At 64.3% G+C, this 48,063-nt stretch carries 33 protein-coding genes, 1 tRNA gene and 1 pseudogene; 12 read left to right on the forward strand and 23 right to left on the reverse strand.

Annotated elements, in window-relative coordinates; genetic code table 11:
- Nucleotides 1-278: 278 nt before the first annotated feature.
- The 7 genes from cbbX to VED21_RS01620 all read left to right on the forward strand — a co-directional run bounded on the left by cbbX (nt 279) and on the right by VED21_RS01620 (nt 12,435).
- On the forward strand, nt 279-1,181 hold the full coding sequence (cbbX, locus tag VED21_RS01590) for a CbbX protein (protein ID WP_324880554.1): 903 nt from the start codon (nt 279-281) through the stop codon (nt 1,179-1,181).
- Nucleotides 1,182-1,260: 79 nt separating this feature from the next.
- Complete coding sequence (locus tag VED21_RS01595; RefSeq protein ID WP_324880555.1) at nt 1,261-3,465, forward strand: ATP-binding protein; 2,205 nt, start codon at nt 1,261-1,263, stop codon at nt 3,463-3,465.
- A 228-nt stretch (nt 3,466-3,693) separates the two neighbouring features.
- Nucleotides 3,694-5,010, forward strand: coding sequence for a site-specific integrase (locus VED21_RS01600; RefSeq protein ID WP_324880556.1), 1,317 nt, complete (start codon nt 3,694-3,696; stop codon nt 5,008-5,010).
- Between the two features lie 306 nt (nt 5,011-5,316).
- Nucleotides 5,317-8,310: a type I restriction endonuclease subunit R gene (locus VED21_RS01605; protein ID WP_324880557.1), complete on the forward strand. Its 2,994-nt coding sequence runs from the start codon at nt 5,317-5,319 to the stop codon at nt 8,308-8,310.
- 9 nt (nt 8,311-8,319) lie between these two features.
- Nucleotides 8,320-9,573 (forward strand): restriction endonuclease subunit S, encoded by a 1,254-nt coding sequence (locus tag VED21_RS01610; RefSeq protein ID WP_324880585.1) that lies wholly within the window; start codon nt 8,320-8,322, stop codon nt 9,571-9,573.
- 3 nt (nt 9,574-9,576) lie between these two features.
- A complete protein-coding gene (locus VED21_RS01615; protein WP_324880558.1) occupies nt 9,577-10,797 on the forward strand; it encodes an AAA family ATPase in 1,221 nt (406 codons plus the stop codon).
- Nucleotides 10,798-10,803: 6 nt separating this feature from the next.
- Nucleotides 10,804-12,435, forward strand: a complete 1,632-nt coding sequence (locus tag VED21_RS01620; protein ID WP_324880559.1) for a type I restriction-modification system subunit M — start codon at nt 10,804-10,806, stop codon at nt 12,433-12,435.
- Nucleotides 12,436-12,494: 59 nt separating this feature from the next.
- On the opposite strand, the gene VED21_RS01625 is transcribed toward VED21_RS01620, so the two are convergent.
- Nucleotides 12,495-13,178: a HAMP domain-containing sensor histidine kinase gene (locus VED21_RS01625; RefSeq protein ID WP_324880560.1), complete on the reverse strand. Its 684-nt coding sequence runs from the start codon at nt 13,176-13,178 to the stop codon at nt 12,495-12,497.
- Nucleotides 13,179-13,204: 26 nt separating this feature from the next.
- Nucleotides 13,205-13,771 carry a hypothetical protein gene (locus tag VED21_RS01630; RefSeq protein ID WP_324880561.1) on the reverse strand — a complete coding sequence of 189 codons (567 nt, stop codon included), beginning with the start codon at nt 13,769-13,771 and terminating at the stop codon, nt 13,205-13,207.
- A gap of 797 nt (nt 13,772-14,568) precedes the next feature.
- On the opposite strand from VED21_RS01630, the gene VED21_RS01635 reads away from it, so the two are divergent.
- On the forward strand, nt 14,569-16,320 hold the full coding sequence (locus VED21_RS01635; protein WP_324880562.1) for a hypothetical protein: 1,752 nt from the start codon (nt 14,569-14,571) through the stop codon (nt 16,318-16,320).
- Between the two features lie 153 nt (nt 16,321-16,473).
- Here the strand turns inward: VED21_RS01635 and VED21_RS01640 are convergent, their stop codons facing one another.
- The 5 genes from VED21_RS01640 to VED21_RS01660 form a co-directional block, all read right to left on the reverse strand.
- Nucleotides 16,474-17,340 carry a hypothetical protein gene (locus VED21_RS01640; RefSeq protein WP_324880563.1) on the reverse strand — a complete coding sequence of 289 codons (867 nt, stop codon included), beginning with the start codon at nt 17,338-17,340 and terminating at the stop codon, nt 16,474-16,476.
- Between the two features lie 287 nt (nt 17,341-17,627).
- Complete coding sequence (locus VED21_RS01645; protein WP_324880564.1) at nt 17,628-17,843, reverse strand: hypothetical protein; 216 nt, start codon at nt 17,841-17,843, stop codon at nt 17,628-17,630.
- A 100-nt stretch (nt 17,844-17,943) separates the two neighbouring features.
- Complete coding sequence (locus VED21_RS01650) at nt 17,944-18,636, reverse strand: hypothetical protein (RefSeq protein ID WP_324880565.1); 693 nt, start codon at nt 18,634-18,636, stop codon at nt 17,944-17,946.
- 144 nt (nt 18,637-18,780) lie between these two features.
- A tRNA-Gly gene (locus tag VED21_RS01655) sits at nt 18,781-18,854 on the reverse strand.
- Nucleotides 18,855-18,889: 35 nt separating this feature from the next.
- A complete protein-coding gene (locus VED21_RS01660) occupies nt 18,890-19,477 on the reverse strand; it encodes an N-acetyltransferase (RefSeq protein ID WP_324880566.1) in 588 nt (195 codons plus the stop codon).
- 403 nt (nt 19,478-19,880) lie between these two features.
- Here VED21_RS01660 and apaG point away from each other — a divergent pair, with 403 nt between their 5' ends.
- Nucleotides 19,881-20,273 (forward strand): Co2+/Mg2+ efflux protein ApaG, encoded by a 393-nt coding sequence (gene apaG / locus VED21_RS01665; RefSeq protein WP_324880567.1) that lies wholly within the window; start codon nt 19,881-19,883, stop codon nt 20,271-20,273.
- Between the two features lie 179 nt (nt 20,274-20,452).
- Nucleotides 20,453-21,136: a GTP cyclohydrolase I FolE gene (folE, locus tag VED21_RS01670; protein ID WP_324880568.1), complete on the forward strand. Its 684-nt coding sequence runs from the start codon at nt 20,453-20,455 to the stop codon at nt 21,134-21,136.
- A gap of 5 nt (nt 21,137-21,141) precedes the next feature.
- Here the strand turns inward: folE and VED21_RS01675 are convergent, their stop codons facing one another.
- From VED21_RS01675 to VED21_RS01695, 5 genes are all read right to left on the reverse strand, one after another.
- Entirely contained in the window at nt 21,142-21,720 is a 579-nt protein-coding gene (locus VED21_RS01675) for a helix-turn-helix domain-containing protein (protein WP_324880569.1), read from the reverse strand.
- A 166-nt stretch (nt 21,721-21,886) separates the two neighbouring features.
- Nucleotides 21,887-22,252 carry a hypothetical protein gene (locus VED21_RS01680; RefSeq protein ID WP_324880570.1) on the reverse strand — a complete coding sequence of 122 codons (366 nt, stop codon included), beginning with the start codon at nt 22,250-22,252 and terminating at the stop codon, nt 21,887-21,889.
- Nucleotides 22,253-22,339: 87 nt separating this feature from the next.
- Nucleotides 22,340-23,929 carry an alpha-amylase family glycosyl hydrolase gene (locus tag VED21_RS01685; RefSeq protein WP_324880571.1) on the reverse strand — a complete coding sequence of 530 codons (1,590 nt, stop codon included), beginning with the start codon at nt 23,927-23,929 and terminating at the stop codon, nt 22,340-22,342.
- A gap of 29 nt (nt 23,930-23,958) precedes the next feature.
- Nucleotides 23,959-24,729, reverse strand: a complete 771-nt coding sequence (locus VED21_RS01690) for a GAF domain-containing protein (RefSeq protein WP_324880572.1) — start codon at nt 24,727-24,729, stop codon at nt 23,959-23,961.
- Between the two features lie 164 nt (nt 24,730-24,893).
- Nucleotides 24,894-26,816: a PAS domain S-box protein gene (locus VED21_RS01695; protein WP_324880573.1), complete on the reverse strand. Its 1,923-nt coding sequence runs from the start codon at nt 26,814-26,816 to the stop codon at nt 24,894-24,896.
- A gap of 752 nt (nt 26,817-27,568) precedes the next feature.
- Here VED21_RS01695 and VED21_RS01700 point away from each other — a divergent pair.
- Complete coding sequence (locus VED21_RS01700) at nt 27,569-31,741, forward strand: hypothetical protein (RefSeq protein WP_324880574.1); 4,173 nt, start codon at nt 27,569-27,571, stop codon at nt 31,739-31,741.
- Between the two features lie 12 nt (nt 31,742-31,753).
- Here the strand turns inward: VED21_RS01700 and VED21_RS38945 are convergent, their stop codons facing one another.
- Nucleotides 31,754-32,137 carry a helix-turn-helix domain-containing protein gene (locus VED21_RS38945; RefSeq protein WP_414638147.1) on the reverse strand — a complete coding sequence of 128 codons (384 nt, stop codon included), beginning with the start codon at nt 32,135-32,137 and terminating at the stop codon, nt 31,754-31,756.
- Nucleotides 32,138-32,171: 34 nt separating this feature from the next.
- Between VED21_RS38945 and VED21_RS01705 the strand changes: the two genes are divergently transcribed.
- Nucleotides 32,172-32,657, forward strand: a complete 486-nt coding sequence (locus VED21_RS01705) for an NADAR family protein (RefSeq protein ID WP_324880575.1) — start codon at nt 32,172-32,174, stop codon at nt 32,655-32,657.
- On the opposite strand, the gene VED21_RS01710 is transcribed toward VED21_RS01705, so the two are convergent.
- From VED21_RS01710 to VED21_RS01755, 10 genes and pseudogenes are all read right to left on the reverse strand, one after another.
- Nucleotides 32,636-33,592: a PfkB family carbohydrate kinase gene (locus tag VED21_RS01710; protein WP_324880576.1), complete on the reverse strand. Its 957-nt coding sequence runs from the start codon at nt 33,590-33,592 to the stop codon at nt 32,636-32,638. The genes VED21_RS01705 and VED21_RS01710 overlap by 22 nt on opposite strands.
- 20 nt (nt 33,593-33,612) lie before the next feature.
- Nucleotides 33,613-35,553 carry a hypothetical protein gene (locus VED21_RS01715; RefSeq protein ID WP_324880577.1) on the reverse strand — a complete coding sequence of 647 codons (1,941 nt, stop codon included), beginning with the start codon at nt 35,551-35,553 and terminating at the stop codon, nt 33,613-33,615.
- Nucleotides 35,553-36,653: a hypothetical protein gene (locus VED21_RS01720; RefSeq protein WP_324880578.1), complete on the reverse strand. Its 1,101-nt coding sequence runs from the start codon at nt 36,651-36,653 to the stop codon at nt 35,553-35,555. Before VED21_RS01720 ends, VED21_RS01715 begins: the two co-directional genes overlap by 1 nt.
- Entirely contained in the window at nt 36,646-38,559 is a 1,914-nt protein-coding gene (locus tag VED21_RS01725) for a hypothetical protein (protein WP_324880579.1), read from the reverse strand. Before VED21_RS01725 ends, VED21_RS01720 begins: the two co-directional genes overlap by 8 nt.
- A 6-nt stretch (nt 38,560-38,565) precedes the next feature.
- A complete protein-coding gene (locus tag VED21_RS01730) occupies nt 38,566-39,720 on the reverse strand; it encodes a phosphoribosyltransferase-like protein (RefSeq protein WP_324880580.1) in 1,155 nt (384 codons plus the stop codon).
- A 415-nt stretch (nt 39,721-40,135) separates the two neighbouring features.
- The gene (locus tag VED21_RS01735) at nt 40,136-41,467 is read right to left on the reverse strand and encodes a Wadjet anti-phage system protein JetD domain-containing protein (protein WP_324880581.1); all 1,332 of its coding nucleotides are present in this window, start codon (nt 41,465-41,467) and stop codon (nt 40,136-40,138) included.
- The gene (locus tag VED21_RS01740; RefSeq protein WP_324880582.1) at nt 41,445-45,266 is read right to left on the reverse strand and encodes an SbcC/MukB-like Walker B domain-containing protein; all 3,822 of its coding nucleotides are present in this window, start codon (nt 45,264-45,266) and stop codon (nt 41,445-41,447) included. Before VED21_RS01740 ends, VED21_RS01735 begins: the two co-directional genes overlap by 23 nt.
- A 52-nt stretch (nt 45,267-45,318) precedes the next feature.
- Complete coding sequence (locus VED21_RS01745) at nt 45,319-46,005, reverse strand: DUF4194 domain-containing protein (RefSeq protein WP_324880583.1); 687 nt, start codon at nt 46,003-46,005, stop codon at nt 45,319-45,321.
- 10 nt (nt 46,006-46,015) lie between these two features.
- Complete coding sequence (locus tag VED21_RS01750) at nt 46,016-47,479, reverse strand: Wadjet anti-phage system protein JetA family protein (RefSeq protein ID WP_324880584.1); 1,464 nt, start codon at nt 47,477-47,479, stop codon at nt 46,016-46,018.
- Nucleotides 47,480-47,751: 272 nt separating this feature from the next.
- Nucleotides 47,752-48,063: pseudogene (locus VED21_RS01755) on the reverse strand (AAA family ATPase); the annotation flags it as partial.

Here is a 48,063-nt window from a genome sequence, read left to right on the forward strand (position 1 = left end):
AGCCCCGGCCGGCAGTCCGTCGCCCTGTCCTTCATCGCCCAGCGCCCGAAGGACGAGCCCGGCTTCCGCCTGGAACGCCAGGTCAGCGGCGACCGGCGCCTGTCCTACCAGACGCACAGCTACGCCACCGACCGCCCCGCCGGCGAACGGTACGGAGCATAGGAATCCGTAGGTTGGGTTGAGGCGCAGCCGAAAACCCACGTGTCCGCACCGGCGGCGACGTTGGGTTTTCGCTGGCGCTCAACCCAACCTACGACGCTCCCCGATAGGGAAAAACCATGGACACCCTCGAACACGCCCCCATTGATCTTGTTGGCGCCCACCGCGACGCCGGCATCCAGGAGATGCTGGACCAGCTGGACCGCGAACTGGTCGGCCTTGCCCCGGTGAAGACGCGCATCCGCGAGATCGCCGCCCTGCTGCTGGTGGACGAGGTGCGGCGCAAGGCGGGCCTGAGCGGCGGCAAGCCCAGCCTGCACATGTGCTTCACCGGCCCGCCCGGCACCGGCAAGACCACGGTCGCCCAGCGCATGGGCGAGATCCTGCACCGCCTGGGCCACGTCCGGAAGGGCCACCTGGTCACCGTCACGCGCGACGATCTGGTGGGCCAGTACATCGGCCACACCGCCCCCAAGACCAAGGAGGTGCTGAAGCGCGCCATGGGCGGCGTGCTGTTCATCGACGAGGCCTACTACCTCTACCGCCCGGAGAACGAGCGCGACTACGGCCAGGAGGCCATCGAGATCCTGTTGCAGGTGATGGAGAACCAGCGCGACGACATCGTCGTCATCCTCGCCGGCTACAAGGACCGCATGGACAGCTTCTTCCGCTCCAACGCCGGGATGTCGTCGCGCATCGCCCACCACGTGGACTTCCCCGACTACACGGTGGACGAGCTGATGGCCATCGCCGGGCTGATGCTGAAGGACCGCGACTACCGCTTCGCCCCGGCGGCCGACGCCGCCTTCCGCGAGTACCTGGAGCGGCGCATCGGCCAGCCGCACTTCGCCAACGCCCGATCCGTGCGCAACGCGCTGGACCGCATGCGGCTGCGCCACGCCAACCGCCTGTTCGCCGCGCCCGGCCCGCTGACCCGCCGCGACCTGATGGAGATCGCCGAAGCCGACATCCGCGCCAGCCGCGTGTTCGCCGCAAAGCCCGAAGCCGGCGACACGGCGTAAGCAACGGCGGCGGCGTTGGATTACCGGTGGAAAGTCGTTATGCTCCGCAACCTCCGTTGGTGTGCGAGCATCCCCACACATGCCGGTCCGGCGTTACCTGCTGTTGCTGGTCTTCAGCCTTCTCGTGCCGGCAATAGTTGCCTGCGGGATCGCGGTTCTGTTCGCTTATTCGCACGAGCGGCAGCGCTCCGAAGAAAACCTGCTGCGCACCACGCAGGCGCTGGCCGAATCGGTCGATCGCGAACTCGACACCATCATCCACCGGCTGCAGGCGCTGGCTACCTCGCCCTCCCTGGCGCAGGGAGACCTGCAGGCCTTCTGGCAGCAGGCCCGCCGGGCGGTGCCGGACGAGGGGATGTGGGTCGTGCTGCGCGGCCTCGACGGGCAGCAACTGGTGAACACGCTGCGCCCCTTCGGCGAGCCGCTGCCGCGCATGCCGCCCGACCACCCGGCCACCGGCTTCGTCACGCGCGCCTTCGAGACCCGCGGCCCGGTCGTGTCCGATCTGGTGATCGGCCCGCTGGTGGGCAAGCCGACGCTGGGCATCGTCTATCCGGTCTTCGGCGAGGATGGTGCGGCGTTGTGCAACCTGACCATGACGGTGCTGCCGGCGGCGCTGGCCGGTCTCGTCTCGTCGGTGGGCCTGCCGCAGCACTGGCTGGCGGGGGTCTTCGATTCCCGGATGGTGACCATCGCACGGTCGCGCGAGCCCGACACCTACGTCGGCAGGCCGGTCGGGCCGGAACTGGGGGCGGCCATGCGGGCCTCGGCCGCCGGCATCATCGACGCCATCCCGCCCGAAGGCATCGCCACGCGCGTCGCCTTCAGCCGCTCGCCCAAGCACGGCTGGTACTTCGCCATCGGCGTGCCGCGCTCCGAGCTGGCGGCCTCCGCCTACCAGACCATCCTGCTGTTCCTGGGCATCGCGCTGGCCCTGCTGACGGCGGGCGCGCTATGCGCCGCGGCGCTCAGCCGGCGCATCGCCGGCGCCATCACCTCCCTCGTTCCGGCCGCCCACGCGCTGCGCCGCGGCGACCCGTTGCCCCACCGAGAGACGGGCGTCATGGAGGCCGACGCGGTGTCCCTGGCGCTGGAGGAGACCGGTGGCGCGCTGGCCGCCAGCCAAGCGGAGCGGGCGCGGGCCGAAGCCGCCCTGCTGGCCGCCAAGGAGGAGGCGGAGCGCGCCAATGCCGGCAAGTCGCAGTTCCTCGCCTCGGCCAGCCACGACCTGCGCCAGCCGGTGCAATCGCTGTTCTTCTTCCACGAAGTCCTGACCTGCAAGCTGGAGGACCACCCGGCCGGCCCCGTCGTCGCCAAGATGCGCAGCGCGCTGGACGCGCTGAAGAGCCTGCTGGACGGCCTGCTCGACATCTCCCGCCTGCACGCCGGCGTGGTCGAGGTGCAGACCTCCGCCTTTCCCGTCGCCTCCCTGTTCGAGCGGCTGGAAACCGAAAGCGTGGCGCGCGCCGAGGCCATGGGAGTGACGCTCCGCGTCGTGCGCTCGACGGCCTGGGTGCGCAGCGACCCGGCCCAGTTGGAGCGGATCCTGCGCAACCTGCTCGACAACGCCGTGAAGTACACCCCGCGCGGCGGCGCGGTCCTGGTCGGCTGCCGCCGGAGCGGCGAAAACGTGCGGCTTCTGGTCGTCGACACCGGCCCGGGCATCCCGCCGGACAAGCTGGACACCGTCTTCGAGGAGTTCGTGCAGTTGGGCAACCCGGAACGGGACCGGTCGAAAGGATTGGGCTTGGGTCTGGCGATCGTGCGGCACCTCGGCCGCCTGCTCGGCCACGAGGTCGCGGTCCGCTCCCGGGTTGGGCGGGGGACCGGTTTCTCAGTGACGGTGCCGGCCGCCCGGGCCCGGCGCGACGGGCGGAAAGGGCGCGCCGCCCGGCCGCTGGTGCCGGAACCGCATATGGGTGGGCTGGCGCTGATCGTCGATGACGAGGCGCTGGTCCTGGCGGGCCTGCGTGGCATGCTGGAGAGCTGGGGTTGGGACGTGCTCGCCGCCGGCAGCGGCGTCGACGCCGTCCGGCTGGCCGCCACCAGCGGGCGGACGCCCGACGTCATCATCGCCGACTACCGCCTGCGCGGCGAGGAGACCGGTGTTTCGGTGGTCCGCGCGATCCACGGCGCGTGCGCGCCGTCCATCCCCGCCATCGTCCTGACCGGCGACACCAGCCCGGAACGGATCGCCGAATGCGCTGGAAGCGGCTTCCGCCTGTTGCACAAGCCCGTCAACGCCCCAGCCCTGCGCACCCTTCTGGATGCGATGACGGGGTGAGCGCCGATGCGGATTTAAGGGGAGCGTGGGGAAACTGGAGCGGGTGAAGGGAATCGAACCCTCGTCGTAAGCTTGGGAAAATGGGGCAACGGTCATTCGCGGTCGTCGGCGAACGGTCATGATACATGGAAAATCAATGACTTAATACAGCAGCGTGTGCTATGGTTCCCTCGGGTTCGGAAGCGGTTTTTCCGTAAATTTTCCGTTTGAGGGACGAGGGCACGAGCGATGGCGCGCACGGTACGCGATGGCCGCATTGACAGCCGGTCGGTGCGGCTGAAGCTGGCAGCCCAGGCCGAGCCGCATTGGCTGAAGATCGCCAAGGGGTGCTATCTCGGCTACCGTCGCCACCGGCAGGGCGGCACCTGGGTAGCCCGCTTCCGCCACGAGGACGGGCGTCAGGCCTACACCAGCTTCGGGCCCGCCGACGATGCCATGGACGCGGACGGCGTCACAGCGCTCAGCTTCGAGCAGGCGCAGAAGAAGGCGCAGGCCTGGTTCCAGCATGCGGCGAACGGGACCTCAGGGCGGCGCGGCACCTACACGGTAGCGGACTGCATGGCCGACTACCTGGACTGGGTGAAGACACACCGCAAATCCCATGCGCACCTGAAAACCTATGTGAACGCCTTCATCCTGCCCAAGCTGGGGCGCGTGGACTGCGCCAAGCTGACGGCGCGCATGATCCGCAGCTGGCACCAAGGCATCGCAGACGAGCCACCGCGCCTGCGCACAAAGGCGGGCGAGACCGATCTCCGCTACGGTAATGAGGATACCGATCCGGCGGAGGCGTTGCGCAAACGCCGGCTGCGCGCGAACCGGCATCTGGTCACCCTGCGCGCGGCGCTGACGAAGGCATGGCGCGAGGGACACATCGCCAGCAACGAGGCGTGGGCGCGTCTACAGCTCTTCCCCGGCACCGAGAAGCCTCGGTCGCGCTTCCTCACCACCGACGAGGCAAGGCGCCTGATCAACACCTGCCCGCCCGACCTGCGGCGCCTGGTGCAGCTGGCGCTGCTCACGGGCGCCCGCTACGGCGAGCTGTCCGCTTTCGACGTGCGGGACTTTCAGCCCGAGGTGGGCACGCTGCATGTGCGGCAGAGCAAGAGCGGCAAGCCCCGCCATATCATCCTGAACGCTGAGGGTACAGCTTTCTGCCGCTCGCTGGTGCTGGGCCGGCCCCAGGATGCGCCGCTGCTGGTGCGGGCCGATGGCAGCCGCTGGGCCCGGGACCTGCATTTCCGGGGATTCAAGGACGCCGTGAGGCGCGCTGGCATCGATTCCGGGTTCACCTTCCACGAGTTGCGCCACACCTGGGCCAGTCTCACCATCATGGCCGGCGCCCCGCTGATGGTGGTGGCACAGAACCTAGGGCACCGGGACACCCGCATGGTCGAGCGCCACTACGGACACTTGGCGGACACCTATGTCGTCGAGATGATCCGGAAAAGTTCGCCTTCGTTCGGGATAATTGATTCTGGAAACGTTGTGCCCGGTCGGGTCAGTCCCTCCAAGAGCTATCCTCAGGAAAACGCGGCGGAGTGATGGCACGCTGCTGTTGCGTTTCTGCCCAATTTGGGCAAAAATTCCGAGAACGGGGTAGGAATAGTTTCATGAAAACCGTGAGCGCGACGGACGCAAAGTACGGCTTCGGCCAGCGGATCGACTTGGCTGCGCTGAAACGGCCGCCGTCGCCAAGTATGAGGTGATGGCTTTTGAGGAGTACATGCGGCTGAAGGACCTTGAGACCGATCACACCAATGGTCGTCCAAGCTCGAGCGGGCTTTCAAAGCTATAAATCGCTGACAGATATAAAGCAGATCCAACGAGTGAGTGACCTCCGAAATGGTGATGAGCCAACCCGAACGAGCTCTCGAAGAGGCCCTTGTCACGAAGTTGCAAGACCTCAAGTACGACTATCGACCAGATATCCGTGACCGAGATACTCTTGAAAAAAACTTCAGGGAGAAGTTTGATGCCCTGAATCGGGTCAAACTCACCGACGGCGAGTTCCAGCGCCTCCTTGACGAGATCGTGACCTCCGACGTCTTCATTGCCGCCAAGACGCTCCGCGGCATCAACGCCTTCACCCGCGACGACGGCACCCCGCTCAACTACACGCTGGTGAACATCAAGGACTGGTGCAAGAACGTCTTCGAGGTCGTCAGCCAGCTCCGCATCAACACCGATAACAGCCATCACCGCTACGACGTGATGCTGCTCATCAACGGCGTGCCGTGCGTGCAAATCGAGATGAAGACCCTCGGCATCAACCCTCGCCGGGCGATGGAGCAGATCGTCGACTACAAGCACGACGCCGGCAACGGCTACACCCGCACGCTCCTCTGCTTCGTTCAGCTCTTCGTCGTCAGCAACCGCGACAGAACCTACTACTTCGCCAATAACAACGCTCGCCACTTCACCTTCAACGCCGACGAGCGCTTCCTCCCCATCTACCAGCACGCCGCTGAGGACAATTCCAAGATCAATCACCTCGACGACTTCGCCGAGTCGTTCCTGGCCAAATGTACGCTTGGCCAGACGATCAGCCGCTACATGGTCCTCGTTGCCAGCGAGCAGAAGCTGCTGATGATGCGGCCGTACCAGATCTACGCCGTCAAGCACATCGTCGACCGCATCGACAAGAACAGCGGCAACGGCTACGTCTGGCACACCACCGGCAGCGGCAAGACGCTTACCAGCTTCAAGGCCTCCACGCTCCTGAAGGACAACCCGGCCATCGAGAAGTGCCTCTTCGTCGTCGACCGCAAGGACCTCGATCGCCAGACCCGCGAGGAGTTCAACCGGTTCCAGAAAGGGTGCGTCGAGGAGAACACCAATACCGAATCACTCGTACGCCGGCTGCTTTCCGACGACGATGCCGACAAGGTCATCGTCTGCACCATCCAGAAGCTCGGCCTTGCGCTCTCCCAGTCGAACAGGCGCAATTACGTCGAACGCCTTAAGCCGCTCCGCGACAAGCGCATTGTCTTCATCTTCGACGAGTGTCATCGCTCGCAGTTCGGCGAGAACCACAAAAGCATCAAGGAGTTCTTCCCGCAGGCCCAGCTCTTCGGCTTCACCGGCACGCCCATCTTCGAAGCGAACGCCACCGTCCGGCAGATCACCGGCGATGAGCAGCGGCTGCGCACGACCAAGGACCTCTTCCAGAGCCCACTGCATGAGTACACGATCACCCACGCCATCGAGGATGGCAATGTCCTGCGCTTCCACGTCGATTACTACAGGCCAACCAGCGGCGTCCCGATCAAGCCCGGCGAGACCCTTGCCAAGCGCGCAGTCGTCGACGCGATTCTCGCCAAGCACGACGTCGCCACTGGCAACCGCCGCTTCAACGCGTTGCTCGCCACTGGGTCCATCAACGACGCCATTGCATACTATGACACGTTCAAGGAAGCTCAAGCCGCGCGGCACGCGGTCGACTCTGATTTTCAACCGCTCAAGATCGCGTGCGTCTTCTCCCCGCCCAGCGACGTGAGCGCCGACGTCCGCCAGATCCAGGAAGACCTGCCGCAGGAGTACGCTGACAACCAGCAGGACCCTGAGGAGAAGAAGAGGGCCCTCACTGCAATCATTCGCGACTACAATGAACGGTTCGGCACGAACCACTCCATCAATGAGTTCGATTTATACTACCAGGACGTGCAGAAACGGATCAAGGACCAGCAGTTCCCCAATGCCGACCTCCCGAAGAAGGGGCACGAGAAGATAGACGTCACCATTGTCGTCGACATGCTCCTGACCGGCTTCGACAGCAAGTACCTTAATACGCTTTACGTCGACAAGAACCTCAAGCATCACGGCCTTATCCAGGCCTTCAGCCGCACCAACCGCGTGCTCAACGCCTCCAAGCCCTACGGCCACATACTCGATTTTCGCAACCAACAGGCGAACGTCGATGAGGCCATCGCCCTGTTCTCCGGCGCCAGGGTTGACGTCGCCCGCAAGATCTGGCTGGTGGACAAGGCCCCCACGATCATCGAGAAGCTCAGGATCGCCGTCAGCAGCCTGTCGGACTTCTTGAAAAGCCAGGGCCTCAACGCCAGGCCCGAAGCGGTCGCCAACCTCAAGGGCGACGACGCCCGCATCGCGTTCGTGAAGCAGTTTAAGGAGGTGCAACGGCTGCAAACTCAACTCGACCAGTACACCGATCTCACCGACGAGGAGAAGCAGACCATCGAGCAGGTGCTGCCCAAGGACGATCTGAGAGGTTACCGCGGCCAATACCTCGAAACCGCCCAGCGCCTCCGCGAACAGCAGAACACGCCCGGCGTCCAGGGCGGCGGTCAAAAACCCGCCGACCTCGACCAGCTCGAGTTCGAGTTCGTCCTCTTCGCTTCGGCGTTGATCGACTACGACTATATCATGGGCCTGATCGCCCGTTTCACCGGGCAGGACCCGAAGAAGGCGAAGATGAGCCGCGAGCAGCTCATCGGCCTGATCGGGTCGGACGCCAAGTTCATGGACGAGCGCGAGGCCATCGCCGACTACGTCCGTTCGCTGGAGGCCGGCAAGCCACTGGATGAGAAGGCCGTCCGCGATGGCTACCAGCGGTTCAAGGCCGAGCGCGACGGGCAGGAGGTGGCGGCCACGGCCGTGAAGCACGGCCTGCCTCCGGACGCCTTGCAGGCGTTCGTCGATCGCATCCTTCAGCCGCCGATGATCTTCGATGCCGAGCGGCTCAACGACCTGCTCGCTCCGCTCGACCTCGGCTGGCGCGCCCGCACGGAAAAGGAACTGGCCCTGATGGCCGATCTCGTCCCCCTGCTGAAGAAGCGCGCCGCCGGGCGGGACATCGCAGGTCTCAGCGCGTACGAGGGGTGAGGCGTGGCGATGAAGGACCAGAACAAGAATACGCTGAAGCCGAAGCTGCGCTTTCCGGAGTTTGTTGGGCAGTCGCTCCAGAAGCTGCAGCTCAGAGACGTAACGGCGGAAAGCACAGTCCGTAACGGTGAGACTCTTCCTGTCGGTTCGGTGATGGGAGTAACAAAGACCGAGGGCATCGTTCCCATGCAAGAAAGGCTCATCGCGTCAGATATCGCGCGGTACAAGCTCGTTCGGAAAGACTGGTTTGCCTACAACCCGATGCGCCTCAACATTGGTTCGATTGCGCGCTGGAAGAGGGACAACGACATCCTCGTGAGTCCTGACTATGTCGTCTTCAAGTGCCTGAAGGACTCCGACCTAGGCATTGATCCAGCTTATCTAGATCACTTCCGTCAAACAGCCGCATGGGAGAACTTCGTAACAGAAGGTGGGAACGGCGGCGTTCGTGTTCGGATCTACTACGAGGATATTGCCCGTCTTCACCTCGCGCTTCCGTCCCCCGCTGAGCAGCGGAAGATCGCGGAGTGTTTGGCGTCGTTGGACGAGCTGCTCGCCGTCGAGGGACGGAAGCTGGAGGCGTTGCGTGCCCACAAGAAAGGGCTGATGCAGCAGCTCTTCCCTCGTGAAGGCGAATCCCGCCCCCGCCTGCGCTTCCCCGAGTTCCGCGACGCGGGGGAGTGGGAAGCAACTCCGCTCGGCAAGATTGCTGACATCAAACTCGGCAAGATGTTGAGCGCCGGGAAACACACCACTGGCCGCCTCCTGCCGTATCTGAACAACATCGCGGTGAGATGGAACGAGGTTGACACTTCAAAATTGCCGCAAATGTATTTCGATGACGACGAACTCGAACGCTTCGGACTGAAGGCCGGCGACGTTGTCGTCTGCGAGGGCGGCGAGCCGGGACGGTCTGCGGTCTGGGATGGGCGAATGCCGGACATCAAGTTCCAGAAGGCAATCCACCGCGTTCGATTCAACGTGCCATTCGTTCCGCATCTGCTTGTCTCGTACCTCGAAGCGATCGCGGGCACTGAGCGCTTCGAGATGCTGTTTACAGGCGGCGGTATCAAACACCTAACGCTGGAAACGTTCGCGGAGCTGACGATCCCTCTAATTCCTTTCGCCGAACAGCAGCGCATCGCGGCTTGTCTCTCCTCGCTGGACGCCCTGATCACTGCGGCATCGCGGAGGCTGGACGGCCTGCGCGCCCACAAGAAGGGCCTGCTGCAGCAGCTCTTCCCGTCGCCGGAGGAGGTGTAAGTCATGCCCACGTCCACCGCTCCGACCACCCCGGCTGCCCCTGTATCGAGGTCGTTTCCCGACCTGACCGCGCTCGCCCAGCACCTGCGCGAGGAACTTAAAACGAAGAAGTTCGTTCTGCTCTACGCCTACAACGGCACGGGCAAAACGCGGCTGTCCACCGAATTCAAGAACCTCGGCAAGCAAGGCGACCAGCGCGACACGCTCTACTTCAACGCTTTTACCGAAGATCTGTTCCAGTGGGACAACGATCTGGCAAACGACCGCGAGCGGGTGCTGAAGATCAACAAGGACTCCCGCTTCTTCGCCGGGCTAGGCGAGCTGGAGATGGACAACCGCATCCGCCCGCTGCTGGACCGCTACGCCGACTTCGACTTCCGCATCGACACCACCGAATGGGAGGTGAGCTTCTCCCGCGAGGTGCAGAACGGCGACAAGCTGGAGACAGCGGAGGACATCAAGGTTTCGCGCGGCGAGGAGAACATCTTCATCTGGTGCTTCTTCCTCGCGATCGTGCGATTGGTGCTGGACGGGGCCGAGGCGTACAACTGGGTAAAGTATATCTACATCGATGACCCAATCTCGTCTCTGGACGAGCAGAATGCGGTTGCAGTCGCCGCACATCTTGCGACCATGCTCAAGGACGATGCACCCCACCTGAAGACGGTTATTTCGACCCATCACCCGCTTTTTTTCAACGTGCTTTACAACGAGCTGTCGCGGGTGAGGGGGAAACGCTTCTTTTTTCTCGGGCGGATTTCGGCGACAGGCACCTATAGCCTCACCGATACCGGCGATACGCCATTCTTCCACCACGTAGCCTGTCTGATTGAACTGCACGAGGCCGCGCGTAGCGGTCAAATCTACACGTATCACTTCAACATGCTGCGGGTGATCGCGGAAAAGACCGCCAGCTTTCTCGGCTATGACAAGTTCACAGATTGCATTAAGCGCGACGAAGATGATCTGGATGGCGTCCTCCACAACCGATTGTTAAATCTCCTGAGTCATGGGAAGTACTCGCTCTACGAGCCGCAAGAGATGCTCGACGAGAACAAGCAGCATTTCAAGAAAATGCTGAGAGACTTCACCGAGCGTTTCCTCTTCAATCCGGGACGGTTTCCGACGCTCGTCGTTGATGAACCGCCCGTAGCGGTGGCTGCGCCTTCCTCCCGGCTAGCGAGTGCCAACGCCTCTTCCCAATCCGATTCAGTGCCGGAGTAAACGACCATGGCCGAACGCGAACAGAAACAACTCGGCAAGACCCTCTGGAACATCGCTGACCAGTTGCGCGGGGCGATGAACGCGGACGACTTCCGCGACTACATGCTGGCGTTCCTGTTTCTGCGCTACCTCTCGGACAACTACGAAACGGCGGCTAAGCGCGAGCTTGGCAGGGACTACCCGGACCCGAGCGCCATCGGCAATGGCGGACGGTCGCCACTGTCGGTGTGGTACGCGAACAACCCGGACGACATCGCCGCGTTCGAAAAGCAGATGCGGCGCAAGGCGCACTACGTCATCAAGCCCGAGCACCTCTGGACGAACATCGCCCATCTCGCCCGCAAGCAGCGCCCGGAACTCCTCGACACCCTGCAGGCGGGGTTCAAGTACATTGAGGACGAGTCGTTCGAGAGCGCGTTTCAAGGGCTGTTCTCGGAGATCAACCTTGCATCGGACAAGCTCGGGCGGAACTACGAGGCCCGCAACGCGAAACTTTGCTCGATCGTCAGCGAGATCGCGCGGGGACTGGCGGAGTTCTCCACCGATACCGACACCCTCGGCGACGCCTACGAATACCTGCTCGACCAGTTCGCCGCGGGGTCGGGCAAAAAGGCGGGCGAGTTCTACACGCCGCAGCGGATCAGCGACATCCTCTCGGCCATTGTCACCCTCGACGGCCAGGAACCGGCGACGGGCCCGCGGAAGCGGCTGGAGAGCGTCTTTGACTTCGCCTGCGGTTCCGGCTCGCTGCTGCTCAATGTCCGCCACCGCGTCACGGAGGCGGGCGGCGCGATCGGCAGGATATACGGCCAAGAGTCGAACATCACCACCTACAACCTCGCGCGCATGAACATGCTGCTGCACGGGGTGAAGGACACGGAGTTCGAGATTTACCACGGCGATTCGCTGCTCAACGACTGGGACATGCTCCGCGAGATGAACCCCGCGAAGATGCCGAAGTTTGACGCGGTGGTCGCCAATCCACCGTTCAGCTACCGCTGGGACCCGACCGAGGCGCTGGGCGAGGACGTGCGGTTCAAAAACTACGGACTGGCTCCAAAGTCAGCCGCAGACTTCGCCTTCCTGCTCCACGGGTTCCACTACCTAAACGATCAGGGCGTGATGGCGATCATCCTGCCGCACGGCGTGCTGTTCCGAGGCGGCGTGGAGGAGCGTATCCGCACGAAGCTTCTCAAGGACGGGCACATCGATACCATCATCGGCCTGCCAGCCAACCTGTTCTATTCGACCGGCATCCCGGTCTGCATCCTCGTGCTGAAAAAATGCAAGAAGCCCGATGATGTGCTGTTCATCAACGCATCCGAGCATTTCGAGAAGGGTAAGCGGCAGAACTCCCTTTCGGACGAACACATCGCAAAGATCATCGACACCTACCAGCAGCGTCCAAAGATCGTCGAGCGATACGCCAGACGCGTGGGGATGGACGAAATTGAGGCCAATAATTTCAACCTGAACATTTCGCGTTACGTCAGCACGGCCAAGGTGGAGGCCGCGATTGATCTGGCGGCCACGCACAGGGAATTGGTGAAAATCGAGAAGCAGATTCGGGAGTCTACGGCGAAGCACAATGCGTTTCTGGTCGAACTTGGGCTGTCCCCACTGCCGGCGCCTGAGTGATCTATACCCGGAGCACTTTCGACTGCGGGTCGTCCGTGAAGGCAGGTCAGGGTCGTATCCTACAAAGAAGAGGGAGCTACCCTGACCTCTAGGGAGAACCGGGTTCCACGTCCTATGTCCGAGGAGACCTGCACCCTGTGTCCCAACGACTGGGAGAGCCAGTAGGCGGAGGCCAAGCCCAGCCCTGTTCCCGACGCGAGGCCGAAGCGGCTGCCTACTTGGAACAGCGCATGAAGCTGGTCACGCGGTATTCCAGGACCGGTGTCGATCACGTCGACACGAAGGGAATCGCCTTGGCGGCGCGCGCCCACCAGAACGGGGCCGCCACGGGCATGGATCAGGGCATTGATGATGAGGTTGCGCAGAATGCGTTCCAGCCGCCGGGGTTCGCTCATCACCGTCACCGAGGAGGCCACGATCCGCAGCGTCCGGCCGTGGGCCGCCGCCACGGGCGCGCATTGTTCGGCCAAGCCCGTCAGCACTGATGTCAGATTGACGGGCGCCAGGGAGGTTGGACGGCAGGCCGCCGCTTCCACGGCACCGCCCACCATGGACTCCAGGATCGTCAGCGCCCCTCGCAGCGCTTGGACAAGATCCGGCCGGTCCGGAGGCTGGGCGCCGCGCAGGAGATCCGCAAAGAGGCGGGCAGCTTGGAGCGGCTGCTGTAGGTCGTGAAGCAGGAAGGCCCAGGGCTGCGTGGCGTCCGCATTTCGGCCGGCATCAGGGTGCGTGTGCGTGTCCATTGTGAGAAACTCCGCAAGATTGCCGATCAGTTGTCGGTGACGGCGAGATCAAGGAGGAACAGGGCGCAAGGGGGCAGCCGATAGCGGGCGTCCTCCTGATCCAGTCCCGCCTCGCAGGCCGTGATCATGAGCTGCCGGCGCCCGGTGCTGTCGGCCAGCGTGATGCTGACGCTGCCAACACGGCGGACCACCGACCAATGGTCGAGCGCGCCCCCGATGCTGACGATGACGGAACGGGAGGGCTGATCCAGATGCTGGTCGACGCAACGCAGCCAGTCCTCGAGGGGCACAGCCTCCAGGTCGGCGAAGGGTCGATGCCATGTGAGGGTGAGCCGCGCCCGCGCCAGCCAACGCGCCGCATCGCCGAGCAACTGCTCCAGCTCCTCCGGTGACACGCCATCGGTGAGCATATCCAGCAACAGGCGCCGTTTCTGGGCGCCTTTGGCCATGGCGCGGAACAGCGAACGGCTGGCGTGCTGGCTCAAGACGCGGCCCGCAGGCGCTGCCAAGCGCGTGGCGTTGATGATGGCGTAGAAGGCGCAGAGCGCGTCCAACGCGCCCTGTTGGAACGGTGCCGGTGCGTCCTGGCTCATTGCCGCCCCTCCGTGTCCAGGGCGGGTGGGGGCGGTTCAGGACGGTCTACGGGAGTCACCGTCAGCGTGAGCAGGCGGTAGCCCGTGTCCTGATGTGCTGGACTGTCCAGCCACCCCAGCTCGCGCGCCGTCGGCGTGCCCACATGCCAAGCCAGCCGTAAGCGACCGTGCAGGATGATCCCGGATAGTGTCGGAGCGCGCAGCCCGGGATGGCGAAACTCGGCATGGTCCGCCAGCATGCGCAGCGCTGTTGGCAAGTCGCTGTCGGTCACGTTCAGGACGCCATTGACCACCCACACGGTCGGCGTGGCGGCGGACGCCCTGTCAGGGGCGTTTCCGTTCGCATCTGTCATCGGTCGATGCCCTCAAAGGAATGGATGATGGCCAGCGTCACGCCGGCCCGAGCTGCGGGCTCTGGGCTGCGGTAGGCGCGGGCAGGATGGATGGGGAAGCGCCGTCAGGGAGCGGTAGGCGAGAGGCCCGCAAGGGAATGGGCGTGGCCGCCGGATGTGACTTGCCACTGGAAGCAGTGGCAACGCTAAGCCATGGCGCTTCATACCCATGTTAGCAATTAAAGAGGGAAAAATCAATTGAAAATAACGCCTACTAGGCGAGTCCGTAGCCGACTGCCCGGCTAGTCGTCCCGTGCGGTCATGGCGCACGAGGGTGGAAGCGCTCCATGACGTCTTTCCGGTTGTGTCGCTTTTGCTTCATGTTCCTGCCTGATGGAAGGTGTGGTATTCCTGGCCCACTTTTAGGCCGATGCGGGCTGGGATAGTCGATCAGGGAGGGTGGGGTTGAAGCGTAGTGATTGGCAGCGAGGGCAAATGTATTTTGCCTACGCTCTTTCAGCCGAACCGGGAAGCGGCGGACTGGAGCTTACCTTTGATGCCGTGCCGCGGGCCGAGGTCGCTGACTATGTGCGACAGCTTAGGATGTCCAAGTTCACGGACCAAGTCGCCCGGCAAGTTCAGCGGGATTACCTGACAGAGGCTCCGCGCAAGAACCTCATTATCCGTGGCACGTTGCCGCCGCTGGGCGAAGATTTGGGCAGCGACGTCCGCGGACGGTTCGCTGTAGACCGTTGGTACAGCATGGTCCTGTCCGAGGCACCGGAGGGCGATGCTACTCTCACCCTTTGGCCCATGGACAACCCATTGGACGAGGAGCCCGCGACGGCAGCCTTAGCACGGGGGCGGATGCTGAGGGGGCCATTGCGCCGTGCTCTGGACAGCCTGTTCACCCTGCATGGATCACGGGGAGAGGGAGATGAGCCTGCTTCCCCTCCTCCCAAAGATGGCCCCCGCGAGGGCGGCGGGCTCGCGCGGGGAAAGCCGAAAATCCTGTCGACAGCCCCGGATGAATATGACGGCGCGTCCTGGATTGATGATGAAATCGTTTCGAGGTTTACGCTGGAGAGCTACATCCCAGGAAGCCTGACCCCTGCTATGACGCGCTATGTCGGCATCATCAATGTCGGGCAAGGGGCCTGTGCCGCCGTCTATGACGCGGCGCTACAACCCATTGTCTACCTTGATTTCGGTTTGCCGACGACGTCCTACATGCATTCGGCGCCATGGAACCTGAATTATCTTCGCAAGCATCATCTACCCTTCGTCCCGCACGGCATGAAGAGCGAGAACCTCCGCCACTTCCGCCCTTGCCTGTGCCGCGCCCCTCTCGTCGTGCTTTCTCATGGGCACCACGACCACTGGTACGGGCTGAACTTGGTCAAGCAGCAATTCAAGGATGAGGGCTACCCTGTCGTTGGGCCCGCCACGTTCACGGCGCCAGCGCTGAGCGGATTGTGGAGCGAGTTCACCACGGACACCGTTGCTAAAGGAAGTTGCCGCTATTTCTCCTGGGGATGGGTGGTCGCTTGTACCGGCAACAATGCCAACAGCGGGGGCTTGGCAACCTATGTTCGCGTCAAGGACGCACCCGGTAGGCGCTATCCGGCTTCTGGTCAGTGGGGCTCTGCCTACACACACCCGGTGTTTTTTCCTGACGAGGAGTACGTGCTGGTGCCCGGTGATGCAGACTACGACAAAATTCCTGGCATTCGGGATCCCGACCTAACCCTCGTGGGGCTGGTCGCCTCGCATCACGGGGCGCTCCTTGCGGACAAAGCCTTCGGCGCTCTTCCCCCACCAGCGGTGCCGGGCGCACCGATCGTTTATTCCTACGGCCTTCGGGACGCCGGGCTGAGCGAGTGCATGCCAGTGGGCCGCTCCCCCAGATCGCGCAAGAGGCGCCAGCTCAACAGCCGGTGGGCCGATGCGGCGCCAACGGATACGCAAAAGCGGAGCTATGAGACCTGCGGCGGACACCCGAGGGCCGAAGCTGTCGAAATTTATGACGGGTTGGGTTGGACTGAGCGCTGCAACACGGCTCGAGAAGAGAAGGGGCGTCGGAACGCGCAACAAGGCAACTGGCTGGTCGGCCATAGCGATCTGATGACGATGCGCGGAACCACGGTCAAAGTTTGCGCCTCCTCCTCCTGTCCAATGAACGATGGGTGTCGCGCCTCGCGCTTCCAGATCGCATAAAGCTGCTTCCGACGTTGCGTGATGCGGAGGCGGGGAGGCAAGGGGTGTTGCCCATTATATCCTGTGGCCCATCCCCGTCCATCCATGTCACCAACGCTGCGTGGATGTTGGTTAGTTTATGTCCCTATCCTAATAACCAATATAACTCCAATCTCATGAGTGTGAGCGAATGGGGAACTCGTAGCAGAGCTTGCCGTTCAAGCCTCCCAGGGTGTCTATGAGTCTACAGAAATAACGGAGTGCCTTGTCAGATGGATCTTGGCGGTGCCATTCCGGCAGCTCGAATTTGAGGGGATAACGGATCAGGGCATCTAAATTGTCCTCAGTGGATTTGTAATGACGAAGCGGTCCAAGGAGCACCCGGTAGGCTCCAGGGAACCTCTTGGCAATCGGAATGCGGATGAACTCCCGACGGCGGCCAGGGTGGAAAACGATCGCGTGGAGATGCGGGACGAGCAGTGGGACGCTGCCATCTACGGGCACATTAAAACTCTCCAGGGTTTTTCGCTTCTTGTCGGGAATATGCTGATTTTGCCCCCAGTAGTCGACCTCGTAACGCCCGATCACCGTGACGTTGGGCCAGCCATTTAGCAGTTGGTTCAGCGATGCGCTGGTGTCCTCGATCTGTGCCTCGACTTGCGGAATACCGAATTCCGCAGCGCCAGCAATGATGGTCAACCAACTGATGGAGTGGGGCCTCAGGCCTGCTGACAGGGACACTGCTTTGGCGCGCATCTCCTCCCAGGCCCGATGCCGGCAGAGAAAGCAGGCCCAATCTCGACAAGGGTGGTGGGGCCGACACAGTGCCACCCGCAAGGCCCGGTTCTTTTCTCCTCGACTGGCGTTGTGTTGGTCGATCAAAGCCAACAGGATGCGGCGCTCATCTCGGCGGTCACGGATATGAAATTCGTGCAGTTCGCCCCCGTCGCACTGCTGATCCACCCACCGGTCCTTGGGCAGGGGAAGCCCCTGCAGGAGCTGCTTGCGCAACCACCACAGGGGCCGGGGCCGAGCCCCCATGTCTACCTCCGCCTGGAGCGTCGCCGACCACGTCGCCGCTCAAGATTGCTGGGGCGCGGCGGTTCGGGGTCGAGATCGCCGCTTTCCACCTTGGTGACCCAAGCGCGTTCGGCATCCCTGGTTATGCGGACCAATCTCCCGATCTTGAACGTTTGGGGGCCAAGGTCCCGGAGTTGAAGGTTGTAATAGGTGCTGCGCGACAATCCATGACGGGCACAGAATTCCGCGATGGTGAAGGACACGCGATCCGTGTCGTTGGGGCTCTTAGCCATATGCCTGCCCTCTCCTCACCGCGTCTGGGAATAGGTGGGAAGGCTGGCCGCCCAAGCCTCGGCGTCGGAGCGGCGGATGAAGGTCAGGCGGCCAACCTTGACCGCCCTCAATGTGTTGTCGTTGAGGAGCTGGTAGAATTTTGTCTTCTTCGGGCCGCCGAATTCACGCTCGAATTCCTCGCGCGTGAGCAGTTCCTTCCTCGGGGTGGTGGCTGATTCATGAAGGTTCATGGGAGTTCTCCATCGAGTGTTTGTCGATGGGGATGATTGTCACCGTTCGCGAGCCAGCTTCAACTCAAGGTGATGGGCAAATGAGAGCCGAAAAGGCCGGTCATTCCACCAGAGCTTCTTGCTGCAAACGCCGCATCACGCTCTCGATCTGACCGCGACTGATTTTGATGCCCAACAGCTCCGATACGCACTCGGCGAACCAGAGGAACCCGTCTGTGTTGGTTGATCGGGTTGGCTCGCGGCCGAAGATCCTCCACCAAACATTGATAAGTCTGGAGATGGCCACCTCATGCGCGATCTCGGAGGTGCGTGTCTGGGAAAGCTTCGGGGCGTGGGCGGCAACGCGGCTAAGCGTCGCCTCAATGTGTTCCGCGGCCTCCCGAATCTGCGGCATCCAACCGGACAGTCCCGGCGCTCCGCCATCAAGGATGCGGACGGCTTCGGGGGACAGGGTATGCAACGTCTTACGCAGTGCACCAGCGAGCTCCACCGCCTGCCGCAGGGACGCTTGGTCCTCCTTGGTCCAAGGGCGGTTGGTTACTTGACCCGCGGCGACCCGCTGAACCGCAGCCTTATATTCCGCCGCGACTCGGTTCAGCCCATCACGCAGCGCCCCGATTTGAGAGGCGTCCAGTGTGTGCGGGAGCCGCTTCACAAGCGCGGCGATCTCATCTGGTGAAATGCGGTTCTCAACAAACAGTGTGCCACCCGCAACGAAGCGGCGGTGCTGCCCCGATGCCACGGTGGCCGAGTCACCGGGCACATCGCTCCGATCCTCATTCCAAGCTTTCATGGCAACCTCTCTTCAGGAAAAAAGGCGGTGAAATTGGCGCAGTCGTTCGGACGCGTTTGCGTCTGGACGGCAGCGGTTTCTCCGTAGAATTTCCGTTTGATAAGCGCCAAGGGATGGCGCGTGAGGCTAAATGCTTGAAAAGCTTGGAGCGGGTGAAGGGAATCGAACCCTCGTCGTAAGCTTGGGAAGCTTCTGCTCTACCATTGAGCTACACCCGCGACGCCCCTGTTTATAGGCGAACCGCGCGCCGGATTCAAGCCGGCCGGGCGAGCCAAATGCGGCTCTCCGCCCGGCGGTCAGTAGGGGACGGCAGGGGCACCTCCGCCGCCCGGTCCGAAACGGGCCCGCGGCCCACCATGCCCGTGACGCCGTCCATGGCGCCCGGCACCAGTTCCAGCCCCAAAAACCGGTCGAGGTCCACCGGGCCGGGAAGCTGCAGGCCCAGCGTCAGCTGCCGGCTGAAGCCGAAGCGCGCGTAGTACGGCGCGTCGCCCACCAGCAGCACGATCCGGTGCCCGGCCATAGCCGCCTTGTTCAGCGTCATGCGGATCAGCTTGCTGCCAAGCCCGCCACCCTGCCAGCGCTCCGACACGGCGATCGGACCCAGCAGCAACGCCGGCGTGCCGTTGCCGATCACCACCGGCCAGTACCGGATGGTACCTTCCAGCGTCTCGTTGCCGTGTTCGTCGTGGTCGAGCGCCACCAGGCACAGCTCCGGGATCGGGTCGACGCCCTCTCGCAGCCGGTAGGCGGTCTTCGTGTGCCGCTCCGGGCCGAACGCGGTGTCCAGCAGCGCCTCGATCATGGGGGCGTGCTGCGTCTCTTCGGTGGTGATGATCATCGGCTGGGGTCTCCCGGCGGTGCTGTATGAAGGTGCGGGTCGCGCCTTCGCCGGGAGGGGCCGGTCAGTTCCGGTTCAGCCCCTGGGCGTCCGCACGCGACCCGATGACGGCCGCCCCCGCGGAAAGCGGGGCGCAACTACGTCGTCGGAGACGAAGGGCGTGGAGACGCGGCATGGCTTATGCTCATACCAGTGGCAAACGCGGTCGCATATATCACCTCCGGTGCAGGGGTTCAAGCACCCTCCCTGCAACTTTCTTCCCCACCCTCACGCGCCCGCTCGGGTGTGGCATTTCCGCCCGGGGTGCCCCCGCCGGTGCGGCCGGGTGCCCTGGACTTCGCCGTGCGTGCACCCCTATTCTTCATTCCATAAGCCGTGCGCGCCGCGCCGGGGAGGTCAGAGCATGTACAGCAAGATCACGCGCGCCATCCGCGTCACCGTCAACCCCATCTACCTGGAAGACCAGTCGGTGCCGGCCGAGAACCACTTCGTCTGGGCCTATCACGTGCGCATCGAGAACGAGGGCAGCGAGACCGTACAGCTGCGCACCCGCTACTGGCGGATCACCGACAGCTTCGGGCGCGTGCAGGAGGTGCGCGGCCCCGGCGTGGTGGGCGAGCAGCCGGTCCTGGAACCGGGCGGCGCCTACGAATACACCAGCGGCACGCCGCTGGCCGCCCCGTCGGGCATCATGGTCGGCGCCTACCAGATGGAGACCGAGCGGGGCGAGACCTTCGACGTGGCCATCCCCGCCTTCTCCCTGGACAGCCCGCACCAGCCCATGCAGCTGAACTGAGGGCAGCCAAACCGACGCACGCGCCTTGAAAGCGGGCGCGCCTGCGTTACCTCCGGGGGTGGTGCGACCGTCCGCCGCGGGTGGTGATCCACGCCGGGGCACGCCCCGTACAAGGCTCACCCGGCAGACGACCCGGAACGGGGGACCGGCTGCGCCCAGGCATCGAGAGGACCGTTTCCGTGACCGTTTCCAAGACCACCCTCGCCGACAACGTCGTCCGTGGCCCCGGCCGTGAAGCCGCCCGCGAAGGCGCCCACGAGGCTGCCCGCGAGACCGGCCGGCCGTCCCGCGCCGAGGCGGAAGCCGCGGTGCGCACGCTGATCCGCTGGGCCGGCGACGACCCCGACCGCGAGGGCCTGGTCGGCACGCCCGACCGCGTCGTGCGCTCCTACGAGGAGTTCTTCGCCGGCTACGAGGTCGACCCGGTCGAGCTTCTGCAGCGCACCTTCGAGGAGGTCGACGGCTACGACGAGATGGTCGTGCTGCGCGACATCCGCATGGAATCCTACTGCGAGCACCACATCGTCCCGATCATCGGCCGGGCGCACGTCGCCTACCTGCCGCGCCGGCGCGTGGTGGGCATCTCCAAGCTGGCCCGCGTGGTCGAGGTCTACGCCAAGCGCCTGCAGATCCAGGAGAAGCTCACCGCGCAGATCGCCAACACCATCGACGAGGTGCTCCAGCCCCAGGGTGTGGCCGTGGTGATCGAGGCGGCGCACCAGTGCATGACCACGCGCGGCGTGCACAAGCCGGGCGTCACCATGGTGACCAGCCGCATGCTGGGCGCCTTCCGCACCGACCCGTCGACCCGGCGGGAGTTCCTGTCGATGATCGGCAACCCGTCCAACCGCGGCGGCGAGTAAGCGCCTCACGAATCCGTCGCCCGGATGCCGTGCTGGCGGATGAGGTTGTAGAGCGTCGGCCGGCTGACCTCCAGCAGGCGTGCGGCGGCCGACAGGTTGCCGTTGGCGCGCGCCAGCGCGTCGGCCACGGCGCGCCGCTCCGCCGCGTCGCGCACGGCGCGCAAGGTGGCCGGGGCCTCGCCGGCCACCCGGCGGCTCTCGGCTTCCAGCTCGTGGCGGTGGTGGGCGCGCTCGATCAGCAGGGCAAGTTCCTGCGCGTTGTCGCGCGGGCGGTAGACGTCGTGCGCCCCGTGCATGATGGCGCGCACGGCCTGCGCCCGGTCCTCGCCGCCCAGCATGATCACCTTGGTCTCCGGCGCCTCGCCCAGGATCCCGGCCAGCAGCACCGGCGCCCCCGGCGGCTCCTCCGCCTCCGGCGACAGGGCGAAGGACACCACGGCGACCGGCGGCTTGTGGACCTGCACGACGCGCAGCGCACTTTCGCGGTCGGTCGTGACGACGATCCGCCAGGACGTCAGCGCGTCGCACAGCGACCGGGCGAGGCTGGGGTGTTCATCGACAAGGAGCAAGGTGCGCAGGGCCATGGCTCTCCCGGACGGTCATGGACGGCGGACCGGCCCCCCTGACCGATCCGTGCATCCCGCCGCAGAATTGCGGGAAGCCCGCCGCCTGTCCAAGGCGCGTTGGCATGAACCCCACCGACATTTCGGCAAATTGCGCTGATCGAAGGGGGTGTGCCGGGGCAAACGCTCAGCGCACTCCCGGCGCAGGCGCGCCTGCGGCCAGCGCGCGGTCGTGCATGACGCGCACGGCCGCGTAGAGGGGACGCAGCGACTGCCCCGGCCCCAGGTGCACGCGCAGGCAGGCCCAGATCAGCGCGGCGAGGCGCTGCGCGTCTTCCTCCACCGTGCCGCGCCGGCTGTCCGGGGCGCGGCCGTGCAGGATCGCGTCCAGATCATCGGCCAGCACGTCGAGCGCCAGGACCAAGTGTGGCGGGATTGCGGCGCTGGAAGCGGGGTCGTGCCCGTCGCCGGCGAGGCGGCAGACCGTCTCGCCGATCCGCTGAACCCAGGCAAGCGCCTCGTCCGTCTCCGCCGTGGTCAGCGGCACCCGCATGAAACGCTCCCCCCGCATCGCGCCCCCGTGGATGCCGCCTGCTCTCCTGAATCAAATACGGTCGGCGGGCCGCGCGGCCAAGCGCCCTTATGCGCCGATCACCAGCCCTTCGTCGGGGCGCAGCACGACCGCACCGTCCACCGCCTCCCCGGCGCGGTCGAGGTGCGTGGAGAGCAGGATGCGCCCCAGGCCCGGCGTGCCCGCCGCCGGCTGCGGGCGGTTGCCCAGGTTGAGCGCCACCCGGACGCTGCGGCCGGCGTGTCGGCGCTCGTACACCAGCACGTCGTCGGTCGCCTCCAGCAACGCGTAGGTGCCCACCGCCAGCGCCGGCTCCGACCGGCGCAGCGCGATCAGCGCCTTGTGCAGCGCCAGCATGGAGCGCTGATCGGCCGCCTGGACGGCGACGTTGCGGGTCAAGTGGTCGGCGCCCAGCGGCAGCCACGGCCGCCCCGCCGTGAAGCCGGCGTTGGGGCCGGTGTCCCACGGCATGGGCGTGCGCACCGGGTCGCGGCCCAGCCCCAGTCCGGGCACGTTCTTCTCCCACGGATCCTGCACCAGATCCGGCGGGATCGGCACGTCGGCCATGCCGATCTCCTCGCCCTGGTAGATCGTCGGCGTGCCGCGCAGGGTGAGCAGCAGCATGGCCGCCACGCGCGCCTGCGCCGGCCCGATCCGGCTGGCGACGCGCGAACGGTCGTGGTTGCCCAGCACCCAGTTGGGCCAGCCGCCGGGCGGCAGGGCCGCCTCGTACCGGGCGATCAGCGCGGCGATGGATTCGGCGTTCCAGGCCGAAGAGATCAGGTGGAAGTTGAACGGCAGGTGGAAGCCGGTGAGATCGGCACCGTAGTAGGCCATCAGCCGGTCGATGGGCAGGTACGCCTCGCCGATCGTCAGGCGGTCGGGGCCGTATTCCCCGGCGACGCGGCGCATGGCGGCGATGGCCTCGTGCACCTCCGGCTGGTCCATGGTGTGGATGCGCGACACGCTGCGCGACGGCGGCATGCCCGGCCGCCAGTCCGGGTTCGGCGGGTTGTCGCGCAGGTGCTCGTCCTCGATCAACTGGTGGATGGCGTCGACGCGGAAGCCGTCCACGCCCCGCTCGAACCAGAAGCGCAGCACGTCCAACAGGGCGGCGCGCACCGCCGGGTTGCGCCAGTTCAGGTCCGGCTGCTCCTTGAGGTAGGCGTGGTAGTAGTACTGGCCGGTGGCGGCGTCCCATTCCCAGGCACTGCCGCCGAATTCCGACAGCCAGTTGGTAGGCGGCCCGCCGTTCGGCTTCGGATCGCGCCAGACGTACCAGTCGCGCCGCGGGTTACCGCGGGACGACCGGCTCTCCACGAACCACGGGTGCTGGTCGGAGGTGTGGTTGGGCACGTAGTCCAGGATGACCTTCAGCCCCCGCCCGTGCGCCGCCGCCACCAGCGCGTCGAAGTCATCGAGCGTGCCGAACGCCGGGTGGATGCCGGTGTAGTCCGACACGTCATAGCCGAAATCGGCCATGGGCGACGGGAAGATGGGGGAGATCCACACGGCGTCCACGCCCAGGTCCACAAGGTGGTCGAGGCGCGCCAGGATTCCGCGCAGGTCGCCGATCCCGTCGCCGTCCGTGTCCTGGAACGAGCGCGGGTAGACCTGGTAGATCACCCCCTGCTGCCACCACGCGAACCCGTCCGTCATGCGCGTCCCCCTTCCGCCGCGCCGCGCCGTCACGGGACGGGGATGCGCACGACCAGCGCGTCGCCTTCCCGGCGGATATGCCCGCCGATGCGCTCCAGCAGGCGCCGCGGCTCGGCCAGCACGGTTTCGCTCAGCACCGGCTCGACCACCACCTCCGCCACCATCTCGTTTTTCTTGCCGCGCATGGAGTTCAGGCGGACGGACACGGAGATGGCCTTGCCACGTGCGGCGGCGGCGAAGGCCTCCAGCACCATGCCCACCGGCCCCCGATCGGCCCCAGTGCGCCGGATGCGGGAGATGGCGTCGCCCATCATGTGGGCGAAGGCGGTCATGAAATTCACGTCGGCGATGGTGAAGCGGCGCTTCTCGTCGGTGTCGATCTCCAGCACGCCGAAGGGGCCGGAGTCGGTAAGGACGACCATGTTGATGGTCGAGACGATGCGGTACTGGTCGTAGATCGGCGGCAGGTGGTACGCCGGGTTGGCGCGCACGTCGACGTCGACGATGGGGCGCTCCTCATGAAGGGCGCGTCCGCAGGGGTTCTCGCCGGTGGCCGGGGCACGCACCTTGCCGACGACGCCCCTCGCCCAGCCGTAGCCCGCGCAGACCAGGAATTCCTGCCCTCCCGGCAGCAGGCGGAGCACCTTGCAGTACTCCACGCCGGTCGCCTCGGCGCACAGGCGGGCACCGTCGTTCAGGATCCGGTCGAGGTCGTCCTCGACCAGCGCCAGCCGCCCGAAGTCGGCCAGCACGGCCTGCTGGTGCAGAAGCTGTTCGACCGGCGGGGACGCGTCCAGCACGCGATCCGAAAGGATCCGGCCGACGTCCTTATGCCCCGGAGACGCGTGCCCCGAAGACGCCGCCCCGCTGCCGCCCTGCTCCTGATGAGACATGCGCTTCCCGGCGATGATGCATCGAACCCCCTGCTAACATCGCCGCCCGTCCCCTGTTCCGCCGTTTCCGATCAGGCCGGAAAGGTCACGACGAACCGGGTTCCGGGCTGAGCATGCTCGATCGCCAGCGTTCCGTTCAGTTGCCGCACGAGGCCGTGCACCAGCCGCATTCCCATGCCGGACGACGCCTTCGGGTCCAGATCCTTGGGCAGGCCGACGCCGTTGTCGGCAACGGTCAGCCGGCAGCCCTGCTCGACCACGTCGAACCGCATCGCCAGCCGCCCCCGATCGACGCCGTGGAACGCGTGCTTCAGCGCGTTGAGCGTCAGTTCGGTGGTGATGAGCCCCAGCGACGAGGCGCGCCCGGCCTCCATCCGGACCGTGACCGGCACCTCGACATCAAGCACGCAATGGTCGCGATCTGTGAACGCGTCCGCCAGCGCCACGACGAGCCCGCGCAGATACTCCGCCACGTCCAGGGTGGTGAGATCGCGGCGCGTGGCTTCGAAAAGCCGGCGGTGCACCACCGCCATCGCCTGCACCCGGCCGAAGGCCTGCTCGACCACCTGCCGGGCGCCTGGATCGGTGATCGATCGCGTCTGCGCGGACAGGAGCCCCTGAAGCAGTTGGAAGCTGTTCATGATGCGGTGGCTCATCTCGCGAGCCACCAGTTCGTTCTGGCGGGCTTCGGCCAGGGCCACCGTCAAGTCCCGCTCGGCGCGCTTCTCGGCGTCGATATCGATAACCGCGGCGACGGCGCCGGTGATCCGCCCGCCGTCGTCCCGCAGCGGAGCGGCTGAAACGCGCGTCCAGACGTCGTTCCCGTCATCCTGGCGATACTGGAAGTCGATCCCCGGCACCACGGTGTCGCCCCGCAAGGCACGGGCGCCGGCAAACTCATGCCGCTCGACGGGCGTTCCGTCCGGCTTGGTGGCGCGCCAGCGTCGGGCGGCATCGCCGTCGGCCGAAGGCAGGACGTTGCTGGTAAAACGCCGCATCATCCGGTTGATCCGCGTGACGCGGCCCTGCGGATCATAGACGGCCACGCCGACGGGCAGGTAATCGAGGACGGCGGAGAGAAGCGCCTCGCTCGCCTGCCGCTCCTTCTCGGTCCTGTGCCGCTCGATGAGGATGGCGGCGGTGTGGGCAAGCAGGTCGATCGCTTCGAGGTCGTCCGGCAGGGGGGCGGCCGGACTGCAATGGTACACGGCGAAGGTTCCCAGCACCTTGCGGCTGAAGGAGCGGATCACCGTCGACCAGCAGGCGCGGATCCCGTGCTCCTGCGCCACGGCCAGATACGGCGCCCAGAGCGGATCCTGCGCCACGTCGCGCACGATGACCCGCTCACCGATGTGGGCGGCCGTGCCGCAGGCGGGCGAATCCGGGCCGATTTCGAGTCCATCGACGGCCTGCAAGAAGGCCTCCGCCATGCCGGCCGACGCGCCGACGCGCAAGCGCGCACCTGCCTCATCGGCGATGAAGATGGCCGCCCGGCCGCCCAGATGCTCCGCAGCCGCCTGCACCAGGAGGTTGAGCACATCGTTGAGCGACGCTCCGCCCGCGGCCCGCTCAAGGGCCTTCTTCTGGGCGACCAGCAGGTTCTCCGAGCGCCTGCGCTCGGCGATGTCGTGCAGTTCGACGATGCTGCCGGCGACGATGCCCGCATCGCGGATCGGACGGACCGTGTAGGCGACGGGATGGAAGCGGACTCCCCTGCGGACGAACGCCTCGCCGCTCCCGCCGTCGCCGGTCCAGTCCGCCAGAGGGTGGTGGCTGCCGTCCGGCCGCGCGCGGTACAGCATGTCACCGGCCGGGCATCCCCGCACTTCGGCGAGACGGCGGCCGAGCAGACCCTCGGCGGCCGCGTTGACGTAGGTGCACCGCCGGTGATCGTCCAGCAGGACGACGGCCACGGCCATGCCGTTGCAGACAGCCTCGAAAAGCGAGGGGTGCCGTTCGCGTTCGGCCTCGGCCGGAACCGCCGGCCGGTCCATGGATGCCCCTGCGGGATCAGTCGACACTGTTCAACCTGTCGTTTCAGGGGCAGCCAATCTGCATGGCGATCCTACGCTGCCGGGAACCGCCTTGCCACAGGTCGCGACTAGGCCTTTGGTCAACTGCTCGAAGGGCAGAGCGTCACGGGCCGGCATTGGCACCGCCACCGACGCGTGTGAATGTCGGTTTCGGGCATAGATGGCACTAAACGGACGACCATCAGTTCGAACTTAGCCTATAAAGTATACTAGATGCTGGCGGTAAACGAGACAAATCCGGAATTTTGGCCTTTAATTGAGATGCAGCCCGGCTACTGGTAAGCGGCTAGCGACTGCCGCCTGCCAGAAATGAGGTGATTGACCCCGCGCCGGTGGAGCGTGGCGTCAAAGCAGAATTGCCGGTCCTCAACCACCATTCTGAGCGCGTAGTTCCCTGCCGTTCCCTAGTGGTGCGCACCAGACGGAATGTTATATCTGCAGCTCAATAAGTCTGCAGGGCGCCTCGGATCTGCCAACGTACAAGCGACACCATCCTCCTGAATCACACCATTTGTAAGCCGAACCAGACGGATACTGACGTTCTACTTACGTAAGTGGCGGTCTGGCGCGCATCACTAATAGCCTGACTCGCCTCCGCCACTCACAACCATGGGTAACGCGGCACCCAGATACGCGACCATTGACTCCCCCCCTCATTGAAATAGTACCTTTAGTAGATTTTATCGTCACTACCTCACCCGCAGGACGGCAGCATGCTCGGCGAGGCTCAGTATCCGTACACAGGCGAGAGGATGACGGCCCGCTCGGACGACGTCCCGCGCAACTGGCAGTATATAGCCGGCCTCAGGCCGGACGACCTGATTCCCGAGATGGGGCAGAACGATTTCGATGCAGGTGCGACGGAGACCGTCATCCAATTTGGCCCCGACGCTCTCGTCTGCCAGGGGAACGGCCGGCCAGTCGATGCGGAGGGCTGGGAGCGCCTTACTTGGTTCCTCGGCGCCGGCGATCAGGTCCGCGCCAAGCGCCGCAGCCTCGGCATCAAGAACCACGGCCTGAAGGCATGCTTCTCCATTGGGGATGAACTGCTCATCCGCTCGGAAGGGAAGCGCGTTCGGCAGACGCTCTGGGGAAACGGTCGCAATGCGCCCCCATACCCTTCGACGAACGAGAAGCCCGTCGACGACCCCGATGCGCCGTTGGTCGGAACCCGGATCGAGGTGCGCTACCGCCGCACGACTATCGTCGTTCCGGTTGGGGAGCGCCGCCAGTTGGCGGCCCGCGACGACGCTTTCATCGAGGAGGTCTTCCGCACGGCGGCCCACGGCATTCCTTCGCGCCTGATCGCCGGCATCCGCCCCGGCGTGCGGGAGCGCTACCGGTTCGAACTCCATCACTACCGACTCGGGAACGTGACGTACTCGTTCCGGTGCGCCAAGCCAACAGCCATGGCCGGTCTCACCGTATTCACCCGCTCCTGCCGGGTTAGCGGAGATGCGGCCCGCGCACTCGGGGTCCAGGATCTCGTAGAGCAGGTGGCGATGATGCCACTCGAGGCGACCGTCGAGGAAGAGGAAGCCACTCCCAACTTCTACCTGCGACCAGAGCCAGCAGTCGGCAAGCGTCAGCGCAGGCGCCGCCCCATACTCGTCGAGGCTTCGTGGCGGCTCGACTCTTCACGTCGCCCCGTGCCAGCCGAAGGCATGCTGCGATATCCCATCTCCTATCCGACATACGGCGCCGGCACGCACACCGGCATAGGGGTGCACTACTCGGCGCCGTTCATTTCAGAGCTCGACCGGCACGCGCCCTCCGACCAGGACAAGGAGTGGAACGGCCGGCTGCTTGCCTCCTGCGACCGCGTGTTCGCGCTGGCGTTGGAGAAGGTTCTGATCCCGCGTCACGGCGCCCGCGCCCTACGGCTCCTGTGTGAGCCGACCGAACCGACGGCCGAACGCCTGCGCGCTCTCCTCGCCGGAATGCTTGAGCGGCTGGTGCTGCCGGCGATGTCGGGTGGCGGGCGGAAGACGCGTTGGCGCGGCGGGCCGCTGGCGGTTCCGCACCACGTCTGGAATCGGAACCGCATCTCGCGAACGCTCGCTGTGCTTTGCCCGCCCGGCATGGCGGTGCTCCACCCGGCCGTGCCCGGCCCGATCGTGGCGGCGCTCGCGGAGATGCCTGGCGGAACCTGCATCGCCTTCACCGAGGAGGACGTCCTCGACCGTCTCAGGCCGAAGGCGCAACGCGGTGTACCCTGGCCGGAAGAAGCAGTCCGGACCGCCCCACAGGGTAACCCGGCTCTCGCCGCGCTCCATCTGGACGCGCTGCTCCAGATGTTCGACCGATCCGGCGTGACGCCGCCCTCGGCGACAGGTATCTACCTGCCGGACACCGAAGGCGTCCCAACGCCGTTCGAGCGGCTGCGGAAGGGAGTGGCCCTTCCTCGAGGTACTGAAGGAATCGACATCCCGCCGATCCTCCATCCGACCCTGGCGCGGCACCGGCTTCTCAAAAGGAAGAACTGGGAGATGGCCGTCTTTGGGTTCGACCAGCTCATCGGTGACGGCTTACTGGCACGCGCCCCCGACACTGACCGCAGGATGTTCTTCACTTGGCTCTCTCGCCACCCGGCGGCCGTCCTGCGGTCGGTTTGGAGCGGGCTTGCCAGCCTCGCCCTTTGGCCGGATGCCGACGGGAACCTGCGCCCCATTAGCCAACTCTGCGCTCCGGAGACGGCGGCGCTGGACCGGGCGATGGGCAACAGCATTGCCCGTCCCGATAAGGCCGTGCTCAGTCTGGAACGCCGCCTCGCCAGCCGCGGCGTACGTCTAGCCCTACGGCGCAAGCCGTCGCCCGGCGAGCTCCTGTCCATGTTGCGGGAGCGGCTCAGCGCGTTCCCTAAGGACCGGCCGCTGGCGCCGCAGGAGAGGACCGCTTTCGCGGTGTTCGAGACCGACTTGGCCGCCATTCCGGCCGACCTGCTGAAGCCTCTGGTCAGCGAGGCCAAGGCGCTCGGCCACGACGGCCTGCTGCGCAGTCCGGCTGACATGGTGCGCTACACCGCGGAAATCCAGCCACTCCGCCTGCTGCCACGCTACCTAATGCAGCGGGCGGAGACCGCGCTTGATGCCGCCTTCCCGCCGGCCCGACACCCCAGGCATGCTATGCTCGTCGCCACACTGCGGGCGGACCCGACGAATTCGAAGGCGTGCACCCCGCGCCTCCAGGCGCTTCTACATGCTGCGCGGCGCGAAAGCGTAGCCGACCCGGGCGTGGCGGACATCCCGTTCATCCCCTTCGGCGATGGCCATCAATCGCCGTCGCGTCTGGCTTTCGGCAGTAGCAACATCTGGGGCGAATGGCGCCTGGAGATTCCGACGGCGTCCCTGCCTGAGGCCACACGCGCCCTATACGCGCAAGTGGGGGTCATCGGTGGCGAGCCCACCGTGGAGTCGTCGCGCTCCTTCTTCCGCTGGCTGTCTGAGCAGCCGAGTGCCACTTTAGAACTCCATCTTGGGCAGATTATCCGCATCTTCGCTCACCGCTCAGGCTCGCGCGCGTGGTGGAACAAGGACATCGGCATCCCCTGTCTGCCTGTCGACGGGCCGAACGGCATCCAGCTCATCAGCCGGGCCCAGGCGACCGATCCGGCCTACCGCTGCTTCATCGACGACTTCCCCGCGCTCGCGGGTGTCCTGCGCGACATGCGTCCGCGTCCCGACCTGCGCTTGGCCATCGACCATGCCCCCGGCGTAGCCACCTCCATCGCCGGGATCCTGCGCGGCGTGGAGATGCGCTCGCTACGCCAAGCGGCCGGCGCTCCCCTTGACGTCGGTTTCGAGGACGAGATCCCGGTTCCCGAGTGGGTCGGCCAAATCCTGGAGGCATTGCGTTCCCCTCGCATGGCCCGCGAGCTGCAGAAGCGCTTGGCCCAGCTCGACGTTGACCCCGGCCTGCTGAACAGCCGGTGGCACTCTAATCTCAGGGCTGTAGCGCAGATCAGGGCGGCCGCCTCACTGACCGCGCGCTATCGACTCTCCCGACGCAAGTACACTGTACCCGTCGATTCCGTGGCCCACGCCGAAAGCGGCTCGCTGTGGCTACGCGTTGGCAGCCCGGAAGAACTTAAGCGGCGATTTTTCCGTGCAATCATCGACCTCGTCTTCCGGCCCGGCGCGCAGAAGCACCTCGCCGCCAGCTTGGCGGAGGCTCTCGAATCCGAGATCGAGGAGGCGCGACGCCCGCTACGCCAGCAGGAGGGAGAGATCGCGCACGACGAACAGCCCCAGGGCAGGATCACTCACCACAGTGACGGGAGAGGTGGCGTGCGGGGACACAAGCCTTCCCCGCAGCCACTCGCCGGCGGCGACGGCGCCCCCGTCGGCCGGAGCCCGCGCAAGGAACGAACCATCTTCCCCGACGAGAAGCAGCACATCCGTAGCCTTAAGGCCGACCAGTACTTCTGGAATTGCCAGATCGCGCTCGCCTCGGAGCAGCCGGAGGCCCTCTCGCCGGCCGGGAGCTACACCGCCGATGAGGTGAACCGCCAGGGTGTCGTCCAGGCCCACCACCCCGACCCAGTCGCACTCGGCGGCCCGCGCCACGCCGGCAACCTCCTCATCCTCGCGCTCACCCACCACCATCCGGCGGCCCGGCTCTTCACCAGGGCCGATGTCACGGCCGCATTGCGCGCCACCTGCCCACGCCGGACCGTATGCTTCCAGGTCGGTGGCGAAACGGTGGAGTTGACGGGATGCATAGCCGAAGTCGTTAGCCGTGTGAACGGCGAATCCATACGAATGTTCTTTACCGACCATCACCGGGAGTACTGGCTCGCGCACGCAGCGCCCGGCCCCTCGCCCGCTGGCCAGACCGAAGCCCAAGACGCCGCCGTCCGCGCCAAGACAGTGCCTTCTCAGGTCTGAGCTGAGGGGGCACTAGGTGCTTTTGGGCGGCTCGCCCTCGCGTGCATGCTGTAGGTCCGCGATCGCATTCAGCAGCTTCGCAATTGCTTTGGCGCCCTCCGGCGTTTCATCCCAGATTCGGCGCATGCTTGACTGAGCTACCGCCCACTCGGGCACCACACCCTCTGTATCAGGCTCGAGGTGGGGCACGCTCACCCCGAGCGCCTCGCAAACTTGCACCACGTTATGGCTAAACGTCTTGAACCGGCCGGAGCAAATCCGGCCGACTTGGCTCGGGTGGACGTTCGCGATTCGCCCGATTTGCGCCCACGACAGCCCCTTTTGGACCTTAGCCTCGGCGATCCTCGCCTGGAGGTCGCTTAACTGCTTGCTTGTTGGTTTCATGCAAATTAGCATGCACTTGGCCGATTAAATTTGCAAGGAGCTCTCAATGAGCGAGATCCGCTTCTATCGGGCGAGCGAGAAGCCCTACGGCGCGTTTAGCAACCTTTATCGGCGCGATATAACGTTCGAGGGCGAAGTTTTTGCGACTAGCGAGCATGCCTACCAGGCGGGCAAAGCGCGCAAGCCGGCGGTCAGGAAGTGGCTCATGGATGCTCCGTCACCGGCGCTGCTCGCCATGGCGGCGCACGGCCTGTACTACTGGGACGTAGCTCCGGGCTGGTCGACGACGAAATTCGATCGGATGAGAGCAGTGCTGCGCGCCAAATTCACCCAGCACAAGGATCTGTGCGAGTTGCTTCTGTCGACCGGCGATGCCAGACTCGTGGAAAGTGCGACGGTGGACAACGAGGTCAACCGTCTATGGGGCGAGGTTAATGGGGTGGGCCGCAATATGCTTGGCGTACTGCTGATGGAACTCCGCACCCAACTGCGCGCAGAGACCGGCGAGGCTTACCTCGTTGCTGCCGAGTAGGAGGCTCCGCCTCCTTCTCGCAAAACCTTGCGAACATAGTCCGCTCCTCGGTGCTTGAAGAGCCCGCGAGCGCCAGCATAGGCACAGTTCTCCGCTGCAAGCCGCTGGCCTGCAACCACGCCGTCCAGCAGATCCGCCACCTTCAACTCCGTGCACTCGAACTGGTTGGTCAGCATCCAGTCGATGATTCCGACGCTGACCATGTCTCCCGATCCGCAGGTGTCTAGGACGCTCGGCGCATCAACCGCTTTGCACCAGACCGTATCGTCTGCACCACGAACCTCAAGGCCAGCGGCACCATAGGTAACGATCCGCACGCACTCGGTACGCAGCTCCGAGAGGCGGTGGCCGAGTCGGTCCTCCGAGTACTTAAGGATCGAGCACATGTGGAGTGCTTGGGTGAAGAGGTAGTCTTCCTCAATTTTAGACGGCTCGAAGAAGATAATGGCTCCAGCGGAGTTCGCCATCCTCATGGCCTCCAAGATACTATCGGACAGGCGGTCAACGTAAAGGACGCTGCAGCTGTTCAGCACTGGGAGCGCTGATGCCAACTCCTCCTTCCCGATGGGATGATAGCGAGGAAATTCTTCCTTGGTCTCGGGGCAGATGAAGCTGAAGCCGTGCTGTCCCGACACCGTATCGAGTTCCTGCGCGAGCACCGGCGAGCGGAGATCCGGTCGTCGATGAATGTATCTTACGACCGCCCCGGCTTGGCTGAACTCGTCAACGAGCTTCTCGCCTTCGTCGTCGTCCCCGAGCGCAAGCACGGGAGCGACGTTGCGCTCGAGCATAGCCAGCGAGACCAGCACGTTTCCGCACGAGCCGCCAAGCGCCTCGTCGGTCAGGTCCCCGTCTGCATATACACGGTCCAGGACCGTGAAGCCCGTACCTACTACATCGACATGCCAGTCGTGGAAGCGGTTTGAAGCATGCATGTTCACCCCTCCCCAGTTTATCAGAGGCTGTCGATTGCGAGCGATGCTACATCAAGGCGAATCCGCCCATCGGTAGATGGTACTAGAGCCCGAAGTACCTTGAGAAGGGCTTCTGGGCCGGTCGGGTTGGCTCCGAACAGTGACCAGCATCCGTCTGGTGCAGCGCAGACATCGCCGACGCTAATTCCGAACGGATGTGCCAAGAAGGCGTGATCATTGCCGGTTCTTGATCCGCTGTCGCCAAAGCAGAGAATCTCGCTCCCCGGCTTAATGGTAGCCTTCATGGCCTCCACGACCATAAGTTTGCTCGATGCCGCTGGTACAATGTCATAGCTGTGGCCGGAGCCCATGACGCGGACGCGCCCAGCCGCCAGCGCGGGACAAGCGGCGAGGTCGAGGGCGAAGCGGTAAGGATGCCGAAGCGCGTCCATGTTAATAGTAATCTGGACATCCCGTACTTCGAACTCCGGATGAAGGAAGAGGTCCCCCCGACCGCGCAGCCAAGCGACCGCTTCCTGAATGGCAGGATTGGGCTGCGCGGGTTCCTCCTTAATGTTTACGTCAGCGGTCCTGAGGCGTCCGCCGTTGTAGTAGCCGACGAGGATGGACTTCGTTATGTCGGGGGGGAGAAGCCTGCGTAACTCCTCCCCGACCGAACCTCCACGCCCTGTCGCTACGCCAATCGCGAGACCAGCGCGATGCAGCCGAACTAATTCATCAACGATCGTGGCGTTCGGCGGCCCGTAGCGTCCGATTGTTGATACGATTGTGCCGTCGTAGTCGAAGACCGCGCCGCCAATATCCGTATCCGACAGCATCTTTAGACGGCTCAACCCGATTGAGACGAGCGGGTCGCTTTCCGTGTCCATCATGTCCGACCGAGCCATGGCGGCACGCTTATGACGCACATTGGACGGCATACGTGCCGCCATGTCGGCCAACGACCGATCCTCGTAGATCGACCGTCCAAACTCACCGATCCCCGGCTTACCGGGATCGATCCCGAAGATCGTGCCAAGGGCTTCGATCACGTTGAGCCCGTCGAGTAGCGAAAGTGCGCTCTCCAGTCGGCCGCAAGATCCGTGGTCGATGGCGAGACGGCGGATGGAGGGCGGCAGCACGGCGTCAATCACGGACCATGTCGCTCGCGAGTCGGTCCCGGTGAGTGCGAGGATGAAGGTTTCGTCAGCACGGTGGTGGAGCCACGCGTGCCGACCATGGGCTAAGTTACGGAAATCAGTCGTTTGGACCGGGGATAATGATGCTTCCCAAATCGAAGTGTCGAGTAGCACCGAAAGCGGCCTCAACAGTGGGTCCGCTGCCACAATCATCGTGTCGCTGCGCCGAACACCGGCCAGCAGTTCGACGGCTTCTGATCGTGCAACCGTGTCCCGACCTGATGCGATCCGAGCGGAGAGCATTCTGAGCAACACTTCCGCGCCTCTCGGGTCGCGCGACGCGAGGTCGCTGGCGACCAGGAGCGCTGTGGTCGAGGCCACGAGCGAGTGGGTAGCGAGATATCCGTCCTTTGGATCTGCGACGGGAACCACATGGACAGCGCCGCGGCTTCGTTTGACGATCTCCGCAGCGGCGCTACCTGGGTTGCGCGTCACAAGGTGAAGCCTCGCGCAGCGCCGGTCGAGAGCGGCCTGCGCGGCGGCCGTCACGTCAGGATTGTCTCCGCCCGCACTGAAGAGCCATACGTCGCTTCCCATTAACCCGTGCATTTCCAAGACGGCCTGCATCGGCGTCTGCACTGACGTAGGACCGAGACCAAGCGAGTCCCGACAGCGTGAGAAATATTCGGCGGCGATTGCCGAGCCCCCGGAGCCAACCGCCAGGGCGTGCCTCTGTGCACCCTGCACCAGGGCGGCCGCGAGCGGCGACGGATCGTATCCCCCGAAGAGGTCGATCGTTGCGGGCAGCGCGTCTAGCTTGGCGCTGAAGTTCGGCGTCGTCATTAGGTCCGGCCTGTCTCGTCGTAGCTGCTATAAATAGGGCCGGAGAGGATCAGGTGAACAGTCATATCGGAAGGGGCGCCCGGAAGCGTCGGTCTGTCGTCGAACGAGTAGCTCTCTGTCTCGAGATACTGCACGGCCATGCCATGCTCAATCGCAGCCATGAGCGCCCCGGCTGCGAGAACCTTGCTGCCGGCCGGTGACAGCACCATGCGCGGTTCGTAGGTACCAGCCATGGTTCGGTCGAAACGGATCTTGAGGGTTGAAAGCGTTCGGTAGCAGTCCAGCGGATTCGTCTCGGACGCGTATACAACGTCGCGCGGATCGACTGCCCACTCGTCGACCAAAGCAGTCTGATATTCGGACAGCAGATCGTCGGCGCGCCGGGGATTGCGCGAGGGAAATGGCAGGAGCGGACAGATTTTATAGCATCTGCCGATCACGACTCCAATCTGGGTAAGCGCCGGCATACGCCCGCGCGCCAGCTGTGGAATCCATATCTGTGCCAGTTCCCGCTCGCCATCAGCCTCCAGAGGCGGAGAAAACCCTTTAACCGGACTCGGGCGGCTCCAAGAGACGCCTGAGATTCTGTCGTCCAGTTCGGGGTTGGAAACGATCATAAGATGGAAGGCGCGATTTGCCGCGGTCTCGCAATCCTCGAGCAGCATCCTGGCTGCTGGAAAGCCGACACCGATGGAAAGGGCGCTTAGATCAAGGATAACGTCTGTCACGTCATTGCCGACAGGGTGTTCGCCAAGAAGCTTGACGATGCGTGCCCCACCGACCGGGGCGCTGTCGTCCGCGAAGATCTCCACCTGAAGGATCTTGCAGTCAGGCACAATGCCCTTGAGTGCGGCTTCGTTCTCATCTGCCCGCGCGAGCAGCGCCGCCGAGGGATTCGGTCGCTCCTCACGGATGAAGAGAGCCGACAGGCGGTCGCCTAGGGTGGTCGACAGCATCTGGGCGATCCTGCGCGATCGAGGATCGAAGCCAGCCGCAGCGACAAGCAGAACGCGCCGCGACGGGTCGGCGAAATATTCCGCCACGAAGTCGTCGACATCAGCGTCGAAGTTGGTGATACAGTTCGCCCAGTGACTACGCATTGGAGAGTCCGGTAATCTGACGTAAATAATCAATTTTCTTGGGAAGGAAGCCCCCTCGGTTAAAGGTCAGGCCGTAGACAAGGTTGACTGTGCCGGTAAGTTCTATCAGCGCCCAGGACTTGCCGCCTTGTCCGTAGTTTCGTTCGATAGTGATGGCGCCGTTCGCAATGGCGTACTTGAGCACCGTGCCGAGTTCGTCGTCGAAGGACAGCGCTTCCATCTCCTCCTCGAGGATACCGATGGCGTTGGCTCCATCGTCGAGCGGCGCGTTGGGAAGACGTGATCTTTCCTGACAGTCCTTACCCATTGCATCGACCATCAGCCGAACGCGCTGGGCGTGAGGAAAGGACCAAGCGTCCATTATCCCTTTTGCCTTGTCGATCAAGATCGACTGCTGATCGCGTGCAGGGAGGGGCAATGAATTGTTGCGGATCGCCCTGGTCTCAATGTTAGCGACGAGGGCGCCCGCGAGTTGAAGGAAGACCTCTGCGTTCTCATTGCTCGCGTCACAGACATCGTCCACCCCGTAGTGAAACGGCCGTTCAAAATCGTGGTGAAGATGTAGGCGCGCACCATGGGCGAGGTCGGAATCCGCCTTAAGCGGTGTCTTGGGATCCGGATCCATCTCCTCGAACAGAGAAGGTGTGGCGCGGGCGATGCGGACCGCATAGCGATGAAGCAGGATGCGCTTCATCGCCAAGGCAACTTCGGGTCCGTTGTCGTGGGATTTGGTGCGTTTGATGAAGTCATCAACGATATCATCAATTTCCTTCCGCCGCGAAGGGCTGATGCCAAGCTTATTCTGCTCTCTGGCAACCTTCTCCTCGAGCTGTTTGATCTGGCCAGGGGGCAGCTTCGGTGGCTCGCTTGGAAGCAGGCGGTCAATATCGGTGTTGTTTCGATTGCGCAGCGCCTCGACCATTGGAAGGTAGCGCTTGGCCATGTCACGGGCCATCGTCCTGAACTGACGGCGGGCGACTTCCTTTTTCTCGTCTCCCTGCATACGGATATCGACGAAATCCCGGCCGGCGGCGCGATTATGGGTTGGTTGGCTGCCGGGGGACAGCAAAACTGCCCCGGGGCTGAGCGCATCCAGTCGCATCATCATCCAGCGGCCGAACTTCATCTCGCGATGCGAGAGCATACCGAACATGGCCTCAAGCTGGTCGTGGTGAAGGGCATGCACGTCGTCAAGCATCACGAGCGGATTCAGTTCGATTGTTTCGCCCATCCAGTCGATGCGGATCCTGCTTATGGCGTCGAAGGGAGCGTAGGGTGCGGTAGCGTCCGCAGGGAGATCCTCCAACTTCGGCGCCCGTAGGCCGGCGCCCACGGAATAGATGGCGCGCTGCACCGCAATAGCCCGATCACGAATGCCGATGGCCGACAAGCCGCCGATCTGCTCGAGATGAGCCTCGTAGTTGGCCCGGGGAATGAACTCGATCTCCCCAATCTCACGGGTCTTATTGGCTGTCAGGTTCCGGATAAGCCCGAGCATAGCCCGCGCCTGGACCAACCAGAAGGCAAGCTTAGTCTTGACGTTCGGCTCGTAGGGCAGTTCCCAGAATTCGCGGTATTCGGATTCCATCGGAACGCGCACGGCGGCAACATGCGGCTTGCCGTCCCGAAGGAAACCGGCCTGCTGAAGGGCGGCGGCCAGTGTACGGTTGGTAGTGTTGGTCTCGTCCTTTAGGATGGTCTCAACCATCTTAAACTCAGCGAGCGTGGCAAGCATGGTCTTGCCGCTACCTGGTGCGCCGATGATGCGAACCGGCACCTCGAACATGTCGTCCTTGTGCTTGTTGGTCGCGAGAAAGGTGGTGAGCGGCGCGGGACTGACGATTGAGAGGAACGATTCGTCATCGCGCACATATTCGGTCGCTCGGCGGAGGAATGGATTCGCCATGGTCGGTCAGCCGTGCCGGTCGCGACGCAAGAACAGTGAGTGCATCTTTGCGCCGAGCTTGCCATCCGTTTCCGCCCATAGGAGGGGTACGGAGTTGTTTGGGGTGTTGTGCTCAAGGACCAGGGGCAGCGCACAGTTCGCGTATCCATACCTCATATCCGTCTGACCTGCCTCCCTGCAGTGCTTCTCGAGACGCGTGAACAGATCATGGTCATAGTATCTGTTGCACAGATCGAAGATTGCCTCATCGGCGGACGTGGTAGGAGCCATCTCCTTGGTCTCCTCGTTCATCGTGCCAACTCTAATATCGGGGGGGAGCAGCATGCCTTCGGTAATGATAGCTCTGCCGTAGCTCTTGTCTTTCAACTTCTCGTCAGCTTCTCTGATGCGGTCGAGCAGCGCGTCGTGCGCTTGGGCGGTCGAGACATAGTGGTGAATGTGAATGGTGTATCCCTTTGCAAGGGGAAACTTTTCTCCGAGGCGCTTTCCAGCGTCCTGCACGATACTCTCGAACTTAGCCAGCTTGCCCTTGGGCTTACCGTCCGGGAAGCGGATGAAGGTGGTGCCGGAGGCGGTGAAGTCATCGATCAGATATACGTCGTCGAACAGAGCGTTGGGTCCGAGTTCCTTCCGGAGATCCTCTGCTAAGCCTTTCCACTTGTCGTCGTCGATGTTCATCATCGGGACCACCTGCTCCTGAGAGAGGCGGCCAGCGTTCGCGCGGCGTAGGACATCGATGCGACTGCCATCGCTGAGGCCAACAAAAAGGCAGCGGCGCAAGCGCTCGGTGAAAGCCTTGGAGGCTTCGCGCGTCAACCAGACCTCATAAGGCTTGATGCGAAGCTGGGCTGCGACGGAGCGACGAAGATAAGGGGTGACGATCTCAGGGACAAGGGTCTCAATGACCCTTTGCATTTCGAGGCTCGAGATGTAAACGAGCCTCGTCTTGACGAACTCGTAAGCCGCTGGACGGTCAGCCTCGTCGAAGTGGCGCAGCCACGACACTAGGCTTTCGAGGAATCTGACGCCTGCGCGGAAGTCGGAATAGCCGTCGTACTTCATCGATGACATGAGCTGCAACCAAGCGTACTCTTTGGTTGCTACCTCGTTGTCCCATTTCATCACATGGGCAATGAGGTTGAGGGCGAGGGTGTTTATCATCGACACCTCGTCTTCTGATCGCTTGCCGTTACCAACACTCGGCTCCCGGACTCTGACTTAGGATAGCTGCAAATCATGAGACGTTAGCCACCTCTCATTTGTCTCACGAACCAGACTACATCGAACACGTTCCTAAACCCAACCATCTAGACGGATACATAGCATATCGGTCTCGATAACTCTAGCGGGAGTGGTGAGTGTCGAGTGAAGTGCAGCGGTGCATTATTGTTCGGGGAATGAACTGAGCCCGGAAAGTTCATTCAAGAATGGGTGGAGTCCGCCTGCTGCGACCACGCGACAACCCCGGCCTGACCAGCCGGTGACCAGTAGAGCTCCCCGGCTCTCGCACCGCTCCGAGGGACGCGCCCCAAAGGCCGCCTCGCTGCAACAACATCACCAATGTCCGGACCAAGCTTCAGCCGACTGGCTCCGGGTCTACGCGTTCCTGCTCAAGAAACAGACCAGTCTCCAACGCCACTCGCGCGATTTCTGCACCAGCACCGGAGCGTGCCGCTAGCGTAGCAAGCGGTCCCGTGCGTCCGGCACGCCCGAGGCACTCTACCCTTGCCCGGTCCATCAGGTGCGGGCGGATGAAGTGGCCGAGGCTCTGCTCAAGGTACTCGGCGATACGCGCACCGCCTGCGTCGACATCTCCCCAGTGCCAGAGGCCGACAGGCGCCGGCGCGCACGCCAGAAGGCGGCGGAGCAGCGCCAGCACTGTCATGCTGGGAAAACCACCGGTGTAGACGACGCACACGTTGTCCTGCCGGACCTCGCGGACGTGACGGTGGAAGGACGTCAGGTTCTCGATCGTCAGCATACGTGGGGTCACTGCCTCAGACGACCAGCGCAGCCCACCCAGCCAGTCGCGTTGCACGGCCACGAAAGGTACCGCCGACCCTGGCAGGCGGACGTCGCAGCCCGCCACCGATAGATCTATCTCGACCGGACCTGACAGGAATACCGGCGCGGGAAAGCGCAGTAGGCCGAACCGCTCCAGTACATCGTCGTCGGACATGGAGTCGGAGACGGCCTCGGGCAAAGCGCCGACCGTATCCTCACCCACCGGCTCGGCCCCACTTCCCTCCCTGACCGTCTCAGCGGCCGCTTGATCACTGCCCACCTCCTCCAGGCCGCCCTGGATCACGGCTCGCAGCATGGGCAACAGACCGCCGAATTGGCGCTCAACGATCTTGCTGGCGTCGTTCGGATGAAGGGGAAACACGCGAGCCGAGAAGGTGCGCGGATCGACCCCGTCCGCCTCGCCACGCGCTAGGGCAGCGATGATCCGGAAGCGGGCATCAATGTCGTCCTCCTCAGAGACGGCCAAGCCGAAGGCTTTCTCGCCGCGCGCCCAGCGGGCGGCGGCGCGGTCAAGCAGGACGTACGCCCAAGGCACCGACGGGAGAAAGGCTCGGATCTGGGCAGCAATGCGAACAGCCCGCATCGGCAATCGCTCGACACCCAGGAAAGCTGCAAGGCGGTCCGGATCACCCAGGCGCACCTTGTCGACCAGATGTGAGCGCTCGTAGCGGCCTGCCACGATCTCGATGGCCCCAGCGGCCTCGGCTCGCTTGAGTGAGCGCAGGAACGCCGTCTCCTGTGCGGCGGTGCGCAGGCGGGCATAATCTGGAGCCTCGGAGACCGACCGCTCCTCGCTTCGGCGCCGGTCGGCACGGCGCAGGAGCCGAGCCAGAAGATCGGTCGCCGGATCCGCGCCCCCGTCATTCCGCATCAGCGTTCCCATCCATATCGACCGCGTCCTCGGGCTGATTGGTGAAGGCCGTTACCTCGTCGGGAAGCATCACCTCGACGGGTATCGTTACGCCGGCCGGCGTAGCCAGGGTATCGGTGGCGGTGCCGGCGGGCGCTTCGCCGTCCGGCGCCGCGGCGGTCTCGGCCTCGCGCTTGAACGCCTCGAAGCCGATCAGGCGCGGGTTCTCGGCGCGGAAGCGCGCGTGGGTGTAGGGCTTCACGTATTGCACATCGAGCATGACCGACTTGTCCATGCGCGAGACGGTCACGATTGTCTCCATCAACTGCTCCAGCGTCGGACGCTCCTTATCAGGGGCGGCAATGATCGTCTGCAGGCCGACGGCGTCGTTGAAGGTGAGAACCTCGTCCACGACCGCAGCGTCCATCTTGGAGAAGGCTTCGTCGAACAGGGCCAAGCCGATGCCGCCGTCGCGGCTCTTACGGCTCGGGTAGCAGGTGGCGGCCAGAGCGGCGCCGATGGCGAGGTAGAATGGGACCTGCAACTGGCCGCCGGACGCCGTGCCGATCCGCTTGGCCAAGTCAGTCTTGACGACGTCCCGGCTGCTCAGCATCTCCAACTTGAACTCGAAGTAGCGGCGCGGATCCTCGATGTCGCTGATGTCCGCGTCCGGGTCCACGGCGACAGCCTGAAGCCGGCGCAGCGCTCCGGCCGTCTCCGGGTCCAGGCAGTCCTCGTCCTTGGCGTCTGCGGAGCCGAACAGCGGCAGATCGAACACCGGATCGGACGACCGGTTTATGAGCGCGATCATATCTCTGTAGTTCGGCGACTCCTTCTTGCCGAAACGGTAGCGCAGCCCATGGAACGTGCGCTGGCGGAGGTGCAGGTTGAGTTCTTCGAGCAGGCCATCGATGGCATCGAAGGCACCGCGCATCTTGCCGACGAAGTCGTTCTTGAACGCCTCAATCGTCTCCAGGCGTGCGGTCTTGGCCTCATCCCTCTTCTGGCGGAGTTCGTTGTCGCGCAGATCGGCAGTTTCGTCGGCCAGCCAGGCACCAACCTTGTCAACAATCGAATCGAAGTCGTCGGACGTTTCGGCGAGCGCTTCCACCTGGGTTTTCGGGGGCACGAAGTCGGGGCGGTTCAGCCCGTAGGCCCCGAGATAGTCGGGCGCAGCCATGAGGAAGGCGATCATCGCGCCGTCCAGGTTCTTCCGGTTGCGCACCAGCACGTAGTTGTCCAGGCGCAGCAGCGCCTTGGGTAGCCAGTCCGGCGCGGCCAAGTCCAGGTCGATCTCGGCGGATTCGCTGTTGTTGAGGACGCGTTCCGGGGGCGGTTCGCCGGGATCTCCCTCGGCGAATAGCGCCGCAAGCGACGCACTCTCCGACGCCGGGAGGAACCGAACGAACTCCGCGACCTTCTTCGGGGCTTCGCTGCGCAGCCGCTGCACGAGGGTCGCGCTTGCCTCGGCGGCCGTTCTAGCAACCTCAACCGCAGCTTCTGCCCGGCCGAGCGCAGGATGTACGGTCTCCAATTGGGATGCGACTGTCTGCGCGTTGCGCGCCGTCGCCTCGATCTGCTCGCCGAGCCCGGAGATGTCCTCGGCGGCGATTCGCACGCGGTCGGCCTTCAGGGTCTCCAGGTCAGCGCCGATCCGCGCGATGGCAGCCAGGGTGGCGTCGATCCCGTCGGCGTCGGCGTCACCAGCCTCGATGACCACGCGGCTGAAAGCGGTTTCGACCGACGTTAACTGGGCGATGGTCGTTGCCTGCGCCTTCTGGTGTGTCTCGGCGGCGGCCAATTCGGCGCGCAAATCGTCCATGAGCCCGCCGGTGTTGACTCGTCCGAGCAGGAATGGCGACGGAGTCCGCATTCTCCTGGTTGCCCGCCCGGCCGTGTGCATCAGGTCGGCGGTGATCGCCGTGTCCTCCTGGCGCAACTCCGCCTCGGTGCAGACCATCATGATGCCGCCGAGCGCATAGTCGAGGAACGCCCTGGCGTGCCGGTGCTCGGTGTGGATGACCATGGCGAGCGACCTCGGCTTCGGCGAGCGCGTCTCATCGGTCTTCGTGGTGTTGATAATGAGGGCGCCATCCACGTCGGCGTTCCGGTCGGCATGCCGCAGGACCGCCAGCGCCGCCTCGTACTCCACCGGATCCACGATCAACGCCTCGCGGCGCTCACCCAGTGCGGCCTCGGCGGCCCGACGCCACGTCTCATCGACCGACGTGACGAGCTCGCACAGCGGCACCGACTCGATCCCGGACTCCTCGAGAAGGCGCATGAGGCGCTGCGTGCGCCCGCTGAGCATGCTCTTGCCCGCTTCAACGCGGCGGATGTTCTCGTTCAGCGCATCGATCTGCTGCTCGATGCCGGTCAGGGTGGCGCGCGCTGCCGCCAGCCGGCGCTGCACGGCCTCCAGTGCGGCGGCCATCCGCTCGACCAGCCCGTCGCGAATCAAGGCCGCTGCCACCATGGCCACGGCCGGCACGTCCTGCACCACCAGCGTGCGCACCGATTCGAACCGCTCGGCGAGATCGGCGCTGAACTCAGGAACGAACGGAAGGGCCACGGCCACGGCTTGAATCAGGCGGCGCAGATGTGCAAGGTCGTTGACCTTGCCCGAGCGCTCGACCGTCAGCCGCCCAACCGCCAAGTCGATCTCGGCGAGCGCCTTGGCAACCTCGCTTTGCGCGTGCGCCGCCTTGAGCTGATCGAGCCGGTCCGTGAGCGTCCGGTGCGTCTGCTGCAGATCGGCGACCTCCGTGCGCAGGCCTGCCAAGCGCTTCTCCGCCGCGGCGAGAGACCGCACATCCGCCTCGGACTGCTTCACCGCGAGGTGAAGATGACTCTGCAGACTGACGACGCGTCGGCGCGCGTACAACTGTCGGCGACGCTGGATGTCGGTGTATTTGTCGTGCAGCCCCTCGGCGTCCCGCAGGCGGTTCTCCAGGGCCTCTACCACCTTCTCGATCTCGGCGTAGCGTGCGATCGATTCGCGCATCTTTGCCACCGAGACGGGTTGCTGGTCGAGGATGTAGTTGCGCACGAAATCGGTCGGCGACGTGACCGGCTGGAAGGCCAGCGCGTTGCGGAGGTTCTTCAGGAACCGGCTGCGGTCCATACTGCCTAATTCCGGGCCGAGGATCTTACAGACCTCCGCCACGAAGAGTTCGGGCCCCTTGCGGACATGCACCGTCAACGTCGGATCCGCATCCAGGCGGGCGCGCACTTCATCCCAGGGCAGCGCGTCCGACCACACCGTTCCGTCCGGATTGACGCCGCCCTCGGCCACGTCGTCGGTGGTCAGGAGGCGTCCCTCGACAATGAAAAGCGCTTCGGTGTCTTCCTTGGCCGATTGCTTGTGCGCGGTCAGGCAGATGCCGATCGTGACCTGGCGCCGTGTATCGGTGCGCTCGAACCCCATGAGCACGTACGAGATGGCCTGATCGCGCAGAAGCGTGACGCCGTCCCCATCGCCGCCGTCATCGTTCTCGCCCTCGCTATCCACGTCGTCGATGGCGCCAAGACAGTAGTCGCGCACCGTGCGACGCTTCTTGGAGGACTTCGATATCTCCTCGTTCTGCGCCGAGGCGTTGAGGCGCAGGCGCGACGGGTTGCCGGTGAGCAGCGTGTACATGCCGTCTAGGATGGCCGATTTGCCGGCCCCGTTGTGACCGAGGAAGGCAGTGCGGCCGTGGATCTCCAGGTCTTCCTTGAAGAAGGCGTACCAGTTCACGAACGCGAGGTGCCGCACCGCGAAGAAGGACGGCGGCGGCAGGGCGTCGTCGAGGCGGCGGGTGTGGTCCGGCGTGATCACGGTGTCGGGCATGGAACACTCGTATCGCTGGGTAGGCAAGGAACGGGAGCAGCCGAACGGTGCCTCAAGAGGCGTCGCCCCCGCCGTCGCTTGGAACGTCGAGGTTATCGTCGTCGAGATCGCCGTCCTCGGGGACATCCCGGACGGAGGGCTGTCCGGCGCTGTTTGCCTGGGCGTAGCGGATGAGGGAGTCGAGGCTGGCCTCGCTCATCGCCAGGCGGATGGCCGGCCGGATTTCGAGGGTGGCGTCCTCGTCGTGCTCGTTAAGGAAACGCACTAGCCCGTGACGCTGAAAGCGCCGCACCAGTTCGATGCAGCGTGTCAGCGAGGGGCGCTTGCGCATGGCGCGCTCTTCGACGAGGTTCCACACCTGCGAGAGCGTGACGTCGCAGCGCCCGCGCTCCTTCAAATCGAACCCGCGGACCTTCTCCTCATATAGGATCCGCAAAGCCAGTAGGAACAGCGTCTCATCCCACCGCATTGTTCGTGGCGCCGCGCCGGCCTGATCGAGGATACCGACGATGCGCTCCTTCTCCTCCACAAAGAAATCGTAGCCCATGGCGTCGAACAGTGAGCCGAAGTAGGACCGATACCGTTTGGCGAGTTCGTAGGGAGCGGATCCGCCATGGTCGTCGGCATAGATGAATTGCCGGTCCCAGAGCGCCCGCACGGTCGCCCGCAGGTTCTCTTCGAGGCTCTCCGCCTCCTTTCCGACGGCGCGGTCGAGGAGGTGTTGCAGATCGGTGAGCATGCTCCAGCCTCTATGCAGCCAAATTTGGGGCTTTCGGGACGGCGGCAGAGCCGCCGTCCCGCCGCAATGCGAAGTCGCGGCAGATCAGCCAGTCGTTCTCGACGGTTCCGTCGCGGTGCTCGATGACGTACCCATCCGGCAAGGGAACGCGCCGGATGGGCAGCGCCCGGAGCGCCGAGAAGATCAGGAACTCCTCGATATCCCTCGGCGGGATGTCGGCCGCCGTCACCTCATCCCGGCCCTGCGCCCGTGCCGCATCCACCTTCATCCGCACATAATCCATGAACTGGTCCGGCGTGAGGAGCAGACGGCGGTCGAACGCCTGCTTGGCATGCTCGAACGCCCGCCGCAACGGATCGACGGGCGGCTTGGTGAAACGCCGGCGCTTTACCTCGACGCGCGGCTTTTCCGGCTTGGACAGCCGCTCCCCGCCGATGTGGGATGGCATTTCGAACAGCGTCGTATCGACCGGCACCTCGGCGTCGAAAGGAAGGTCCGGAAGCGCCCGCGCTACAGTCGCCAGCCCCAGGGCGAAACGCTCCGCACGGCCGGAGTCGATCAAGTCCATATAGCGCATGGTGTTGGAAAAGCGCCGCTCGATGTTCCCCTTTGTAAGGTCCATGCGGTTGCGGAAGGCCTCGATCGTCTCCATGGACAGACAAATGTCGCGGAGTTGTTCGGCGAGGGCGGTCTCGGCGCTCTCCAAGTTGTCGGCCACGCCTTGAGCCATCAGATTTTCGGCGATGGAACGGAACAGCGCCGCATCTGAGGAGATGCGCGCGACGAGGTCCATAACGCGGTAGCGATGTCGGTACGGGTGATTGCGAGCCGACGTCAGTTTGCGGTAGTCGTTGATCACAATGGTCTGCACGAAATTGTCGAAGAACGTCTTCACCAGCCCGTTCAGCGACGCCTGCGACAGTAGCGACTGCTCGATGTTCTTCAGGTTGCCGACGACGCCGCGAGCGTATCGCGCGAACTCCCTGGCTCGGCGCGCCGCCTCGGCAACGCCCTGCGCGTTTGTGGCGTCGTGGGTCACGCTTTCGAGATTGCTGACCACGCTGACCACGGTGCCGCCGAACGTGTCGCCGCGCCGTTCCGACAGGCCACATAGGGCGCCGAGCAACTGAGCCACAACGGCATCCATCTCGACGTAGACCGTCCATCCCTCGCGCTGCTCGCACAGCCAACCGCACTCGACCATCTCGTTGTACGCAAGCGATGCCGTGAGGCGGAACTCAGGGCGCTCCTCGTCCGGAAGATTTTCGATGTGAGCGAGAAGCCACTCCTCCAACTCCCCCATCACTTCGTTCCGCTCCGGCTGGCGGGTGCTTTCCAGCCCAAACAGTCCGTTATGCAACTGGGAAAGAAGCGCCGCATAGGCGTGTCGGTAACTGTTCGAAAGCGGCCGGAAGATAGTGTCCGGAAGTACCCCAAAAAGCATCAGGCCCTCCTGAAGTGCGACATCGCCCAAAGCGGTTCTCTTCCTGCGCTATCCAACCACGCCAACCAAGTCAGAGGCCAGCAACAACGCGCAAACATGCAGACACCGAAGCTAAATATCTACCTTTATTAAACATCCAAATTCTTGGTATGATGGCCCAGGATCTGCCACACGACGCACCCTATATGATGCTCCAAATTAATAAATCGGCATAAAAAATGATAGCTTGGCAATGATCAGTGGCATAGCAGCGCTATCTTAAGAAGATGCCGCCGATATGTAAATCCAGAGATGAAACTGAGTTATCGTGCCACCCTGCGCCGCTCGCTCGGCATGACCCACGGCACCTGGTCCAGCGTGCCCATGTCGATGATCTCCCGGCCGCTGTGGACCGCCATCTCGGCAGCCAGCGCCAGCAGCTTGCAGGTCTCGCCGGTCAAGCCCTCCGACATGCCGTGGATGCGGCTGACCAACTCCTTGGAGCGGAAGTTGCTCTCCTGCTTCAGCTCCAGGCGCTGCACGTAGCGGGCGATGAACAGCGCGTAGTCCTTCGACATCGCCCAGCGCGGGATGCCCATCGGCTCGAACCGGTTGCCGAGCTGCTGGTCGGTCTG

Source organism: Azospirillum sp., from assembly GCF_035627195.1.
Lineage (GTDB): Bacteria > Pseudomonadota > Alphaproteobacteria > Azospirillales > Azospirillaceae > Azospirillum.

Excerpts from the sequence above, each read along its gene's own strand:
- cbbX (WP_324880554.1), top strand. The coding sequence starts at position 279 with ATGGACACCCTCGAACACGCCCCCATTGATCTTGTTGGCGCCCACCGC.
- VED21_RS01595 (WP_324880555.1), top strand. The coding sequence starts at position 1,261 with ATGCCGGTCCGGCGTTACCTGCTGTTGCTGGTCTTCAGCCTTCTCGTG.
- VED21_RS01600 (WP_324880556.1), top strand. The coding sequence starts at position 3,694 with ATGGCGCGCACGGTACGCGATGGCCGCATTGACAGCCGGTCGGTGCGG.
- VED21_RS01605 (WP_324880557.1), top strand. The coding sequence starts at position 5,317 with ATGAGCCAACCCGAACGAGCTCTCGAAGAGGCCCTTGTCACGAAGTTG.
- VED21_RS01610 (WP_324880585.1), top strand. The coding sequence starts at position 8,320 with ATGAAGGACCAGAACAAGAATACGCTGAAGCCGAAGCTGCGCTTTCCG.
- VED21_RS01615 (WP_324880558.1), top strand. The coding sequence starts at position 9,577 with ATGCCCACGTCCACCGCTCCGACCACCCCGGCTGCCCCTGTATCGAGG.
- VED21_RS01620 (WP_324880559.1), top strand. The coding sequence starts at position 10,804 with ATGGCCGAACGCGAACAGAAACAACTCGGCAAGACCCTCTGGAACATC.
- VED21_RS01625 (WP_324880560.1), bottom strand. The coding sequence starts at position 13,178 with ATGGACACGCACACGCACCCTGATGCCGGCCGAAATGCGGACGCCACG.
- VED21_RS01630 (WP_324880561.1), bottom strand. The coding sequence starts at position 13,771 with ATGAGCCAGGACGCACCGGCACCGTTCCAACAGGGCGCGTTGGACGCG.
- VED21_RS01640 (WP_324880563.1), bottom strand. The coding sequence starts at position 17,340 with ATGGGGGCTCGGCCCCGGCCCCTGTGGTGGTTGCGCAAGCAGCTCCTG.
- VED21_RS01645 (WP_324880564.1), bottom strand. The coding sequence starts at position 17,843 with ATGAACCTTCATGAATCAGCCACCACCCCGAGGAAGGAACTGCTCACG.
- VED21_RS01650 (WP_324880565.1), bottom strand. The coding sequence starts at position 18,636 with ATGAAAGCTTGGAATGAGGATCGGAGCGATGTGCCCGGTGACTCGGCC.
- VED21_RS01660 (WP_324880566.1), bottom strand. The coding sequence starts at position 19,477 with ATGATCATCACCACCGAAGAGACGCAGCACGCCCCCATGATCGAGGCG.
- apaG (WP_324880567.1), top strand. The coding sequence starts at position 19,881 with ATGTACAGCAAGATCACGCGCGCCATCCGCGTCACCGTCAACCCCATC.
- VED21_RS01675 (WP_324880569.1), bottom strand. The coding sequence starts at position 21,720 with ATGGCCCTGCGCACCTTGCTCCTTGTCGATGAACACCCCAGCCTCGCC.
- VED21_RS01680 (WP_324880570.1), bottom strand. The coding sequence starts at position 22,252 with ATGCGGGTGCCGCTGACCACGGCGGAGACGGACGAGGCGCTTGCCTGG.
- VED21_RS01685 (WP_324880571.1), bottom strand. The coding sequence starts at position 23,929 with ATGACGGACGGGTTCGCGTGGTGGCAGCAGGGGGTGATCTACCAGGTC.
- VED21_RS01695 (WP_324880573.1), bottom strand. The coding sequence starts at position 26,816 with ATGGACCGGCCGGCGGTTCCGGCCGAGGCCGAACGCGAACGGCACCCC.
- VED21_RS01700 (WP_324880574.1), top strand. The coding sequence starts at position 27,569 with ATGCTCGGCGAGGCTCAGTATCCGTACACAGGCGAGAGGATGACGGCC.
- VED21_RS38945 (WP_414638147.1), bottom strand. The coding sequence starts at position 32,137 with ATGCTAATTTGCATGAAACCAACAAGCAAGCAGTTAAGCGACCTCCAG.
- VED21_RS01705 (WP_324880575.1), top strand. The coding sequence starts at position 32,172 with ATGAGCGAGATCCGCTTCTATCGGGCGAGCGAGAAGCCCTACGGCGCG.
- VED21_RS01710 (WP_324880576.1), bottom strand. The coding sequence starts at position 33,592 with ATGCATGCTTCAAACCGCTTCCACGACTGGCATGTCGATGTAGTAGGT.
- VED21_RS01715 (WP_324880577.1), bottom strand. The coding sequence starts at position 35,553 with ATGACGACGCCGAACTTCAGCGCCAAGCTAGACGCGCTGCCCGCAACG.
- VED21_RS01720 (WP_324880578.1), bottom strand. The coding sequence starts at position 36,653 with ATGCGTAGTCACTGGGCGAACTGTATCACCAACTTCGACGCTGATGTC.
- VED21_RS01725 (WP_324880579.1), bottom strand. The coding sequence starts at position 38,559 with ATGGCGAATCCATTCCTCCGCCGAGCGACCGAATATGTGCGCGATGAC.
- VED21_RS01730 (WP_324880580.1), bottom strand. The coding sequence starts at position 39,720 with ATGATAAACACCCTCGCCCTCAACCTCATTGCCCATGTGATGAAATGG.
- VED21_RS01735 (WP_324880581.1), bottom strand. The coding sequence starts at position 41,467 with ATGGGAACGCTGATGCGGAATGACGGGGGCGCGGATCCGGCGACCGAT.
- VED21_RS01740 (WP_324880582.1), bottom strand. The coding sequence starts at position 45,266 with ATGCCCGACACCGTGATCACGCCGGACCACACCCGCCGCCTCGACGAC.
- VED21_RS01745 (WP_324880583.1), bottom strand. The coding sequence starts at position 46,005 with ATGCTCACCGATCTGCAACACCTCCTCGACCGCGCCGTCGGAAAGGAG.